Origin of the sequence: Paraglaciecola marina (assembly GCF_004360155.1) — a bacterium.
In the GTDB taxonomy this organism is placed as follows: domain Bacteria; phylum Pseudomonadota; class Gammaproteobacteria; order Enterobacterales; family Alteromonadaceae; genus Paraglaciecola; species Paraglaciecola marina.
The window spans coordinates 634,387-692,057 of the sequence record NZ_SAIS01000001.1; the positions used below are offsets into that span (position 1 = coordinate 634,387).

Genomic DNA, 57,671 nt, shown 5'->3' on the forward strand with positions numbered 1-57,671 from the left:
GTAGCATTTACAGCAACGTGGTCAACATGCAAGGTGGCCTGTAATTGGCTACCAATTGAAGCAAAGTCATCCGCATTATTATGAGCGGCTAATGCAAAGTTGTTGGCTAAGTCTGCTTCTGAAATTGATTTATCAAGGCCTCGGATCATATAGCGCAGTTCACTACGGGTGTTAGTAGATGTACGCTCTGTGGCTGCTTTATTCGGGGTTGCAAACACCATGTGCTGATTATCATCCAGATAAAAGAAATCTGGATGTTGATAGGTTTTTAGTTCTGCCACATCATATATGTCTGACACTTTGTCATTGTCGTCATCCATAGGTACGGTGAGGTACCAATGACTTAAATCAAACTTACTGGCTGGTACTTGAATACTATTTGCTTTGTGTTTTTTGACATCAACTGACTCACTCGAGCTGCCACAACTGCTTAAGATAATACTTAAAATTGACGCTGTTAAAGTTGCTTTTTGTATGGTCATAAATCATCCCTTTAGAATAATACTTAAAAAAGTGAACAAGCCGTTTTGTTCAAAAAGACCCTTTGGGATTTAATGTGTAACGCTAAAAATCGCCCTAATAACAGGCGATTGATTTTCATATTTGTTGTGTGTTTAAAAAAAAGCGAAGCCAGTTATCCGTTAGGATAAAAGACTTCGCAGACACACACCTTAAAACCTACCGCGTACTCCAACAGTAAAGCGTCTATCTGCTTCGCTGTATTTCCAGATACTATCTAGTTCTGTGATTTGACGAATTGGCTCACCAGTTAAGTTAACCGCATTAGCAACTAGGGTGATGTTTTCATTCACATCTAGACTTGCTGAGAAATCAAATTGACCTCGGGCATCACGGTAGTTATTACCTAATGTTGGGTCATAATAATCAGCTGTAGGATCTGTACGGTTATAAACACCTGTTGCTAGTGCGCCTACTGGCCGAACACGCTTTTCATCTTGAGTGTCTAGGTATTTGTCGCGCCAGTTATAGGCTAAACGTACCTGTAAACCTTCGTATTCCCAGTAAATTTGTCCGTTGAAGGTATTATTAGAAATGTCTAGTAATGGGTTGCCATCAGGCTGTTCGCTGTCTGCATAGGTGTAGTTAGTGCTAATACCTAATCCAGACCAAGCTCCTGGCAATGAACTAAACTGTTGCTGGTATGCTAGTTCTAAACCAACAATTTCACCGCTTCCGCCATTAACATCTGTGTCAATTACAATACCGGTTAAGCCTGCGTCTCTTTGAGCTTCAACATAGGCAAGGTCTTGATCACTTGTGGCATAATTTACATTTGCTTGGCTAACACCTGCAGTATCAAGTAAACACACATTTACGTACTCGGTGACGTTTTGACCTTCGATGGTATCGCCATCAGCTACACAAGAACTGCTACTAACAGTGAATGATTTAACATCTTTATAGAAGATTGCTGCCGAGATTAAACCGCCATCTCCAAAGTAATGCTCTGCAGACAAGTCATATTGAGTTACACGGTAAGGGTCTAGTTGATACGAGCCTTGTGTACCGGTGACTAAAGAGTTATCTACGCTTAATGCTGGGCTTAACTCACCAAATTCAGCGCGGCGCATAACTTTTGCTGCGGCGAAACGAATAATGGTTTCATCATTAAGGGTATAAGTAGCATTTAAGCTCGGTAAGAAATCGGAATAATCGTGTTTAGCTGTTTCGTCGATCAGGCTAGAGGTTAAATCTGTAGAAACATAACGAGCCCCTACAATTGCAGTTAAACTATCAAAATCTAAGTGAAATTGCGTGTAAAGGGCTTGAGTGGTTTCTTCAATTTTGGCATATGAACCTGTATTGCGAACCATATTGTCATCAAGGGTACCCGTTAACTCATGACTACTCCCTGCTAACATTTGTTTCACTCTGTCATAGGTGCCATTGATGTCGTAGGCTAATAATGCACCGTCATATACAAAGTAGTTAGTTAAGGCGTTGTTACCTGTAATACCACTTTGTGAGAAAGAGTTAGAGTGATTCACTTCTTTAAAACCGCCGTAAGCGTCATTAAAATCGCCAATCCAAGTAGGAGTTACCACACCATCATAAGATACACTGGTTTGCAGGTTTTTAAGTTCGCTTCCGTTGTTTCTAAGGTCGTATCTATCTAATTCATATTCGCGATCTGTGGTACGAATACCAGCTTTAACTGCAGCAAGAAACTCTAAATCAAAAGGTTCTGCGTATTCAAGGTCAAGACGAAATGCCGTTTCTTCATTGTCTTCGGTGTATCTTTGGTGAGTGAACTGACGAATGGCTAGGTTATCTGGATCTAGCAGTGCATCTTCGTCTGAAAAGGCTAGCCCTGGTACGGTATCACCATTTTGAGTCATGGTAATAGTGAATAAGTGTTCGGTAATGGTGCCATCTGCATCATATTGTTCACGAGAGATAGGACGTAAGTTGAACTCTGAGTTTCTGCGCTTAGCTTCAGATTTTGCGTAGGATAATTCACCAGAGATTTTTAATTGGTCGGTTACTTGATACTCACCACCTAAGGCGTTAGAAATTGACTCATTGGTAGTAAAATCTGACCAAGTTTTAGGTTGGACGAATACACTGCCTGAACCAAAACTATGTAATTGTCCTTGGGCATCGCCATAGGCGTCATCAAGAATTAAATCGCTGTAATCTTTACTGTCATTAAGAACTGAGTAGGCTTCTTGGCCACCATCAAGTTCAGTGGCATTAATATCTAAATAGATAAAGCCTTCAGCATCTTTTGGTGCCCACTGTAAAGACACACCGTAAGCTGTGCGCTCACGTTGCTCGGTTTTCTGTTCAACTGTATTTTGACTTCTTACAAGATAGTTACCGCTAGGAGTATTGGCTTGGTCGATTGTGCCATCTCCGTCTAAATCTAATTCAGTTGGGGTTACTAGGTTAATGAATTCGTCGCGGCGTAATTCTCTGTCTTGGTAAGCCAATACAAATGACGCACCAAATGTGCCAGCGTCATCTAAGTCCCAATTTTTACCAGCTGATACGTTAAACTTAGGGGCCCAGTTTTCTGTTTTATCTGCATATTCACCATCTAGGGTAAAAGCAATTAAAGGCTCGTCTAATTCTAATGGGCGAACTGTGGTCATGTTGATGGTTCCACCTAGAGCTCCTTCAATCATTTCTGGAGTCGGTGATTTTATTACTTCAACGGTTTTCAAAAAGCTAGAAGGGAAGTCATCTAAACTAATACCACCACGCCCACTGCCGGATGTAGAGCGACCGTTTAGTTCTACACGGTTCTGAGAAATACCACGTATAGTGACGCTTTCGCCAACACCAAAGTCTGTGCTTATTGAAACGCCAGTAATTCGTTGTAGCGCTTCAGCTATGTTGTTATCTGGCAATTTACCTATATCTTCAGCAACAATGGCATCGACAATGCGAGAGTCAAAGCGTTTTTGACGTGCTGATTCGGCCAAGCTTCCAGCTATACCTTGAACCTGAATAACTTCTACATCAGAAGTTGGTTCTTCGGTTTCTTGCGCAACGGCTGGCACGGCTATCAAAGCCGCTAGGGTAGCACCAAATAATTTGACGTTACGGTTGGTATTTCTATGTTGGTTAAACATAGAGGTAATTTTGTTTAGTCTCACTGTTCTCTCCTCTGTTTATATATTTCCTGTACTGCTTATTTGGATATACAGGAGATATATCAATTTTCTGCATTAGTATGGTTAGTGCAGATCTAATATATTAGTTGTCGTTTTTATATATCAGATGCATTTTAAGTTTATTTGTTCTAAAATCGCAACAACTTTTTAACAATAAATTGTAAAAACCAACAAAAAGATGCCAAAGTATTGTTTTTACTAATAAAGATGTAACAATTATTTCAAGTTCCATTTGCTATAAAGTTTGTTGCTAGGTGTAAGGGGTCGCAATACTGGGCCAAAGATGCGGTATTCATTGCTTTTACTTGCAAGCATCTTATATATGGATATAAGGTGTAGTGATTTTAGAATAAGAGGCTATTAACGTATTTAATGAACACAATTAACTTCGAAATTAAAAGTATCGATAAAATTATAGCCTCAGGTATTACCAAAGAAGGCAGCTTAGTCGATCAAATTTATTGGGTTTTAAGGGACAATATTATTAATTTGTCTTTACCTCCTGATATGCCTTTAGTAGAAAAAGAAATCGCCTCTATATTTGAGATCAGTAAAACTCCCGTCAGAGAAGCACTCATTCGCTTAGCCAATGATGGTTTAGTACAAATTATTCCTAAAAGCGGAAGCTATGTTACTGCTATTAGTTTAGAGAGATATTTGGAAGCCTGTTTTATCCGCACCAACCTTGAAGGTGGTTGTGTAAAACGGCTCGCTGATAAAGGCATTAGTTTATCTGAACAAGTACAGCTAAAGGCAATTATTACTGAGCATAAACAAATCGATGAAAGTAACACCAACCCTAACAGCACCTACCATAATTCACCTTCATACGAGATAAACGAGTTGTTTCATCGTACGCTTTTTGAATACGCAGGAATTGTTGGTGCTTGGTTATTGTTAGATAGCTCAAGAGCCGAAATTGACAGGGTTAGAAATTTAAAAGCTATGATTGGTATTGATCGCAATACTTCAGTTATTAGTGAGCATTCCGATATTGTTGATGCCATCATTAGTCGCGATCCTTCACGGGCGAAAAAAGCCATGATGTATCATATTGGTGATGTGGATGATGAAATGGAGTTTATTTCAAATAATCCAGAATTTATTCGGGCAATGGATGTATTCAATGCTGTCATCAGTGAACAAAGCAACCGTCGTAACGCTAGTCGATACAACGGTAAATTATTTGTTGGTAATCGAGTGGTGTTTTAACTAGCTACTAAAGTTTGCCGCAATTCGCATCTTTAAGTAGTCTTCTGCACTTATAGGGGGATAGGTTTTTTTAGGCCCCTGAATAGTTACATTTTTATTAGCTTGACAGAAAAAAGCCATACTATGCCGTGGATTTTTCTTTTCTCCTTTATGGGGCATTCTTACTCTATGTAGTGTTGATTTTAGCTGGTCATCACTCCAACGCATTAACATATCCCCTATATTACAGGTGATCACATCATCTAAGGCTTCTACTTCACACCATGACTGATGGATTGAAGCATCTTTTCCCGCACATACTTGCAACCCTGCTTGTCCCTCTTTTTGAAATACCATAGTTAAGCAGTCATAGTCTGTGTGCGCTCCTGCGCGCCATGTATTTTCAGGTAATTCTGCGTCCTCTGAAAAGGGTAGGTAATGCAACAGTCTTAGGGTACTTTGATAATCGGCTTGAGTTCGGTCGTGAGCAACTGTAAAAAAATTTCTTTCAAATCCAAGTTTATAGGCAAAGCATTGTAAAACCTTCATACCCAGCTCCCAAGCTTGATGCTCTAAGGAAAGAATGTGAGTTTTAAAATTGGCTAACTCATTAGTGTTAGGCCATAACCCTTGCATACGTGGTAGGGTGACTTGATAAGATTCTTTCTGATCAGCAACGCCAGTTGAAGGACGCACTTGTTCCATATATTCCCAACCCGCATTTGAGCCATTTTTTAATGGATATTGGCCCTTAATAGACTCAGGTAAGTCAAAAAAGGCTTTGGACTCAGCAAACCCTTGGGTGATACTCGATAATGGCAGCCCGTGATTCACTAGTTGAAAAAATCCTACTTCAGTAGCTGCTTCCCATAATTGATTAGCTATATCTTCAAAACGGTTTTCAAACTCAGTTAAATCAATCTTAGGAATGCTGATTTCTTGCATATCAGACTTTACTTGGCTAAATGCAGCTTCTAGCTTTAATTCTTGAAGCTCGTAATTCGATTGTTTTGTTTCTGTTTTTTTCATTTTTACTCTCTTAAGTTTATGTAATAAGAGCAATGCTGACCTTACCAGCGCTTCTACTCTGGTTGCCATTTATCATGGCGTGAAAGCGGCTGATAAAATTAATTGATCAGAAGCCAATATATGTAGTGTCAGAACTTGTCTTTCGGCAGACTCCAACGAAAAAATAAATATTGAATCAACTGTACTGTTTTAAATAATAGCAAGCTTAATGTAGATAAAAGTAGCAGGGCTGCAAAAGCCTGAGGGATTTTAAAATATGAAGTGGAGAATTGCACAAAGTAACCTAGTCCTTGTTCAGCAGCGACAAATTCAGCCACCACTGCCCCAATGATCGCTAAGGTTATAGCTACTTTCATGCCACTAAAAATATGTGGCACAGCATAAGGTAAGCGAATATGCCACACCTCTTTTACGGCAGATGCTTTTAAAGATTTTGATAACTCTATCAATTCTTCTGGTGTTGACATCATGCCAGTTGTTGCGGATACCACTAAAGGGAAGAAGGTAATTAGGCAAGTGATGGCAAGCCTTGGGGCTTCGCCAGCGCCCATTATAACCACTAACAATGGGGCGATAGCGATAACAGGAGTTGATTGGATAATAACCAAAATTGGGTACAGGGTCTTTGCTAAAAATTTAGACTTAACCATAAAAATAGCCAAAGGTAAGCTGATTACCAAGGATAAACAAAATCCTAATATAGCCACCCTTAGCGTCGCCCATAAATGTATAGCCCAACGAGAGGGGTCAACCGCTATAAATGCCTGATAAATTGACGATGGAGCAGGTAATAGAAAATTTGGAATTTCGAACATCCTGACCATAACTTCCCAGATAGGTAATATGGCTAACAAAGTAAACACTGGAAAAAGTTTGCTGGTAGAGAAATTAAGCGTTCCTTTAGTCATTTTTGTCTCCAGAAACAGAAGAGCGCGCATTCGTATTCGGATGATAAATTAATTGCCGGATTCGATCCGTGTAGGCGCTAAATTCTGGCGTATTTATGGTATTTAGCGATCTAGGCCTAGGTAGACTAATGGTTATATCTGCAATTATATGAGCGGGCCTTGGGCTCAATACTAATACTTTATCGGCTAGTAAAACCGCTTCGGATATTGAATGGGTAATAAACAATACAGTTTTGGGTTTTTGCCGCCAGATATCTAATAATTCAAAGCCCATTTGTTCACGGGTTAGGGCATCTAAAGCTGAGAAAGGCTCATCCATAATTAAAATTTCTGGATCCATCAACAAGGCGCGAGCAATGCCGACTCTTTGTTGCATACCACCCGATAACTGATGAGGCATGTGCTCAGAAAACTCACTTAACCTCACCATATTTAACATATTCGCTGCTGACTCTTTGTTTTTTCTAGAGACACGGCCCTGCTTATATTGGATAGGAAATAACACGTTTTCTAATACATTTTTCCAAGGTAGTAGAGTTGGCTTTTGAAACACTATACCCGTATTTAACTGTGGTGCTGCAACAGGGTAGTCATAAATAGAAACTTGGCCTTTTGTTGCTGGAAATAAACCCGCTAATAATCTAAGTAAAGTTGATTTACCGCATCCTGAAGGCCCTAAAACTGCAACAAATTCCCCTTTTTTAATTGAAAAATTTATATTATCTAAGGCACAGACGTTTTTACCATCCTGTGTTTCATAGGTATGGCCAACACCTTCAAAGGTGACGTGGGGAAGCATTTTTATTTACTCTCTACTTTAAGATAGCCTGTTTTTTCTTCACTATTGGTTGTGACTGGTGAAATTGCTTTCATAAAGCTACGGTTTATGGCTTCTTCAGGGTCTATAGCGTCTAACTCAAACCCTTGAGATTGAGCTACATAAGACCAAGATGTTGCTAACCTTTCTGAGTTAATTATGCCTAAACCGTGGGCGTCACTTGCGTTGTTATAGACCAAACTGCGGATATTAATAATAGTGTCTAGGGCGATTTGGGTATCTACTTCAGGAACCAAATCATGCACTATTGCAGCCGATTCTTTAGGGTAAGCCCATGTAAACTCAATGGCCTTTTGAAAAGCGACTAAAAAACGCTTAGCCACATCTGGCCGGGCTTTTAAAAATTTGTCAGTGCCTACAATTACCGTTGAGTAAAACTCTAAGCCTGCATCATACCAGGGCATAACGTGAAGTTCTTTACCAACAATAGCAACTTGTGATTGGTACTTTACTGTGTCTGTCATCCAAGAAATAATCACGTCGGTATTGCCTGTGGCTAACATGGGCCCTAAGGCTCCTGCATCTACTTTTATAATGCGGATACTGTCTTTAGGAATGCTATTTAGATTTAAAAGCAAAGGTAAAAATACTACGGATGAACTAAAAGCTGAGGTAGCGACTCGCTTTCCTTTTACATCTGTGACCGATTCAATACCAGAGCCTTTTAGAGAGAAGAATGCGTGGGGCGCTTTACTAAAAACACTCATGATTGCAGAAACGGCTAATGGTTCTTGAGCTTTAGCTGCAAGTAAAGAAGACAAGTCGGCGTAACCTACATCAGCAATTCCCACTCCTAGTTTGGTTAATGAGTCTGATGATCCCTTACCGTGAGAAATTTTCACCTTGATGTTTTGCTCTGCAAAAAAACCTTTACCTATGGCAACGTATAGTGGTGCTTTATCGCCACCCGGCAACCAATCTAGTTGAAAGGTTACTTCATCCATTCTTGCAGCTTGGGAACTAGCACAGAAAAAACAAACAGCTAAAATAACACGGGGGAACAGTGGTTTCTGCATTGTTGACCTCATTACAAGATAAAAAAGATTAAGTCAAGACTGTAAAATGTCTGATACTAAAAGTGATTACTAGCGAGGGTAAATGGTGAGATTTATAAACTATTTTATTTAGCAAGCTCACACCCCAGTCAGTTAAACCACACTAACTAAACGTTGTGAGCAATGTCCTAGCGTAAACGTGTATCAAGACACTTACAGTTCTCACCTGACAGCTTCTACTCAAAGTTTGTGTACTGATTTCTTACTATCAATTCTCTAGCTATTCGAAATCAATATTGAGTTTAAATTAGCAGTTAGTGTGCCAAATTCAATGTGTACCTAAAACCTTATATTTAAAGGTGGTTGACTGGGTTTTAGTTTTGATTCATGCATTAACATTGTGCAATTAGTTCACTTCGCCCCAAAAGTACCCAATTATTTTTGTGCTTATAAATGAGCTTTGCCTCTTGAGGGATATTCGATATAGTCATATTGTTAGCCTGATCAAATTAAGTCGTTAGCATGTAAATATGGCTTCGTTGTGACCTCCAAGGAATATTTCTTGAATTACCTTATTAAAAATGCGACTGGGATCTTAGCGTCATCGACAGTTAGAACTATAAATCAGTTTCAATCTGAATCAGAAAATCCTCCGTCTGACATACGTGTAAGCCAAGGTCTGATTAGCGAAATAGGTCGGGGGTTAGAGTTAATTAATAATGAGACCTTAATTGATGCTACTAATTGCGTTATCTATCCTGGGCTAATAAACACTCATCATCACCTAGCTCAAAGTGTATTAAAAGGTATTCCAGCAGGGTTAAATTCGGGTTTAGGTGATTGGTTAGCAGCGGTCCCTTACCGGTTTTGGCCTAACATAGATGCGCAACTTATGTATGACACTGCAACATTGGGGCTGGCTGAGTTATTACGCTCTGGTGCTACAACCTGCTGTGACCATCATTATTTATATCATGAATCTGTGAGCCCTGAAATTGAAGAGGCTGTTTGGCAGGCTGCGAGCGATATTGGTATGCGTTTAGTTTTGTGCCGAGGAGGAGCAACATCTATTGGGAGTCACAAAGGCTTAAAAGGAGGGGGTATTCAGCCCGAAACAGTAGAGCAAATGATAAACCGTTTAGATGATAGCCGGTCACGCTATCATCAAGCAGATGCCAACGCTATGCGGCGTTTAGTCGTGGCTCCCACTAGTTTAATTCATAGTACTAAAGCTGAAGATTTAAAAGCATTGGTAGCATATGCTAGAAGCCATAGTTTAAAAATGCACTCTCATTTGTTAGAAGTAGACTTTGATGAACACCAATCACACATGTTACACAGTAAGTCAGCGGTGCAATATGCTGAGGAATGTGGTTGGTTGGGAGAAGATGTATGGTTTGCACACTTAGTTAAGGCTTCAACGCAAGATATTGACTTATTAGCTAAAACTAGTACGAGTATTAGTCATTGCCCTACTTCTAACTGTCGTCTTGGTAGTGGTGTAGCGCCTGTGATTGCCATGGAAAACTCAGGAATGAATATCACCTTAGGCGTGGATGGCTCTGCTTCTGCTGAAAATGCCTCTATGATCCAAGAACTAAACTTAGCTTGGTTGTTACATAGAAGTATTCATGGCCCCGAGGCTACAAGTGCAGAGCAAATAGTAAAGTGGGGCAGCCAAAACGCAGCAAAGCTTTTAGGTTTAGACGCTATTGGAGAGTTAAAGGTTGGTAAAGTCGCTGACTTAGTTTTGTTTGATATGAGTCACTATCGATACTGGGGCAATCATAGCCAGATCTTAGCCCCCGTTATCGCTGGTGAGCCTGTAGTAGTAAAAACATTATTAGTTAATGGTAGAGTGATTCTAGACAGCGAGGAAATTAAAGGTATTGATCTAGATAAAACTCAGAGCAGTTTGATTCAAGGTTTAACTAGGTTAAAGCAAAAGGTTGGTAATTTTTAAAGGTTAAAATAACTTTCAAGATGATGAGTGATGTCTCCCTCTTTAACTAGAGTTAATTTTGTTAAAGAGGGACGGGAAGATGAACTATTTAGCTATCTAAATAGCTTTCTAAATCATCGCCTTGTTGGTTATCAACATCTTCAGGATCAATTTCTATCACAGGAATAGTTTGATCTACACTAAAATGCACACAACTTGATTGAGAAAAGTTTGGTACGTTATCATAACTAAATACTGAATAGTATTTAGGTTTGTTAGGGTTACCAAAACTGTCATAGGTGTATTCATCTGGACCACCGTATAATTTCACCCCATCAAAGGGAGAGCGTGGCGGATGAAAGCAGTTTCTCACTACAAATGAGCCTACAAAATCAGGATCTTTAGGGTTATCCCAAAGGATTTTAACTTTGTTGTTTTCAATTTTGGTACGAATGTTCGTAGGTGACTCTAGAGGCGTTTTCTTGCGCTCAATATACTCTACTACCAATTTTGGTTGTAAGTTTTCAGTAGGACTATTTACCCATTCAACTAGTTCATCTTGACCATCTCTAAAGCCTGAAGTTGCTCTTATTAGGAAAAATGCTTGGGCATTATGCTCATAAAGGCTCTCTAACTCACCTCGGCTATAACTATCAAAATCAAAATAGTGGGTCTTTTTATTGCGTAGCTCTGCATTACTCACTTCATAACCAATATATTGAATACTCTCCCTTTGTTTCATGCTCTCGAAACTGAGTTCTTCAAAATCAGCCAATTCAACTGTAAAACGAATATCTTTTTTAGGGCCAAGAGAATTGTGATTAGATAACTGTAAGTAGGCATTGGTAATCACAGTGCGTTTAGGGTCTGGCATTGAGTGCATAGCAAACGCAAGTTGGCCGTATATTTTGTTGCCATCTTTATCATATCCAGTTTGTAATTTTCCGGTTACGTTACCTTCAGCCATTATAGTATTGATACTGGTAGGCGATATCTCAACTTTATTAGCTTGTCGGGTATAGATAATTTCGAGGTTAGGCCGGTAATGGATACCCGAACCAAAGCGGCCATAGCCAATATCAAACTGCATCATTTGAGAGTCTGCGCCGTTAGGGAGCGTGGTTGGCCCATCGATACGCATCAATACTTTTCCAGTTTTTAGCTGTTCTTGCAAAATAGCGCGCTCTTTACCGTTTAAAGGCCAATCACTCCAAACACCCTGAGTCACTCTATCTGATTCTATTGTTTGCCCAGAATGAATGACAGTAGCGTTAGCAATGTCATTGTAATCTCTAATATTAGGTACACTGGACGCGTCTAAGAATGAGATGCCCCATTCACCATAGCCTTCTAATTTTGCACTGACTCGGTTCATTGGATATAAAGAGAAACACGCCTCTTTAATTTCTGCGTCATCTGGCAATCTATCTAGGGAAAATTCGATTACCCCATAACACGCCCCTCGAGATTTATTTACACCAATAAAAAGCGAGTTTAATCCAAAGTGTTCATGGTTTTTTTCTTGGGTATACTGACCCACGTAACCAATTTGGTTGGCTGGCGGAAACAGAGTTTTGCTAAACTGCTCGTGGGCCAATAAAGTTCTAATTTTTACTTCAGGGGCGTAGGGGCCTTTTATTTTGGTCTCTAAGGAGACACTACGAATTTTATAAAAATATAATTGCCCACTTTTAAGCTGTATATCACTGAAGCTTAAGGACTTAGTGATACCTACTAAATTATCATCGGTACAGGGGCTTTTATGATGGGTATTTCGATAGATCTCAAAATACACATTTGCATCTTCTGGGGATTCCCACTCTAGCGTAATACTATTCTCGGTTACTTCAGACATATTGAAGTTATCGGGTCTACTAGGTGCAAGGTCAGAGTAATTAACTGCAGAGCGCAGAGCATGAACCAGGGCTGGAATGTTTTCGTTAACACTTTCAGACATGTTTTCCATATAGTCTGGAATATTTTTGGTGCCAACTTCCACTACAGTGGCTAATATGCCCTTGCTGTAATAATACTCGCGGCCACTGCCATTGATTAGGTTTGTGGGGGGCTTCCCTCTATGAATCCCATATTTTCTGCCGGTCACTTTTTCAATTTCAAATGCCATGTTGGCACAAAGGGTATTTAGATCTGTGGTGTCGATTTCAGCTTCGTGATCAAATTTATGGGCGGGGAAAAACACATTCCCTTGGGAGTGGTAATCTAGAGAAACAGTAATGTTGCCATGATCCGCCACAAAATCTCTTATAGCTTGGGTTTCTGGCTCTGAAAACGCACTAGGGCCACCATAAATATTCGATGATGGGTCGCTTCTTTCTTTAAATCTCACCCCGAAGTTTCGATTAAGATCGACACCATAGGTGCCATCGCCGTTATTACGGCGGTTTTTTCGCCAAAAGGAAAAATGGGTGCGGGAATACTCAAAACCATCAGGATTTAAACAGGGCACTATATAAAGGGTATTTCGGGTTAATGCATCTTGTAACTTAGGGTTAAACTGATAGTTATCGATTATATATTTGATAAAGCTATTGGCTAATTCTATGCCTATCCATTCACGGGCGTGAATAGTTCCTGTGTATAACAGTGCAGGTTTTTTGTCGGCATTGTGTACGTCAAGACTGATGGTCGCCAACATAATAGGGCGTCCTTCCCATGTTTCACCGATGCTTTTAACTTTTATTAAGTCAGGGTAATCCCGGGCTGCATCGTCTAAAAACTCCATGGTTTCTTTGTACGAAAAATACTGTTTTTTCATCTTTTCTCTTAACTATTATCGAGTAATGTTTAGCCTATAGGCGCCATTAGCCTCATAGGCGCAAATTAATGCGCCAATACTAGTTCCATAATTATTGAGGCGATGAGTGAATGTATTCTTGCCATGTTTCCAATATGCTGATTACTTTCTTCTCACCAATATTTTTTACTTTGTAAAACTCACTACCATCACTTTGTAATGCTTGGTGAATCGTTGGTAAATCTAATGTTTCAAATATTAGTGAAACCTGTTGTTTACCAAAGCCCTTAATACTACCAAAAAATTCGGCGAATGCCTCAGCACTAAGCTCAACAGTTTCTACATTTTGATCATTTTTTACTATTTCTGGCGATTCTTCTGCTTCGTCGGTTACTTTTATAGTCGCAGCTTCAGATGCGTCCAAGGTTTCTGCAACTTGAGGTGCTGAAACTGTGGCCGCTGTATCGCCTTTGTTTTTTAAATAATTGTCTTGGCGGTTCCAAATATCACTCGGCCATTCTTCGGCAGTCATGGCTGTGGTTGCTAATATTGGGTAATTGTCATCACTGATTTCAGTGAATAGCTCTCCACCATCACAGCTTGGCATGACTTGTTTACCAAAGGTTATATTCCGCATTGTGCGCAAAACATTGGAACTCATTTTGCTCAACTCTTCCCAATTAAATAATGGAATATAGGGCAGCTTGAATTGACCATTAGAAAACTTCCACATCAGGTATTGGCCAATCCAATCCCTAATGTAAGGAAATGCCGCAAATGCTGTGGCACACTCAAGAATTCTGTACTTACCGTCCACACCAACCGCAACGTCGCAAGCCCAATATTCAGCTTTTGCCGCTTTAGATACTTTAACCGATAAGTCTAAAACTTCTTGGGGTACAGCTTGGTAATCCATTGAGCCACCTTGGCTGGTATTGGTTAACCATTCACCTTCAGGTGGTCGACGCCAAAAGGCGCACACTGGCTTGTGGCCAATAAGCATAACGCGAATGTCTGCTGCCATAGGCACGAAATCTTGTAAATAAACGGGGTAATATTTTTTTTCATCAAGTAAACTTCGTGCTTCTTTGTAACTATCTACTTTATGTACAAAGTAGCCCCCATAGTTTGACGGACCATAGGACTTCTTGATTATTTTCGGAAACTTAGTTTGTTTTAAAAACTCGTCTGCTTCTTGTTTTTCATAAAAGATGCGGGTTTTTGGAATAGGGATGTCGTATTTTTCACAAAATAGTGTCACATTTTCTTTAGATTTGTTTGAAAACTGAGTGTCGAGTGAGGGCACAAATTGTACATCAGGCAATGCATTACTAATTTCTCTAAATGTCTCATAGGCTGTGGCTGGTACATTTCCTATCAAAACATTAATTTTTTTACGTTTAACTTCATTGATAAACCGCTGCTTGTCATTTCGCCAATGGTAGGTGACGGTTTCAATTTTGTCAGGCCAGCCTTTAAAGTTAGATTTGTCGAAAAATCTTAATACGTGATCTAAGTATAATAGGCCTATTTTTGGTAATGGAGATTTCGCATTTTTTTTCATTACTGTTTCTCTTCTACAATTCGTTCAATTAAATTAACAATTTTATTGATTTTAAGGGCGTTAAAATCTAATCCTAATTTTTCTTGTTCTGGTGTAGCAAATGCTGGAATACCATTGACCTCCAACACAACATATTCTTCTGTATCTAAGTCATATAAGAGGTCTACGCCAGCAATTTCTAGTCCTGATACTTTTGCAGCTTTGATAGCTAATTCAATGATAGCGTCATCAGGTTGACGTAATATGACAGAGCCCCCACTAGTGATATTAGTTTTCCAATCATCCTCAGGGGCACTGCGGCCGTAACACCCTACAAATTCTCCATCTACAATATCTATGCGGTAGTCGGTTTTGTCGTAATTGATGAATTTTTCCAAATAAAAATGTTTCATATCCATTCTATTTAGAAAAGGAATAAGAATGTCTAAAGAGCGCTCATCTTCTATCTTAACTATACCATTTCCACCCCAGCCATCTGTGGGTTTGTAGACTACTTGTCCCTGCCATTCACGTACTGTATTTTTTAATAACTGAATGTCTATGTGGTTTATTAAACGGTAATCTGCTGTTCGAATTCCTGCTCTGTTTAACATGTGAGCGGTTAGAAATTTATCTTCTGTTAGCGCAAAAGCGTCATAATTATTTATGGTTGGTACAGAGCGGCTAAGGGCATTATACAAGTATACTTGATAGGCTGTTTGACCACCTGCATTATATGAGAAAAATGCTGAAAGCTCTTCCATGCAAATTCCATTGCAGACGATCTCACCGCCGTGAGCTGAGGCATTAGCCATATCTAGGCTAGGTATGGTTTTTATGTTTTTTTGGCTTAAAAGGTCGATTATTTGCCTTTGAATTTCATTCCCACCACTATTTTGGTACATCCACATACCTATGGTCGGCTCTAACCCAGAACTTGTATTCGAATGCATAAAAAATTTCTCCATTAAACTGAATAGGGCCCAGTTACACTATAAAATTGGTGTAGTTATACACCGCTCATTTCTGATATTTACAAATGTGGACAGCAATTTTAACGCCAATAGCTAATAAGAGTTGCAACTTTAGTATTATATTGACAAATTGAGACAGAGAAGGTCCAACGACTAATATACTATTTTAAATCGATTATAACTCAATAACTTAAGTCAAATTATATTCATTTTAAATAGCAGACGCACCAAAGCTGAACTGATATTAGTTGGTATTGTATCTTGTTGGTGCGTAAAACAGTGGCACTAGGAACATATAGATAACTAAGCCTTAGATATTCAATACTATGGCACCATAAAGATCTTGGTATTTCAATTGCTATATAGGATTACATTCATGTTTATTAACTATGGTTGGAGTTACTTTGAACTTTACTGAACTAGCACAAATTATAAATCTTAATTCTTATACTAAAAATAAACCGGGTGTCGATGAAAATGGAAAAATTTTTAGTGCATGGATGGAGACTTTAGGCTTTGAGACTGAAGTATTTGCTCGAGAGCATATTGGTGATCACTTGTTATTTACGTCTCCAGTCGTAGCAGGTAAAAAACGTGTTTTACTATTAGGGCATTTAGATACTGTGTTTCCTCCGGGAACTTTCACTGACTTTTCTGAAGATGCCGAATGGGTATATGGGCCTGGTGTATGTGATATGAAAGGGGGCAATGTAGTTGCTCTTGAGGCCTTGCGTAATGTTAAAGCACAACAAGGTGAAATTGCTAATATAGACATGTTGTTAGTAAGTGATGAAGAAAGTGGTAGTGACGATAGTAAATATTTGAGCGCTGAGCTGGGCAAAAATTATGATATTTGCTTAGTTTTTGAGGCTGCTGGTGTCGATCATGAAGTGGTCATTGCAAGAAAAGGCGTAGGAACCTTTTTTATTAACCTTGAAGGAAAAGCGGCCCATGCTGGTAACCATTATGTGGATGGGTGTAATGCAAATTTGGCTGCGGCCCATATGATTATTGCATTGACTGAGCTGACTAACTTGGCAGAAGGGACAACGGTTAACGCTGGTAAAATGAGTGGTGGTATTGGCGCTAATACAATTTCTCCTAAAGCGGAAATCATAGTAGAGACTCGTTATACCCAAAAGGTAGAAAAAGAACGCTTGTTAGCCAGCCTAGAAGAAATATGTGCAAATCCAGCCGTAAAAGGTGTAACTGCGACATTATCGGGTGGTATTCAGAGGGATGTGATGCAAAGTTCACCCAATCAAATGACGCTATTGGCACAAATTGCAAGTATTTTAGGGTATCCCCTGAAGACTGAAAAACGAGGTGGGGTAAGTGACGCTAATATAGTATCGTCGGTTGGCGTAGCTACTTTGGATGGCTTTGGTCCCTTTGGAGATGGTGACCATACCATTACTGAGCGTGCAAGTAAGGCTAGTTTTTCAAGGCGTATAGATGAGGTGACTAAAATATTATTAGATTTTAATGCTGGCTAATATATTAACGGTTTAGCTCCAATCGCAGGATATCTGTCGCTGTACTGGATAGTGTGAACAAGGTGTTTATGATATCTATAAAATAACCATTCCAAGAAATAAGTATCACCTATATCGTTTGATATATTATTTTTTATGGGTAGGCCCAATTCCATTTTTATGTTGGCAAACAGCTAAGCCATTCCTATTTGGCAGCTGTACTGGTTCATATTAAACAGGTTGTTTTTTTAGCCTAGATTATTCCTATTGAATTGTTTTGCTTTGAATTAAACATAGTAATAATTCAGGTTTTTGTGTGATATTTGACCAGTTAGACCGCATTTTCCATAAATTAGTGAGCGTTTACCGGTTTGTTCTACTATTAATTAAATACCTTTAATTAATAGTTTAAAACTTAACAGGAAAAAGTAATGGCGATACCTGTAACTATTGCAGACGATTCTGCGCTTTCTCGCAAAAATGTTCGACGTGCAATCCCAGAAGATTGGGATGTCACTATATCTGAGGCGACCAATGGGCAAGAGGCCATTGACGCTGTAGAGGCAGGCTTAGCTGATATCTTATTTTTAGACCTCACAATGCCTGTGTTAGATGGGTTTGATGTACTTCGTTATGTCAAAGGTAATCATCAAAAAACCGTAGTTATTGTGATTAGTGCTGATATACAACCAAAATCAGTAGAGCTCGTAAATTCTTTAGGAGCATTTCGTTTTTTACAAAAGCCATTAAAAGCTGAGGAGTTAAAACAGACGTTGCATGAAGTAGGTTTACTATGAAAGATTTATTATTAACAGAAGACCAGCGAGATGCCTTGCAAGAAATGATGAATATTTCAATGGGGCAAGCAGCAAAATCATTAGCACAGTTAATTGATGTTCAAATAACCTTATCGATTCCGACAATTAATGAAGCTAGTCCAGATGATCTAGTTGAGATATTAAATCATAGTGATGACACTTGGTATGCTAGGCAGTCTTTTCTAGGGCAAATTAAAGGTGAAGTTCTCTCTTTAATAAGTAAAGAGGGTTGTGATGCCATGGCTGAATTAATGGATTATGATAAACCTTTGTGTGACGCGCAAACCCAAGAGTTAATTTTAGAGTTAACAAATATATTATCTGGTGCATGCTTGAGTGGTTTATCAAGCCAGCTAGAATTAAAATCCAACCTAAATATGCCGACTTTATTTAACTCCTTAACAAATGGAAAACCCAATTATAATTGGGCTACTGTATTATTAGTTGAAGTATGTTTTAGCATTGAAAGTTTTAGTTTTAACGCAAGGGTGGTTATTTGCCTAGAAGAAAACTCAATTGTTGCTTTGAAGGCTAGTCTAGATGCCTTATTAAGTTGATTCAGAATGCACAAACCTGAATTATTAGAAAGTCTGTTACGTAAGTTACCTATGGGCGCTTGCATGGTAGATAAAGAGTACCGCATTGTTTTTTTAAATGACTTTTTTGCTGACCGAATGGATTGTGATGAAAAGGACGTGCTTGGAAAGTCTTTGTTGGAACTTTTTCCTGATCAAGCTAGGTTTTTAAAAAAGAAAATTAATAGTGTTTTTATTTTAAAAAATGAAACCTTTTCTTACTGGGAGCAACGCCCACATATATTCAATTTTTTGAGTTCACGCCCTGTGACTGGTGAAGAGTCCTTGATGTTTCAAAATATGGAAGTATTACCTCTAATGGATGATAGCCATGAGGTACTTTATGCATGTATTACTATTCAAGATGTAACAGCGCAAGCCAGTTATTACAATGATTTATCTAAAGTAGCTGATGAGTTGGAGTTAGAGCATAAAGCTCAAGCGAGTCTTATTAGTAAGTTGAAAGATACGCAAAGCCAGTTAGTTCACTCCGAAAAGATGGCTTCTATTGGTCAATTGGCTGCTGGTGTAGCTCATGAAATTAATAGTCCAATAGGATTTGTATACTCAAATATTGAAATCCTCCAAGATTACATTGGAAAGCTCGTAAAAATCACCCAGTTTTCAGATAAATTGATAGATAAAATTGGTCAGGAACTTCATCTTAAATTAAAAAAGGACTTCTTTGAGCGCCACGAGTTTGATTATATAAAAGAAGATGTGGTCGATTTGGTGGAGGAATCCTTAGATGGTGCCAAGCGCGTCAAAGCTATAGTAGAAAGTTTAAAGGAGTTCTCCCATGCAGATGCTAAACATTGGACAGAAAGCAGCTTAATTGATGGAATTGAGAGCACTCTAAAAATAGTCAGTAGTCAGTTTGAGTCTAATGTCACATTGCATAAAGATTATGAAAAAGGCTTAACTCCTTTATTTTGTATGGGAATGCAGTTAAATCAGGTTTTTATGAACTTGCTTGTAAACGCAGCTCATGCGGTAGGTGAAAATGGTTCAATTTTTATTAAAGTGTTTAGTGAGGGCGAGTTTCAAAAAGTTAGTGTAAGAGACACTGGTATTGGAATTGACGCAAAAAACTTATCAAAAATATTCGACCCATTTTTTACAACAAAGCCGGTTGGCAGAGGTACTGGGTTAGGTTTATCGCTTTCTTATAATATTATTAAAAACCATAACGGTAATATTGATGTTAAGAGTTCGGTAGGAGAGGGGACCGAGTTCATTGTTAGCATTCCAATTAAACATGCCAAAGAATAAATACCTTTGGCTTTGTTTAATAATTATTCTTAAAAGTTAAAGACCTTCTGAATCACGTTTCTTTTTGCGTTTTCGCTGCTGCCAAGCATTGGATACTGATAATCTCCAAAAATAATTAAATGTAAAATATCCCACTGTACTAAAAAATACCGAGCATATAAGACAACCCACTAAAAAGGCTGGCCCAATGGTTTCCATACTTTGCATTACCCAGTGCCAACTTAGCTCAAAAGTAAACTCTTGAGTTGTGGTACCTAGTGCCGTTGCTCCTATCAGATACGCGCCATAAAAAATAGGAGGCATGGTGAAGGGGTTAGTTATCCATACTGTGGCCACAGATAGCGGTAAATTAACGCGCAAAGGGATGGCCATCCCTGCAGATAACCACATTTGAAATGGCAATGGAATAAAAGCAAAAAACAACCCCACAGCCACGGCTCCCGCTGCTGAACGTCTGTTTAAATGCCATAAATTTGGATCATGTAATAATGTCCCAAAGATAGACAGTACCTTATGTTCTTTTATTTTTTGCGGGCTAGGCAAAAATCGCTTAATAAACTTTTTCAGAATTATTCTCTATACTTATTTTAGTCAAGCAATGGAAGGCGTGATGCACCTACTATGGACAGTAAACTTTTCAGTTTTATTGCAGCTGCAATATCTAGCCTCATTTGGACTAATTTACCTTCCATTTTTAGCATTATTTTACTTCTTGGTGCCAGTTTTCTATTCGCTAAACAATTTATTCATTTAGCTTATTTCTTAATTGGCATTGTCTGGATGGCGAGTGTAGGCCATTGGCAATACTCTTTGCAACTGTCATCAGAGCAGACCTCTGAATCAATTGTTGTTGTAGGTGAAATTACCACCTTAATTCATAAGCGACAAGAAGTACGTTTTACTCTTAAAGTAACACAAATTAACACTAACAAGCTTTCCTTCTCTCGGAATATTCGAGTGAGTTGGCGTCAGCCGTCTTGGTTAGTGCAGCAAGGTCAAATAGTTAAACTAGAAGTGAAACTCAAACCCCCTCATGGGTTAGCTAACGAAGCTGGGTTTAATTATCGGCAGTGGTTATTCAGCAAAGGAATAATCGCCACAGGGTACGTTAAAGAAACGAGTGACAATGAGTTATTGCAAAATGTAATTACTAGCCGTCAAGCCTTGTTAAATAAGCTACTTAATTTAGAGCTAGATAATATTTCTTGGATAAGCGCTTTAACTGTGGGGTATAGAGGGTTATTACAACAAAAAGATTGGTTGCTGGTTCAACAATCAGGGATAGCGCATTTAATTGCTATATCTGGACTACATCTAGCTATGGTGGCGAGTGCAAGTTATTTTATATTTTCCTGGGCCGCAGCTGTTATTGTCAGTCGAATATATAGGCTACACCAGCTTAATTTACATATTGTGGCTATGACTTTGACAATATTGACTACTTTTGGTTACTCATCTTTAGCCGGGTTTGGTTTACCGACACTTAGAGCTTGGCTGATGCTAAGTATTGCGGCTTTATTAATTGCAAATAATAAAAACATAAAGATTTATAGGCAATTACTGATTGGAATTAGTGTATTTTTAATTCTGTTTCCACTGAGTATATATGGCTTAAGTTTTTGGCTAAGTTATACAGCCGTCGTTATCATTTGTTTAGTATTTTGGCGTTGGCCAATTACAAAAGCAGGCTTTTCAATTACAACCGCATTTTCAAGTATGTTGCGGGTGCAACTTTGTTTAACTTTTTTAATGTTACCTATTGTTGCGTGGCAATTTTCTTATGTCTCGATTGTTTCACCTCTTGTTAATTTAATCGCGGTTCCTTTGGTTACTTTATGTTTGTTACCGCTTTGTTTATTGGCGACATTGTTGCTCTGGATATACCCAGACTTGGCAATTTTGTTATTCAGGTGGGTTGATTATTTAATTGGGTTAAGCTTAGATGCTTTAAACAATCTTGTAATATTTCCATGGGCGTCAATAGATTTAGCTGCCATGCCTTTTGTGGTTTGGGGGCTGGTGTTTATTGCCTTGGTTTTGTTGCTCTTACCCAATTTTGGTGTGCCTAAAAAATGTCTAGTATTGCTGTTTTTACCCTTTCTTAGTTTTTTATTGCAAAGTCGTGATACAAACTGGAAATTAGATATTTTAGATGTAGGGCAGGGAACATCTGTATTGATTACTAAAAATCATAAAGCGATAATTTATGATGTTGGTGCGAGTTACCCTAGTGGTTTTAATATGGCAGACAGCGTGTTACTTCCCATTCTAAAGTCTAAGGGTATTAAAGAGGTTGATATTGTCATTGTTAGTCATGGTGATAATGACCACGCTGGGAGTTTACCGTTTTTGCTTAAAGGTGTCGTTGTAACTAAGCTTATGACCACAGCAGACTTATGCCGAGAAGGTTCTCAATTTAACTGGCAAGGTTTGAATATTGAAGTGTTTTGGCCAGATGATCCCATCAAGTACGATGACAATAATAGTTCTTGCGTGGTCAAAATTTCTGATCAAACCCATTCTGTATTATTACCTGGAGATATTGATAAAACTATAGAGTATGTCCTAGTTGAAAAATATGCAGAAAACCTTAAAGCGGATATTTTGTTAGCTCCTCACCATGGTAGCAATACATCTTCCTCGACTGCATTTATTGAAGCGGTTAACCCTCGATTTGTGATTTTTAGTCAAGGGTTTATGAATCGCTGGCAATTTCCTCGCAAAGAGGTAATTGAAAGATACCAGACAGTATTTCTGCAAGAACAAATTCCACTTCAGGGGATTTATGCTACATCAGAAACAGGGCAAGTATCTTTCAGCTTGCCCTTTGATTCATTGGGCCCAATTCAAGTGAAAACCTACAGGCAAGACATTTATCCCTATTGGTATGCCAATTAGTAAAGCCTTTACATATAAAATGTAATGGCTTCTTAAATTGCTGTTCCCCTAAATGGAAGTTTCAATTATATCGAAAGTTGTACCTACGTCCCCCTGAATTAACAAGATACATTCATTCGCTTGTGATGGTATCTCCATTTCATTTTGCCAGTTACTCGCATATTTTTGTTGGAATTGGTTGCATCTCAACTCTACCGAATCAATATTGCCGTTGGTCAGCTTGATCTGAAATTTTGGTATTTTGTGATCATAAGACCAAGCACCTAAATGAGTTAGTTTTCCTTTTATAACTTTTACTGATTCAGAGGCCATTTTATCTTTAAGTAAATCTAAAAACTCGGCTTGTGTTTGCTCTGACAGGTTAAGGCCTTCAGCATTTCCGATGCGAGCAAGGGTTTGTTTTGCTTCAGAAAAGTAACCGAAATAAAGCTGGGATTCAAACAGGTTTACCGAAGATTTAGCGAGTATTGCTATGGGTAAGTATTGATATAGGTCAACCGTGATTTGAGATTGGCGCATATATTCGAGGAAATCTTGGTTTTTATAATAATAAATTGATTTTAACCATGCTGCGAGAGCGTGCTCATTTAGGTTTTTAGTATGATCATCTACTAATTTATCTATCAATAGGTTTATGTCAGACATATTTACTGAAGAGTTGGCAAGCGAGTCCATGATTAGTTGGTATTCTCTAGCAAATGCAGGCGTTACACTTGCTTCGCTGTGTCCTGCTTCTGAATAGGTGTGGGTAATGAACATATTTTTAGCACTGCTAACTGGATTGTCGTTTGCTCGTGCAGGCGCATATTTTAGATTCTTTATGTATCTAATTGTTTTAGTGGTGTATCTGTCTTTTCCTGAATTATCAAAAACGACTATATCTCGAGTATTACCTTCTTTATCTATAATGAAAGAAACTTTTGCCCACCCTTCCATTCCGCCTCGTGAGGTGAATGCTTCCTCCGTTTGGTTATCGTTATCAATTACTTTAGCGGCTATGAATGGCTTGGTATTTCCAAATGAATAGGTACTTAATATCAATAATGTAATGCCTAGCGAAATTTTAACTTTCTTCAAGTTTTCTCCCTAAATTGAATTTACTAAACTGGTTAAATAGTACCACTGTTAAATTAACTAGGACTAATCTATAACATATATTAGTTAATTATTAGTGACTGATTATTTGGGGATTATCGTTCTACCAGTTACACTAGTCTCGTTTTCCTAATTGAGTTCAAATAATTACATTTTCATGAGTAAAAACAAACCCGCAAACCCTGACTTAACTTCTAGCGTATTTAAGCGCTTTCGTGGCTACCTTAAAAATTTCAAACTTGCCTTTCTTTTTGCAGTCCTTGGGATGATTGGCTATTCCGTTATTGACGTTTTGGTCGTAGCGCAATTAAAGCCTATAGTAGATGATAGTTTAGGCAATGGTGATTACGGGTATTTACGTTTAGCTGCATTTTTTATTGTGCCAATTTTTGTATTGCGTGGCATATGCAATTTTTTGGGGACCTATACAGTGGCATGGATAGGTAATCATGTGGTGATGAAAATGCGCCAAGAGTTGTTTAGTCGATATACTCATTTGCCCGTAGAGTTTCATGATACTAATGCAACGGGGCAACTTATATCTAAAGTAACCTACGACACTGAACAAGTTAAAGTTGCCGCCGCTAAAGCATTGTTAACTCTTGTACGTGATGGGGCCTTTGTTGTGGGCTTATTGATTGCGATGTTTTATTACTCATGGCAATTATCGTTAATTTTTGTACTTATCGGCCCTTTGGTGGCTGTGATTGTTTCTGTGGTGAGTAAACGTTTTAGAAAGGTAAGTAAAAAGATTCAAGAAGTGATGGGAGATTTAACTTCTTCTGTAGAACAGGTGATTAAAGGCCATAAAGTGGTATTGATGTTTGGCGGCCAAGATTTAGAGGCTAGGCGGTTCGCCAGTAAGAATAATTACAATCGTCAACAGAACATGAAGCTGATTGTCGCTAGGATTTTAAGTGTTTCGTCAATTCAAGTTATTGCCTCTATCGCCCTCGCTGTTGTTTTGTATGTAGCTAGCTTCCCTAATTTGGTTGAGTCTTTAACTCCTGGGGTATTTGTTAGTGTAGTAGTCTTCATGACTATGTTGCTTAAGCCTTTAAAGCAGCTCACTACAGTAAACAGTGAATTTCAAAAAGGTATGACAGCTTGTGTCAGTATTTTTGAAGTATTAGACCAGCAGCCTGAGTTAGATAATGGAACTACTTTGGTTGAGAGAGTGGCTGGAAATATTACTTTTAAAGACGTCACATTTAGCTATCCCGGTAAGGATACAGCAGCGCTTCAAGATATTACTTTTTCGGTGAAGTCTGGTGAAACCTGCGCTTTAGTTGGCCGTTCAGGTAGTGGTAAATCGACTATTTCGAGCTTATTGACACGCTTTTACAATCATCAGTATGGGGATATATTAATTGATGATTTGCCGATACAGGAATTGCCACTTAAAAGTCTACGCAAACAATTTGCTTTAGTTTCGCAACATGTGGTGTTATTTAACGATACCATAGCGAACAATATTGCTTATGGGTCTGAGGGAGTCGTTAGTCGTGAGCAAATCCTTGCTGCCGCTAAAACCGCACATATATTGGAGTTTGTAGATGAATTACCTGATGGTTTAGATACCATGGTAGGTGAAAACGGCTTTATGTTGTCCGGAGGTCAACGTCAACGTTTAGCCATAGCTAGGGCTTTGTTATTGGATGCGCCTATTTTAATTTTAGATGAAGCAACCTCAGCTTTAGATACTGAGTCTGAACGATTAATTCAAGATGCCTTAGAGATGCTACAAAAAGATCGTACCAGCATAGTGGTAGCTCATCGTTTATCAACCATAGAGAACGCCGATACCATTTTAGTTATTGAAGGAGGCAAAATATTCGAGCAGGGTACGCATAAAAGCTTAATGGCTCTTAATGGTCATTACTCTCAATTATATCAAATGCAATTTAGTGAGGAGCCAAAGGAAGCGTGAGTTTCATTGATAAACTTTGGTACTCACCTAGTTGGTATCATTGGCCTTTCATAATATTACTTCTGCCACTAACTCTGTTGTTTTGGGGAGTGTCTGCCAGTAGAAGATTTGCTTTTAATACAGGAGTGAAAAAGTCAACATCTGTAGCCGCTCCGGTAATTGTCGTAGGTAACATTAGTGTGGGTGGTAATGGAAAAACGCCTTTAGTTGTCTATTTAGCAAAACGCTTGAGACAAGAAGGTTATCATCCTGGGGTGCTCAGTCGCGGGTATGGTGCAAAACAAACTTCTTTTCCTCATTTTGTCACTGCTTCATGTACAGCCCATCAAGTGGGTGATGAGCCGGTATTAATGCGCCAACATATAAATTGCCCTTTGGTGATAGATCCCATTCGCGCTAGGGGGGCCAATAAATTAGTTGATGATCACAAATGTAACGTGATTATTTGTGATGACGGCCTACAACACTACGCCCTAGTTCGAGACATTGAAATTGTGGTTATGGACGGGCAACGTCTTACGGGTAACGGCTGCTTGCTGCCATCTGGTCCTCTACGTGAAGGGCTGTGGCGCTTGAAATCAGTAGATTTTGTGGTCTTAAATGGCGGCTTAGCAAACAATGGTGAGTATTTAATGGCGCTAGAATCGGGCCGTTTGGTGAATGTCAGTAATCCAAATAAGAGTTTATCGATACATGATATCAGCCAAGATGTCACTGCCATTGCAGCAATTGGTAATCCACAGCGATTTTTTACAATGTTAGAGCAAAAGCAGGTTAAACTTAAAACCTGTACCAGTTTTGTGGACCACCATCAATTTACCGTAAAAGACATACCAAGTGGCACTGTGATAATGACAGAGAAAGATGCTGTAAAGTGCCGAGAGTTCGCACATAAGGATTGTTGGTATTTACCGGTTAATGCTCATTTACCACAACAGTTTGATACAAAACTTATTCAAAATTTAAAACAAGTTTCAGAGAACAAAAAGAGACTCTCTAAATAAAGGACCCTTTATGGCTTTTGATAAAAAACTATTAGAAATATTGGCGTGCCCTGCATGCAAAGGCAAGTTAATATACCAGCCTAATAATAATCAGTTGATCTGTAAGTTTGATAGGTTGGTTTTTCCCATTCGTGAAAATATTCCGGTGTTGCTAGAATCTGAAGCGAAAGAAGTCTCAAGTGATGAACTAGAACAACTCTTAAAATAGTCTTTACCTTTTATTGTAAATACAACAAACAAGTAACGAGACAACTCTATGCAATTCAGTGTCATTATTCCTGCTAGATATGCTTCAAGCAGATTCCCTGGTAAACCTCTGGTAAAAATAAAGGGCAAGCCAATGGTTCAGCATGTTTATGAAAGAGCAATTGAATCAGGTGCGAGTAATGTTGTGGTTGCTACAGATGATGTGCGCATAGCTAATACTGTAGAGGCGTTTGGTGGTAAATACTGCATGACAGGTGAACACCATGAATCAGGTACTGAAAGGTTAGCTGAAGTTGTTGAGCTGCAGAATATGTTATCCCATGAAATAGTTGTCAATGTACAAGGGGATGAGCCTTTTATACCGGCAGAAAATATTCAACAAGTGGCTGAAAACCTGCATCAACATCAGCTAGCAGAAATGGCTACATTGGCTGTGAAGATTACAGATGTAGAAGAGGCTTTTAATCCAAATACAGTTAAAGTTGTTATGGATAAGCTTGGTTATGCAATGTATTTTTCTCGCTCGACTATACCCTATGATAGAGCGCGATTTTTAGATGCTGATTCTATTGATGAAATTGGTGATTTTTATTTTAGGCACATTGGGATCTATGCTTATCGGGCCGGGTTCATTAAGCAATACATTAATATGTCTCCCTCTGGGATAGAGCAGATTGAATCATTAGAGCAGCTACGAGTGTTATGGCATGGTGAAAAAATTCATGTTGAAGAAGCAAAAGTAACTCCACCAACAGGAATCGACACCCCTGAAGACTTAAACCGTTTATTGCAAGTCATTGACAAGGATTGAATATGTTAAATGTGGTGATCACTGGCGCAAATAGGGGCATTGGCTTAGCCTTAGCAAAGCAGTATCTAGCCAAGGGACACAAGGTATATGCTCTTTGCAGAAATAGTAGTGATGAATTAAATCAAACTAAAGCCATCGTCATTGATAATGTTGATGTGGCTAATATTGATTCATTACAATATAGCCTAGAGAAAGTTTCTACTATCAGTATTGATATTTTAATTAATAATGCTGGAGTGTTAGCTGATGAAAGTTTGAATAATATGTCGGCAATTACCATTGACTATCAATTCCGGGTTAACGCTTTGGGACCAATATTGGTGACACAAATACTAAAAGATCAATTAGGTAGTGGGGCTAAGGTTGCCTTGATTACTAGCCGGATGGGGTCTGTTGCTGATAATACATCAGGTGGTCGTTATGGTTACCGTATGTCAAAGGCTGCCTTAAATAGCGCAGGAGTTTCATTAGCCCATGACTTAAAACCCTTTGGTGTTGCAGTGGCACTTTTACACCCCGGATATGTGCAGACTGAGATGGTTAACCATAATGGTGATATTTCGGCTAACCAATCAGCAAGCCGTTTAATGCAAAGAATAGATGAGCTAAACCTAGACAATTCTGGAACATTTTGGCATGCAAATGGAGAAGTATTACCTTGGTAGTGACTCATTTTGAGAGAGTTAGCGCAAGTATCAGTATACAATTTATCACTTGTTACCTTAATTGTAGTTTCAGCTTTAACATCTAGTTACCCGTTCCTCCTAATAAGTGACAGATAGTTTTAAATTACCCACCTCAATTGTTAATATTTTATTAATTCCTGTGCCGATTTGGTGCGATTGCACTTTTTTGGTTTTAGAACTAAGTGCTTAAAGCTATTTAGCCCTATAAATACAAGAGCTAAATTAATTTTTAAATTGGCTCATGAATTGCTATTCCATTGGTATAAGATTTTACCGTCAAGGTTGGAGTATCAACTTGCGACATAATGTTTTAACTAATGACAAACAGGTAGGGACACCATTGCTACGTATCTTGTTGATTGATGATGATCAACAGCGTGCAGACTCTATTACATCTGTTTTAAACAACTCAAGATATAAAGTTATTCATTTGGCGAGCCCAGATATGGCTTTATTAAAACAAGTAGACGACATTAAGCCAGATATAATCGTAATTGATATTGAATCCCCTAGTCGAGATATATTGGATAGCTTAAGTACCATTTCTCACTACAACCCCAAACCCGTTGTAATGTTTTCAGCACAAGAAGATACCAATACTATTAATCAATCTATTGCATCTGGTGTTAGTGCATACGTGGTGGGGGATCTAGAGCCAGAAAGGGTTAAGCCTATTTTAGATGCGGCAGTTGCGCGTTTTCGTGAATACCAGAAGATAAAGACTGAGTTAAGTGATACCAAGCAACAACTAGCATCACGAAATACAATTGATCAAGCAAAGCGGTTGTTAATGAAGAAAAAGAAACTGTCTGAAGACGAGGCATTTAAAGCCATGCGAAAAACTGCCATGGATACAGGTCAAAAGTTGGATGATGTAGCCAAAACATTAATTTCTTTGCTCGATAATTTTTAAGGTTTTTATTTATAATGATTACACCCGAACAAACTAACTTAACATTGGGCTTTATCCCGCTAACCGACTCAGCTCCCCTCATTGTTGCTAAAAATATGGGGTTCTTTGAGCAATGGGGTCTAGATGTTAAATTACAAAAACAAAATTCTTGGTCAACCTTAAGAGATAAGCTACATGCAGGTCTGTTAGATGCGGCTCAAATGTTAGCCCCCATGCCTTTGGCTAGCTCTTTAGGGTTGCGCTGTACGCCCACAAAAGTTATTACCCCTCTAGTCCTTAGCTTAAATGGTAACGCAATAACGTTATCCGAAAAGCTACATCAAGAAGTATTAAAAGATAATGGGCTATCCGAAGTAACCTTACCTTTAGCTGCCTATTTGTTGCAACAAGTTATCAGTGTTAGAAAGCAGCAAAAAAGGCCTAAACTTAAGTTTGGTACGGTATTCCCCTATAGCTGTCACTATTATCAGTTAAAAGACTGGCTTGCTTCTGCGAATATTACGGAGCTTGATGTAGAGATCATGGTTGTACCTCCTGTCAATATGGTGGGTTTTTTGGAAAGTGGTGAAATAGATGGCTGTTGTGTAGGAGGTCCGTGGAACGCTAAAGCGGTAAGGGCGGGCATTGGACTAACGGCTTTAACATCATTTGATATCTGGCAGGACTCTCCAGAAAAAGTGTTAGGTCTATTGGATAGTTGGCAAAAAAAGAATCCAAACACTGTTTTGGCATTAAGCGCTGCATTAAAGCAAGCGTGTAATTGGCTAGAAACAATTCCTAATAGGTTTGAGGCTGCACGACTTTTGAGTGCGGAACAGTATCTGGATGCTTCGACTGATGTTATTGCCCCCTCTTTAATAGGTAGTTGTTTGACTCATGTAAACCTACCTCCCAGGGCAATTCCATCCTACAACCAGTTCTCAAAAGCAAATAATGGCTCTATTAATGTTCCAGAATATATTCGCGGAGAATGGTTACTAAGCCAAATGGAAAAGGCGGGACAATTATCGGGAGTAGAGGTGCCAAATGACTTGGTTAAAAATGTTTTTAGACCAGATATATATCAACAAATGCGTTTACATTTAGAGGATATCTCTTAATAAGACCTATTTAGTTTAGCGGGCTTTTTAAGGGAGGAGTAGGTAGGGCAACATATAAAGCATTCAAATGTGATGGGAGTTTATAAACGCAAGAACATGCTAGATAACCCAAAGCCAAGTTTAGAGCAGGTGCGTACAATCATAAGTCAACTCATAACTGCTCTAAGGGGTTTTACAGCGTAAAGATATGGTACACAGAGACGTTAAACCAGAAAATGTTATGGTCACCCACCAAGGTGAAGTTAAATTAATCGACTTTGGATCCGTATTAGTAAAAGTACTGGCAGAGACTAATTCGTTACCTGTAGAAAAAGTTGAGGTTGGGGCAGTACATTATATTGCCCCAGAGTATTTGCTTAAACATAGTAGTTCCCATCAAAGTGACATGTATTCTGTGGCCATGGTGATCTACGAAATGTTAACCGGGAAATTACCCTTTAAAGCGTTTAAATATCAAGACTAGATCTCAGTATCGTATAATGAATGGGTGTATCAGTCCCTTAATAAATATCGAACTGATTTACCGCCATGGCTCGATTTAACCTTACGTAAAGCATTACAGCCTAACCCAGAGTTACGCTATTAAGTTTACTCTAAGCTTTTACAGGACTTGTCGCTGCCAAATAAAGGCATGTTGCTAGCAGTGGCAAAGCACCCTTTATTGGAACGTGACCCTTTGTTGTTTTATAAAGCGTTATGTATCGTTCAGTTAGTGGTGATTTGCATCTTGTTGGCTTTTTAGTAACAAAATGTAGCACTTGATGGGTGCACCAATGCACCTGTTTGGTATATCTATCAAATATTTAAACTTGTGGCTTAATTTTAAGTTATTGAAATTACTGAGTTTTTAAAGTTGGCATCATTGATGCTAGTCTGTGTGTATACGGTACTTAAATACTTAAAATATTAACCGTTATATAATTAGAAGCGTTCAGCGCTCTAAAAAATTTATTTGTAATCTTTGTTGCGACGACGCAAAAAAGATTACATGGCAATGTAGCCCGCAAAGACTTTCCATGTCCTGGAGTCTCTGCGGGTTTTTTTTTTGGAAAAAATTCGGAGTCGGTAATGGCAAGTCTTAAAGTTTTAAGTTCATTAAAATCAGCGGTTAAAGTACTTCGGGTTGGTGCAGTGTCTGCTGTGCTTACTGGGTCTTTAGTCAGTAATATAGCGTCAGCAGAAAAATTAGGCTGGCCTGAAAAAGAAGAATTGAAGTTTGGTTTTATTAAATTAACAGATATGGCACCACTGGCCGTAGCTTATGAGAAAGGTTACTTTGAAGATGAAGGTTTGTACGTCACCATCGAAGCACAAGCTAATTGGAAAGTACTATTAGACCGTGTAATTGACGGCCAATTAGATGGTGCTCATATGTTGGCTGGTCAACCACTTGGTGCGACCATCGGTTATGGTACTAAAGCAGACATCATTACTGCGTTTAGTATGGACTTAAACGGTAATGCCATCACTGTTTCTAACGATATTTGGAAAGAGATGAAGAAGCATGTGCCACACGAAGATGGTAAGCCGGTTCATCCTATTAAAGCCGACGCTTTGAAACCTGTAGTTGATGACTTTAAAAGCAAAGGTAAACCTTTCAACATGGGAATGGTGTTCCCAGTATCTACTCATAATTATGAACTACGTTATTGGTTAGCGGCGGGTGGAATACACCCTGGTTACTATGCGTCACTGGAGGGGGCTGTTAAAGGGATCAGTACTGATACGAAAGGGCTCTTAGATGCTGACGCTTTGTTATCGGTTACACCGCCACCACAAATGCCGGCTACTATGGAAGCGGGAACAATATACGGATATTGCGTAGGTGAACCATGGAACCAGCAGGCAGTATTTAAAGGTATTGGTGTGCCAGTGGTAACCGATTACGAAATTTGGAAGGACAATCCTGAAAAAGTCTTTGGTGTGAGTAAAACTTGGGCCGAAAAATATCCTAACACTCACATTCGTGTAGTTAAGGCTATGATCAGAGCAGCTATGTGGTTAGATGAAAACAACAATGCTAACCGCCCAGAAGCCGTAAAAATATTGTCTAAAAGCCAGTATGTTGGTGCAGATTACGAAGTCATTGCAAACAGCATGACAGGTACTTTTGAATATGAAAAAGGCGACAAACGTTCTGTTCCTGATTTCAACGTATTCTTCCGTTATAACGCTACCTATCCTTTCTATAGTGATGCTATTTGGTACTTAACTCAAATGCGTAGATGGGGACAAATCTCTGAGCCTAAGTCTGATGAGTGGTACAAAGATATTGCTAAGCAAGTTTATCGCCCTGATATTTATGCTCAAGCGGCTAAGTCTTTGATTGCTGAGGGTAAGGCAAAGGCTTCAGAATTCCCAGAGTTTGCTACAGAGTCTGGTTTCAAACCTGCTCAGAAACACTTTATTGACAACATAGTATACGACGGTACTCAACCTAATGCCTATTTAGAAAAATTTACTATCGGGCTGAAAAGCGATAGCAAAATCTAAGTGGTTTTTTATGTAGGCGAGAAGAGTCTCGCCTACGAGGAGTGTTAAAAATGTTTAAACAACAAGCGGTTCCCATGATTTTTAGTCAAGTAAAACAAATTCGTATTCCTTCTATCAATAACATTTTGAGGGCTGCAGCTTTACCTCTCATTGGTTTAGTTATATTTCTTGGTTTGTGGAGTGTGATGGCTAAAAATATCGATACTTCTTTGGGGCAGTTTCCTGGGCCTATAGCTGTATGGGAACAGGCGACGACCTTAATTGACGAGCATAACGCACAAATGGATAAAGCTGATGTGTTTTACACCCGTCAAGAAGAGCGAAATGCAGCTAGGGTAGCGCAAGACCCAACGTACGAGCCAAAAATTAGGGCCTTTACAGGGGCGCCTACATTCTTTGAGCAAATATGGACCAGTTTATATACGGTCTTAGTTGGGTTTGTAGTTGCGTCTTTGATTGCAATACCAATCGGAATTATTTGTGGCTTGAGTAAAAATGCTTATACCGCCATTAATCCGCTTATTCAGTTGTTTAAACCTGTATCTCCTTTGGCTTGGTTACCACTTGTTACTATGGTGGTCAGTGCTGTCTATGTCACTTCAGATCCTATGTTTTCAAAGTCATTTATCACCTCAGCTGTAACTGTATCTTTATGCTGTTTATGGCCGACCTTGATAAATACGGCTGTGGGTGTATCTAGCATAGAGTCAGATTTGATAAATGTGAGTAAAGTCTTACGTTTAAATGCTTTATCTCATGTTACCAAGATTGTACTTCCATCTTCTATACCGGCTATTTTTACCGGTCTTAGACTATCCTTAGGGATAGGTTGGATGGTACTTATTGCCGCAGAAATGTTGGCTCAAAACCCAGGGTTGGGAAAATTTGTTTGGGATGAATTCCAAAACGGAAGCTCAGAATCACTAGCTCGTATTATGGTTGCGGTTCTTACCATAGGTGTGATTGGTTTTATTTTAGACAGACTAATGTTGATGCTACAGAAACAAGTTAGTTGGGACAAAAGCGCTGTACTGCGTTAATTCCAGTCACTACAAACGATTTTAAGGAAAGGTTATGAGTAATAAACATCATTTAGAACTAACTCAAGTAGGCATTGATTTTCCTACTCCTAAAGGGCCATTTACTGCTCTTCAAAATGTAAATTTACGTATTGATAAGGGCGAGTTTATTTCATTAATTGGACACTCAGGCTGCGGTAAATCTACGGTATTGAATATTGTGGCTGGCTTGTACCAAGCTACCAATGGCGGTGTGATTTTAGACAATCAAGAAGTGAATGAACCTGGTCCAGAGCGGGCTGTAGTATTTCAAAATCATTCATTATTACCTTGGTTAAGTGCCTATAAAAATGTGGAGTTAGCGGTAAAGCAAACCCCAAATGGACGCTCTAAGAAAGAAATGAAAGAGTGGGTTGAGCATAACCTAGAGTTGGTTCATATGAGTCATGCAGCAGATAAGCTACCCGCAGAAATTTCTGGGGGGATGAAGCAAAGGGTAGGGATCGCTAGAGCATTAGCTATGGAGCCCAAAGTCTTATTAATGGATGAACCATTTGGCGCTTTGGATGCTTTGACTCGTGCTCACTTACAAGACTCGGTTATGGAAATTCATGCTGAACTAGGTAACACAGTTATTATGATCACCCATGATGTAGATGAGGCTGTGTTGTTATCAGACCGGATAGTGATGATGACCAACGGTCCTGCAGCTACTATTGGTGAAATATTGCCTATTGAATTAGCTCGCCCAAGGAACCGGATTGAATTGGCTGATAATCCTGAATACAACCATTACCGCCATGAAGTGCTGAAATTTTTGTATGAAAAACAACGTAAAGTTGAATCAGTTGATGAACACCGTAAAAAATTAGCTAAGCATAATAAAGCTAGTTCCAAGGGAGCCAGCGTAGCTTAAATAAAGTCTATATTAATCAGCTATATAGATTTAAATCTTGTTAAATAATTTATAAAAAATAGCGGTATTAGATCGCCGGTTTTTATCGGCGAACTCTTTAGCTGCGCCTAAAATTAGAGAGAAACCATGAAAACATTAAATAGTAAACCCCAAAAAACGGCCCTTAATATTGCTTTAGGGTTAGCACTAATTGGTGCATCTAGCTTTGCTGTTCAAGCAGAGAGCATTACTGAAGCGTTAACGTCTGGTAAAGCTAGTGCAAATTTAAATTTACGTTATGAAAGCGTTGAGCAAGATAACGAGTCTAAAGATGCTAGTGCGTTAACATTGCGTACTCTCTTGTCTTATGAAACTGGTTCATTTAAAGGCTTTTCAGCAAAAGTTGAAATGGAAGATACTCGCATAGTTCTGGGTCAAGGAGATTACACAGTCGGCCCAAGCGGCTACAACCCTGGTATTTATTCGGTCATTGCTGATCCAGAGCACACTGAATTAGATCAAGGTTACATTCAATACAAAAATGATGTGGTAACTGCGAAAGTAGGCCGTCAGGTGATCACTATGGACGGTCATCGTTTTATCGGTCATGTTGGCTGGAGACAAGATAGACAAACCTTTGATGCTGCAACATTTAAGGTTACACCCAATAAAGACTTAACCTTGCAGTACGCTTATATTACACAACGCAATCGAATTTTTGCACAAGATGCGGATTTTGATGCTAAAGATCATCTTATTAATGCATCTTATAAGACATCTGTGGGTACATTGACGGGGTATGGGTATTTACTTGAAGTAGATAACGATACTGACAATGCTCTAGATACTTTCGGTATTAGTTTTGCTGGTGCAACCAAGGCAGGAGATGCAAAAATTATTTATCGCGCTGAGTATGCTAGCCAAACAAGTGAATCTGCTACTACTGAATATGACGCTTCATATTTAAATCTAGAGGCAGGTGCGGTTTTCTCTGGTATCACTGCAAAATTGGGTTATGAGGTATTAGGTTCTGATGATGGCGCTTATGGATTTTCTACACCTCTTGCGACGCTACATAAATTCAATGGATGGTCAGATCAGTTTTTAGCTACTCCAACTCAAGGCCTAGTGGATACTAATGTTTCACTAGCTGGTAAGGCATTCGGTGGAGGCTGGAAAGTTGCTTACCACATGTTTGATGCTGACGATTCAGCTGATACTGGTGTTGATGATCTTGGAACAGAGTTGAATCTGTCTTATGTGAAGAAGTTTGGAAAGCATTATAATGCAGGCATTAAATACGCTGCTTATTCCGCAGGCGATACTAAAGTCGATGCAGACAAATTATGGGCATGGGTAGGAGTTAAATTTTAATTTTTACAGGTTAATACAATTGGTTAGATAAATTTTCGATTATGAGGGCTGATATATTTTTATCAGCTCTTTTTTTGTTCAATGTTAAATGTATGGTAAAAAAATACCCTTAATATTTACCATGTTGTATGTAAATTAAGTATAGTTGTAATCAGAATGTGATTTAAATTAACGTATTTTTAATAAGGATGTTTTTATGCTAGCAATCTCTCGTTATGTTTCCGTCTTAATTGTAATCCCTTCATTTTTATTGATTCTTATTATATTAACTGAGTTTTTAGTCAAAGCGAAAGACGTACGCAATGCATCAAAAGGCTCTCATTTATTATCATTAGCTGATAATGCCGCTTCTTTAGTCCATGAATTACAAAAAGAAAGGGGGATGTCTTCAGGTTTTTTGGGGTCGCAAGGGGGGAAGTTTAAAGCTGAATTGATTATTCAGCGAAAGCTTGTCGATCAGAGCCTCCAACAATACCGTGACTTTACAACACAATACAATGATGAACTTGGTAAAACGTTACGCCTAAATATTGATGCTGTATTGAGCCACCTACAAAACCTCCCAAACGTTCGACAACAAATAGATAGTCAGACTATTAATTTAGCCGATGCTCTAGGCTTCTACACTAAGATAAATAAAGAGCTTATTAAACAGCCACTGGCTTTAATAGAGTTTGTTGATTTAAATGGATTAGTCCAAGGTCTCATTTCTTCTTATAATTTAATGCAAGTTAAAGAGAATGCTGGTATCGAAAGGGCTGTCCTCACAAATGTCTTAGCAGGACAATCGTTATCTGAAGACAATAAAAAAAGAGTATATTCTCTGATTGCTAATCAAAACTCGTATCAGGACTCTTATAATAAATCTATGCCTGATAATCAGGAATGGTTTGAGCGATATAATAGATTTAATACGAGTAAAGAAAATAATTCGATTATTAAGTTACGGCAACAAGTTTTATCTGAAGCGTTAATAGATAAGTATACCGTTCTGCCAGAGACGTGGTTTGATGCTGCTACAGCGCGTATAGGTGAGTTAAAAAAATTGGAGTTTGATAGTATCAAAGCGCTTCATGTGGAAATTGATACCATGTACTTCGATTCATTTGTATTCATTCTTGTAATGATAGTGTTTTTAATTGTGGTGTTATTGCTAACTTATTTAGTATTTATCACGATACGAACTATGGGCAAACAAGCATCAGAAATAAAAGACACGTTAAATATTATAGATAGTGAACACGACTTAACTAAGCGTATTTCTATTTTATCGCAGGATCATTTAGGGCAATCAGCTGTTCGCTTCAATCAATTGTTGGAAAAAATACGTATAGATTTTGTCGCAATCGCAAAAACCGCATATGAAGCGGTATCGTCTACTCACGATACAGTCGTTTCTGTAGTTGACACCGATACAAGTATTGAAAAGCAACAAGTAGCGACGGCTAATGCTTCAGCAGCAGTCGAAGAAATATTTGTCAGTATGGGGGATATTGGTAGGCAAATTGAAGAGTCGACTTCATCAGTTATGAAAATTGTTGAGGACTGTGACCAAGGGAGATCTTCTGTATCAAATGCTCTAACAAGCATTGAAGGGGTGGCATCTGAAGTTGAAAATGTGAATGTTATTATTGGTGCGGTTAATGAAGGGGTTGTAAACATCTCAGTAGTTTTAGAGGTTATTCAGTCTGTAGCACAACAAACTAATTTACTGGCACTAAATGCTGCTATTGAGGCTGCTAGAGCAGGTGAGCAGGGGCGCGGGTTTGCTGTAGTAGCAGATGAAGTTAGAGCGTTGGCTCAAAGAGTACAAAGCTCTACAGAAGAGATATCTAACATTATTGCCTCGTTGCAAAGTGATTCTAAGCGTGCAATGGAAGGTATTACTGATGGAAGAGAAAAAGCAGGTGAAGCAGTTGAATTATCTAGTGTCATTGACCAAGCATTCAGTCAAATTTTAACAAGTATGAAAACTGTCGAGTCTATGAGTACTTCTATTAGTATTGGCGCAGTTGAGCAAATTTCCGTCGTTAGAGAAGTAAGTAAAAATGTTAGCGATATTGAGGTCATGTCAACAGAAAACATGAAAGGAGCTCAAGATATTGGCCAATCGGCCAGTAAATTATCAGAAGTTACAATGTCTTTACTCGATGTTATTAAAATATATAAAATAGAAGAGTCAGATCGGTTTATTATGCCAAGTGAGTGGAAATATGGCTCCAGTAAGTAATTGGGGTTGTTCACTCTATATTTTACTCAGTATATCGCGCTCTAATATTTATTATAAAAGTCTATATTAGTAATGGTTAGAAGCTTTATGTAACGAAGGAGAACAGTATGAGTCAACATCATAAAATTAATTATATTGAAATCCCTGTGAAAGGTTTAGCTTCTAGTAAAGCTTTTTTTAAAAAAGCTTTTGGTTGGGATTTTGTGGATTATGGTGACGATTATGCCGCTATAAGTGGTGCAGGTATTGATGGTGGATTGTATGTATCTGAACAGTCTGTATCTGCAGATAATGGCAGTGTCCTAGTGGTTTTGTATAGCGAGGATCTAGTAGAAAGCGAGCAGGCCATTCTTTCTGCAGGTGGCAGTATCAAAACGCCAACATTCGATTTTCCTGGGGGGCGGCGCTTTCATTTTCTAGATAGAAATGACAATGAATATGCGATGTGGAGTGATAAATAGCGATAAGGTCTCTTCCTTATCGCCATCTACTAGTTATTCTGAGAAACCAGTATCTTCAATTAGATTTTTACCCTCAGCTGCGTGTCTAGCGAGCTGGTCACAAGCTTCGTTTTCAGGGTGGCCAGAGTGGCCCTTAACCCAAAACCAAGTTACTTTATGGCGATTAACTTGTTCATCAAGACGCTTCCACATATCTACATTTTTAACTGGCTTTTTAGCTGCTGTTCGCCAGCCATTTTTACGCCAGTTTTTTATCCACTGATTAATTCCATTTTTTACATATTGGCTATCAGTGGTTAGATTTACTGTGCAAGGCTCACTTAATGTTGCCAGTGACTCTATAGTGGCTAATAATTCCATTCTGTTATTAGTGGTGTGTTTAAAGCCTTGGCTAAGCTCTTTGCGGTGTTTATCAAATTTTAACACTGCACCATAGCCGCCTGGCCCTGGGTTGCCTAAACATGAGCCGTCTGTATAAATGTCAACTTGTTTCATAAGTGCCTATTAGGTTAAGTAAATAGAAATTAGATAAATTTCGAGAATTAAAAATTTAGCCCAGTATAATAACAGAAAGTAAAACCAGCTACTCAAGCAAAAGAGAGTGAAATGCGTCAGATAGTATTAGATACAGAGACCACAGGGATAGATCCAAAGCAAGGGCATCGCATCATTGAAATTGGATGCGTAGAAATGATAAACCGGAAATTAACGGGTAGAACCTATCATGTATATGTCAACCCAGAACGCTTAGTGGAACAAGAGGCGATTGAAGTACATGGGATTACCAATGAATATTTAGCTGATAAACCTTTATTTAGTCATATTGCTAAAGACTTTATCGAGTTTATTAATGGGGCTGAATTGGTTATTCATAACGCCCCCTTTGATATCGGCTTTATGGATCATGAGTTTCGAAGGTTACTGGGTAATCATATTAAAGAAACGTCGCAAATTTGCACTGTCTTAGACACATTAGACTTAGCTAGAAAGATACATCCTGGTCAAAAGAATAATCTTGATGCGCTTTGTAAACGTTATGGTATTGATAACTCTCACCGAGAGAAGCACGGAGCCTTACTCGATTCAGAAATTTTAGCCGATGTTTATCTAATGATGACTGGCGGACAAACTGATTTAAACTTAAGTGGTAAGTCCAGTGGAGACTCAGGTGTGCAAGTTGAAATGATTCGCCGCTTGCCCATAGATAGAAAACCGCTAAAGGTTGTAAAGGCAACGGCCGATGAATTAGAACAACATGAAAGCCGTTTAGACTTAGTTGTGAAAGAAGGTGGTGTCAGTTTGTGGCGCCAATAATCGCCGTTTTATTATGAGTTGAAAGTAAATGTCAAAAAGGCTTATATCTGCATATCTGTTATCTGTGGTTACATTACTAAGTTTGTATACTTATGCCGCGGATGAAACGATAGCGCCTGTTTCCCAATCTGACAGCTCAGTGTTACCCCAGCCTAAAGAGCCGCCATTGACTCAATTAGGAAACGAATTCCACAATAATATTGAGTTACTACAAAACCGCTTTAGAATTGATTATGAAGTGGAAGAAGTAACTATGATTTTCTTCCGAGAGTATGGCTCAACCCCCGTCGTCCTTGTAAAACCGGATGGTTCAAAGATATTTCAATCAAGTGCAAATGGCGAAGATATTTTCTGGTTTGATACTGCTACCTATGACATGGTAAGTCTAAAAAAGCCGACTCCTGGTCCATGGCAAGCCGTTGGTCAAATTCAAGATGGTAGTCGTGTTATGGTTATAAGTGATTTAGCTTTACACGCAGATCCTTTACCTAACATAGTTTTTTCTGGTGAAATTCTAAAACAGACCGCTTATCTAACAAATAATGGTGTACCAATCGACTATGCTGCTTTTCGCGATGTAGTTGAGTTAACTATTACGTTAGCGAGTACCAATAACCCAGACTTTAATAACTTTGGGGCCAAAATCGAAACGGTAGCCACTTTTGAAGATGATGGTAGGGGCATGGATGAAGTTCCTTTAGATGGTGTATTTACGGGGCAATTTAATTTGGCCATTGCTGATGGAGAGTGGATCCCTATGTTTAAGGTGTCCACTCCCATGTATTCTAGAGAACAGGTGGACCCCCCAATAAAATTATTTGCAAACCCCATTAAAGTAGATGTGGAATTAGATGGAGGGGGAGACGGTTACCATAAGTTAAAGGTAGATGCTCTACGAGAACATGTAGATATTTCAACTTTGCTTATCGATGGCAAAGTGCGTTTTCCAAATGGAGATATCCAAAATTTTTCTATTACCGATATGTCTGCGGATGTACGGGAATATTTAATCGTTAACTATGACTATGGGGTATATCGCGTCAAGCTTACAGCATACGGAAATACTGTAGACGGTAGGGAGTTTATTTTAGATGTTCCTGAGTATACATTTTTATCAGAAGAGCCTGAACCAGAAGTCATAGAAACCGCCATGACTACAGATAATCCCTATGATACTACAGGCAATAATCTTCAGGTGGAACAGCAGGTGCTTGAAGATGAAAAAATGTCTAAGGCCATTTTGTATAGTTTAGTTATTGCTATTAACGGATTGCTGATTTTAGTTGGTGGCGCTTTAATTTATTGGTTTATATTGGGAAGAAGGCCTAAATTTTCTATTAAAGAGTTACTACAAAAATTGAAGCCAGAACCGAAACTTAATATTAATGATGAGACAGAGACAGAAAAGCCCTCTGGATTTTTTGCGAAGTTGTTTAAGCGGCAACCAAAAGTAGTAAAGAAGGCTGCTGATGAAACTAAAGAAAAACCTAAACAAGTAAACGAAGGTTTTAAAGATTTAAGCATTTAATTGCTTTTTATAAGTGCGACTTCGCTGTAGATTTGGACAAATTGCTCAATCCTGCAGCAATCAACGATTTAAAGCGAATTTCATGCTAAAAACCTATTGACTAGTATGATGCGAACCCGTATTATCTGCGCCGCGGTTGAGGAGGGATATCCAATATTTCTTATCTAACCGTTTGATAATGTTGAAGATTGTGGAGTGGTAGTTCAGTTGGTTAGAATACCGGCCTGTCACGCCGGGGGTCGCGAGTTCGAGTCTCGTCCACTCCGCCAATTTCAACTTTGTTAATATTGCTTGTTTATGCTTATTTTACCTTAGGGTTTTAGATTCGTTTAAACAGTAATGTTTTGATTACGGCTGGAGTGGTAGTTCAGTTGGTTAGAATACCGGCCTGTCACGCCGGGGGTCGCGAGTTCGAGTCTCGTCCACTCCGCCAACATCAAAACAAATATGCAATTTATATGCGGAGTGGTAGTTCAGTTGGTTAGAATACCGGCCTGTCACGCCGGGGGTCGCGAGTTCGAGTCTCGTCCACTCCGCCAATAAATTTGCTAGTTTTAAATCATCTTAGTTACTTCTTTATTAAATTTAATTCATGGGTTATCTAACTAGGCTTTATTGTTACCTAGCTTGCAAATCAATGTTTTGATAAGCTCTATCTCCTAAATTTACTAGCTTTTACATATCCTCCAGAGAAGTCATCAAAATGCTTTTGTTGTTACTATATATTTTTATTGCATTAGGATTTTCATTTATCTGTTCAGTTGCCGAGGCAGTTATTCTTAGTGTTTCTTCCGCCTATATTTCAGTTCTTGAAAAAGGTAATGGTGCTGCAGGGAGTTTGTTACGTTCGCAAGTAACAGACATCAATCAGCCATTGGCAGCAATTTTAAGTTTGAATACTATTGCTCATACAATGGGGGCAGCAGGTGCAGGTGCTCAAGCTGCTGTTGTATTTGGAGATGCTTATTTAGGCGTTGCTTCTGCTGTTTTAACTTTGTTGATACTAGTATTTTCTGAAATTATTCCTAAAACCTTAGGGGCCACTTATTGGCGTCAGTTGGCACCGGCAACTGCTTACTTTCTAAAATATTTGATCCTTATTTTGTGGCCTTTAGTGAGGCTTGCAAATATGTTGACCTCTAGAATGCACGATGAATCACCATTAAAAGGGTTGAGTAGGGATGAGTTATCGGCTATGGCAGCTTTGTCTCAGGAAGAAGGACAAATTGCGGCTACTGAAGCGACAGTAATGCAAAACCTACTCAACCTCAAAAATATAAAAGTTCGAGAAGCTATGACCCATCGAACAGTGGTGTTTTCAATTCCTGAGCTTATGACGGTTGCAGAATTTATTGATAAGCATGGGGAAGTTACGTTTTCACGTATTCCTATTTATGAATTCAACGAGCCTGAAAATATTAATGGTTATGTTCTTAAATCAGACTTGTTGTTGGCTTTTTCTAAAGGGCAAGGTGATAAATTAGTTAAAACTTACGCCCATGAAATGGTGACAATATTAAGTAGTATGCCATTAGCAAAAGGCTTTGAATTATTACACTCTAAGCGCAGTAACATGCTGTTGTTAGTTGATGAATACGGAGGACTTGAAGGAATACTAACAGTTGAGGACTTAGTCGAAAGCTTATTCGGAATTGATATTATTGATGAGAAAGATCAGGTCGTGAGTATGCGCAAGTTAGCTAAAATATTGTCCAAAAGACGAGAACGAAAACGTTTGAGTAAGTTTAAGGGTCAAAAAGTTGATTAGGATTAGATATTGATTATGGGTGAGTTATTGTCTTGTGTAGGCTTAAGCAAAGAGTATAACGAAGCTGAAAATAGCGTAACAGTGTTAAGTAATCTCAATTTTTCAATTAACAAAGCGGAACAAGTGGCTATTGTAGGCAGTTCTGGCTCTGGTAAAAGTACCTTGCTACACCTATTAGGTGCATTAGATAAGCCTACTCAAGGTCGTGTATTATTTGAAGGTAAAAATATATTCGAGTTTTCTCAGCGTCAGCAAGCGCAGTTTAGAAACCAGTCTTTAGGCTTTGTTTATCAATTCCATCATTTACTACCAGAGTTTAACGCCTTAGAAAACGTAGCCATGCCATTGATGATTGGTAAAGTCCCTATCAAAGAATCAAACCAAAGGGCCTTGGCTATGTTGGAGAAAGTTGGGTTAGCAAACAGAAGTCTTCACAAACCATCTGAATTGTCTGGTGGTGAGCGCCAGCGGGTTGCAATAGCTCGAGCCTTAGTGACAGAACCTCAATTAATTTTGGCTGATGAACCTACGGGTAATTTAGATCAAAAAACCGGTGAAAGTATCTATCAATTATTAAGTGATTTACGTACACAAATGCAAACCAGCTTTGTGGTTGTAACTCATGACATTAAATTAGCACGCCGTTTAGACCGCTCATTACATTTGATTGAAGGTACGTTAACTGCTAATGATTTGAGTGGTATTTAATGCACTTAATTTGGTTGTTAGCTTGGCGTTTTCGTTCTAATAAACGCCAAAATGGCTTTATTTCATTTATTTCAGCCTCATCGACTTTTGGTATTGGTTTGGGCTGTTTTGTGTTGATTTTGCTGCTATCTGTAATGAATGGATTCGAAAAAGAGTTAAAAGAACAGCTTCTGTCCATAATTCCTCACGCTGAGTTTAAATCTGTATATCGTCAAGGTATTAACGATTGGGAAGGTGAAATAACTCAATTGAAAGCTCATCCAAAAGTGACATTTGTTGAGCCCTATGTAAAAGCAACTGGCATGTTACAAAAGGGCAATAAAATGAAAGCCGTGGACATGACTGGGCTCGAACCTTCTTATGCAGCCAGTGGTTTTTTACCAGCTTTGGTCTCTACAAGTGAATGGCAAGAATTTAAAAGTGACACTTCTAATATTTTTTTAGGGAAAGGCTTACTTACAACACTCAGTTTAAAAGTAGGGGATAAGGTTCAAATACTCTTACCTCAGTTAACAGATGATTTAAGTTTGAGTGCTCCTAAGTCATTAACACTTAAGGTTGTGGGGAGTTTAGAACTAGGGGGGGAACTAAATAACCATACAGGTTTTATGCATATGTCTTTAGCAGCTGAGATTCAAAATATTACACAAGGAGCCCAAGGTATTCGCTTGAGGTTTGACAATCCTTTCGAAGCTCAGACCCTAACTCAAGAAATTGGGTATGGATTAAAACCTGAGGTGTATATGTCTAACTGGACAATTAGCGATGGTAATTTATACCAAGATATTCAATTAGTAAGAGCGGTGGTTTATATCGCTTTGTCTTTGGTTATCGCTGTAGCTTGTTTTAATATTGTTTCCAGTTTGGTCATGGCTGTGAATGAAAAACAAAGTGAAATTGCCATGCTCAAAAGTATAGGAGCAGACAACAGTTTGATTATATTGGTGTTTATGATGCAAGGTACCTTTAATGGCATAATAGGGACGTTATGTGGGGTTGTTTTAGGCGTTATGTTCTCTGTATATTTAGCAGATATTTCACTATTTATTGAAGGCCTATTTGGTATTCAGTTTTTATCAGGAGATGTTTATTTTATTGATTTTTTGCCATCTAAATTAGAGTGGCATGATGTATATTTGACTGCTTCAATAGCGATTGGGTTGAGTATTTTGGCTACTATTTATCCTGCTATTAAGGCTTCTAGAATAAATCCTGCAAAAGTTTTAGGTCATTGATAACGCGAGTAATTAAATTGTGTTTATTAAAAAAGGGCTGCAAAGTTAAATTTACAGCCCTTTTTTATCACACCACTTTTAATTAGATTTTTTATTTATATCTTCCAAGTGGACTTCTTCTTCTTTCAATCCTGCTTCTAAATCATTATAGGTATGGGTATCAAGTTCGTTTTCACTTTTCCCTACAATACAGGCCACCATACAATCACCAGTTACATTCACTGCGGTTCTAGTCATATCAAGTAATCTGTCCACACCGATAATTAACGCAATCCCCTCTACCGGTAAATTAACCTGTTGTAACACCATAGCAAGCATAATAAGACCTACACCTGGCACACCAGCGGTACCTACAGACGCTAATGTTGCGGTTAGGATCACCATCATATAATCACTCAAGCTTAAATCTACAGCGTAAACTTGAGCTATAAATACAGTCGCGACACCTTGCATAATTGCGGTGCCATCCATGTTAATGGTTGAACCTAATGGCACGGTAAAAGATGCAACAGATGATTTGACGCCTAATTTTTTGGTCGCTGTTTCCATAGTAATAGGTAAGGTAGCACTACTACTGGATGTGCTAAATGCAAACAATGCTGCATCTCGCATTTTTCTAAGTAAAATTAGAGGGTTTAGTCCACTTAATAATTTTAAAATTATCGGGTAAGAAACAAACGCATGGACACCTAACACAAACATAACTAACGCAAAGTACTTAATTAGACTTTTTATCGTATCAAAATCAACAGTTGAAAATAACTTTGCCATTAATACGAACACGCCATATGGGGCTAAATTCATCAGTATTGTGACTAATTTCATAATAACCACGCTTAAGTCATCAAATACTGCAGTTAGACGTTTCCCTGTTGCACCCGTCATAGTCATCGCAATACCAAATAAAACAGCAAATACAATGATCTGCAACATGTTGCCTTGAGCCATTGCATTGATTGGATTGGTGGGCATCATGTTAATAATAACTTGGCCTAATGAAGGCGCTTCTTTGGCAACGTAGGTTGCATTTGTTTCCAGGTTTAGTCCTTCTCCAGGTGCAACCAATAGAGCGAAGCCTACTGCTAAACTGATGGCAATCGCTGTGGTGCCTATGTAAAGTAAAATAGATTTACCACCTAAACGACCTAGTTTGGAGGGATCAGATAAACTTGATGTACCGCAAACTAATGATACAAATACCAGAGGTACAACAAGCATTTTTAAGCTGGCAATAAAAATTGAACCAATTACGTTAAATATACCGTCGACTAAAAGTGCATACGTAGAAACCTGTATCCCCAATACACTAAACGAAAAATCTCCGCTATCATCAAATAACCGATTTAGTAATGCTCCGATAACTATTCCGGCGATCATGCCGATAAAGATACGAGCGGTAAGACCCATTTTGGGCTTTGCTGATTTTGGTGGTGATACATGATTAGATTTGGTCATGAAAATCCTAAGCTTTTGTTTTTGTTAGTTGACGCTGTGATTAAATGTTTGCGATAAACCTTAATACACGAGCCATTTAATTAGCTTTAGTAAAGTAATCAACAATAGATTACCAAGTTTGTTCGCTAAGCTGAATAGTTAAAGTACATCTGTAACAAACTCAAACCTTATAATTGGATAGGAAAGGTATATGATTTTACGTTTTAAAACTCTTTTTGGTGTTTTGGCTTTGGTAAGTCTTTTTTCATGTGGGGGAGGGGGAAGCATTTCCAGAGATGATGATGACACCACTACAGATACTGATACAGATGTCTCAGTGACAACCACAATAGAGTTAACATTAACAGATGCTAATGGAGATGTTTCATCGGAATTAGCAGAAGGTACTCCATTAACTTTAACCGCACTTGTGTATGACTCTAACGGTGACCCAGTAACCGATAGTTTAATTACTTACTCCTTTCAACCTGAAGGGCTAGCAGAATTTGGTAATGATGCGGGTACGGCTTCTACCAACAGCAATGGTGTAGCTACAATAGAAATTTTAGTAGGCGCGAGTTCTGGGGCAGGACTGATAACCGCGCTACTTGATTCTGGTGAAACAGAAACAACTACTTACAATTCAACCGGTACTACACAAGTTAGTGAACAACCTGCATCATTAGACTTATATGCCAGTGCTATCCAACTCGCATCAAGTGGTACAGATGAAATAGAATTAATTGCTTTAGTTAAAGATGCAAATAATGTGTTGCTTGAAGGTATAGATGTAACTTTTTCGGCAGATTCAGGTGCCAGTTTACAAATAACACAAGGTACAACTGAAGCAGACGGAACAGCAAGAGCAACTTTAACCACCCAAAATAACCAAGAAAATCGCACTATTGTCGTTTCAGCACAGTCCTCAGTGTTCTCTGAATCAATTGATATAGATGTTGTCGGTACAGAGGTGAATGTTGATGCCGCGTCATCTGCTATTATCGATGCACCAGTCACAGTTACCATTAGTTTGGTAGACTCAGATGGGAATGGTATTGAAAATGAACCCGTTACAGTTAGTACAATAAATGGAGTGGTAAGTGCTACGTCCGTAACCACAAACACGAGTGGACAAGCCTCTGTCCAATATTCTGGTAGTGTTTCAGGTACAGATACAGTCACCGCCACAGCACTTAATGCTGAAGGTAGCTTTGATATTGTTATCCAAGAGGATGACTTCTCTTTTACCGCGTTACCAGCGCGTGAGGTAACGCTAAATGAACAGGTTACTCTTACCCTTACGTGGCTTAAAGATAGTGAAGCTTTTGCAGGGGGCACTGTATCTTTTACGACCTCCCGAGGTAACATAATAGCGTCGGATTCAATTACGGATGCAAACGGCCAAGTCACCGTAACCCTTGGTTCAGATAATGCAGGTTTTGCCTCTTTGTCAGCCACTGGTGTTGACGATGATGGTAATCAAGTAAGTGCATCAACTGAAGTTGAATTTATTGCAGCCGAAGCCAATAGTATTATTGTTGATGCGTCTCCTGACTCAGTGGGTCCAGATGGTGAAACCAGTACCATCACTGCAGTGGTTCGAGACGAAGAAGGTAACCTAGTAAAAGGTAAAATAGTTAACTTTTTGGTAGACGATGTTAGTGGTGGCAATATTTCTGTGAATCAAGCAACTACTGATAGCAGCGGCATCGCAACCACAGTTTATACATCAAATGCCGTGAGCACCTTTGAAGCTGTGAAAGTTTACGCTACCGTTGATGGATCATCTCCAGAGGTGTCTGAATTTGTAAGTTTAACTGTTGGTAACCGTGCATTTGATATCTCTATTGGTACTGGCAGATTGATTGAGATCCCTACTGATTCTTCATATTCAAAAGAGTTTTCAATTTTTGTAACGGACCCCAATTCAAATCCAGTTGAAAACGTAGACTTATCTTTTTCTGCCACTCCACAGTCTTTTTCTTCTGGGGGTGTTTACCGAAAAGGCTATTGGGAATTTGATGAAGATCAAGATGTTTGGTATTCAATTGTCACTGCTACCTGCGATAACGAGGACATAAATGGTAACGGCTTGTTAGATGAAGGAGAAGATGAGAATGGTGATGAACAGTTAACACCGGGTAATGTTGCTTCAATTCCAGCAACGGGTTTAACCGACGAAAATGGTCAAATGTTAATTGATGTGAGTTATGCTAAACAGTTTGGTGCATGGGTAGATATAACCATTGCCGTCAATGGCGAATCTGCGGGTAGTGAAGCATCAGAAACCCAAAACTTTAGTTTAACTGTTGCGTCTTCTGACCTAACAGATGAAACATCACCTCCCCCTAATAGCCCTTATGGAACAGGTGTTAATTGTAATGATGTTAATTAAACTAAATTAATCATTATTTAAAAAGTAAACAATAAAGCTCGGTTAATCCGAGCTTTATTGTTTTAAATTTATAAGTCTAATCCTGCTGAAACGGGTATACGGAACCTAGTTTTAATAATTGAGTAAGTTCATCCAAAGCCGTTCTGGACTCGATTAATAATTGCGGGTCGGCTAAATCTGCCACATTTAAGGTATCTCTATAGTGATTATCTACCCAAGTATTTAAACGTTCGAATTGGGCATCATTCATCAAAGTATGTTGATTTAGGGCCTGGTGTTCTTCAGCAGTCATTGCTACTCGCAAGCGTAAGCAAGCTGGTCCACCACCGTTACGCATACTTTCTTTAACATCAAAGTAATGAACATGTTTTATAGGGGTGTGTTGTGCCGCTATATTTGATAAATACTTGTAAACATTAGGGTTTTCTTGGCAATTTGTGGGAGCAATAATGGCCATTTCACCATTAGCCAAAGTAATAATTTGGGTATTGAATAAGTAACTTCTAATGGCATCTTCAACATTTACTTCATCTGTTTTAACACATAGTAAGTGTAATTCGTTGTGACCAAATTTTCGTTTGATTTCATCCATAGCTGAGGCAGAGTCAAGAAATGCTTGTTCATGATAAAAAAGCACATTTTGATTGCCTACTGCAATGACATCATTATGAAATACACCTTGATCAATTACGTCAGGGTTCTGTTGAATATAAACCACGTTTTTATCTGATAAACCATGTAACCTCGCCACAGCTTGACTTGCTTCTAGCGTTTGTCTTGCTGGGAATTTGGTGGGGGCTGGCTTGCTATGATCAAATGCGTGACGGCCATATACAAACAGTTCAACTCCAGCCTCACCATACTCAGAACATAAACGGGTATGGTTTGCAGCGCCTTCATCACCAAAATGCTCATTGTCTGGTAAGTGAGTATGATGACTAAAATAATGGCTATCGTTAAATGTCGCCTTTAATATATTTCCTGTGACTTGGGGCTCTAAAGACCTGTGATATTTATTGGTTAAGTTTGCTGGTGTGAAGTGTACTTTTCCATCTTCGGTATCGGCACTAGGAGACACTGTAGCTGCATTGGCGGTCCACATACTTGAAGCTGAGCAGCAGGCTTGAAAAATAGCCGGAGCTTGTTTGGCAGCAGACGCTAAAACGTTTGCATCGCTGCCAGAGAAGCCCAAGCGGCGTAGAGACATTACATCAGGGCGCTCCTGAGGGGCGAGGACACCTTGAACCATACCTAGGTCGGCTAGGGCCTTCATTTTACGTAACCCCTGCTTAGCGGCTTGTTTAGGGCTGCTAGAAGCACTAGCATTACTTAAGGATGCGACGTTCCCAACAGATAAACCAGCATAATTGTGAGTTGGGCCGACTAGACCATCAAAATTGGCTTCAAATTGCTTCATAAATATCTCTCATCAGGCAGGGTGCCTTAGTAATTAGGTACAGTTTTTAGTTAACTTATTGGCTTTTGCGGGGCATTATACTGCTTTTGTTTGCCCTGCCAATCCATGCGATTAAAAAGTAAACAGTATTCTTGTGTTTGTAAAAGGCATAAATAAATAAGTATGAAGAAGAACTTGTTTTCTATTCATTTTGTCGATATATGTTAAAAAGCATTTTAAAGAGGCAGGGACTAGCTTTAGACCCTCTTATTATTAAAAACCTATAAAAATCAAAGGTTAAAATCAATTTATGGCAAAATCATTGGTCATTGTCGAATCACCGGCAAAGGCAAAAACAATTAATAAATATCTCGGCAAAAATTTTATTGTTAAATCTAGTGTCGGACACGTTAGGGATCTTCCTCATAAGGCTGTTGGGAAAGTTGCGCCTAAAAAACCAGCAAAAGAATTAAAACTATTATCAGAAAAGAAACGTGAAAATTACCTTAGAGATTACGAATACAAGAAGCTTGTAGATCGCATGGGTATCGATCCAAAACATGACTGGAAAGCTCATTACGATGTACTAGAGGGCAAAGAGAAAGTTGTAAACGAATTAAAAAAATTAGCCAAGAACGCCGATACTGTTTATCTTGCAACGGATTTGGATAGAGAAGGGGAAGCCATAGCGTGGCACCTTCGTGAACTAATTGATGAGCCAGGTAAAGAGTTCCAACGGGTTGTGTTTAATGAGATCACTCAAAATGCTATCCAAGAAGCTTTTGCTGCGCCTGGTGAATTAAACATTGAACGTGTAAATGCTCAGCAAGCTAGACGTTTCTTGGACCGTGTCGTGGGTTTTATGGTGTCGCCCTTGTTATGGAAGAAGGTCGCTAGGGGACTATCTGCAGGGCGAGTGCAATCAGTTGCTGTGAGGCTTGTGGTTGAACGAGAAAGAGAAATTAAAGCATTTGTTCCTGAGGAGTTCTGGGATGTGCATGCTGATCTCAATACAGCCCAAAAAGCCAAGCTGAAAATGCAAGTGGTAAAAGAAAACGGCGCGGCATTTAAACCAACCAACAAAGAGCAAACGGATAAAGCGGTTAAGTTTTTAGAGCAAGCTGATTATCAAGTTGCAAGCCGCGAATCTAGGCCAACTCAAAGTAAGCCCTCTGCACCGTTTATTACCTCAACTTTACAACAAGCGGCTAGTACTAGATTAGGTTTTGGCGTAAAGAAAACCATGATGATGGCGCAGCGTTTGTATGAAGCTGGTCACATTACTTATATGCGAACAGATTCTACCAATTTAAGTAAAGACGCAGTTGATAGCTGTCGTGATTATATTACAGATAACTTTGGCAATAAGTATTTGCCTGAGAATCCACTTAAATATGGCAGTAAAGAAGGGGCGCAAGAAGCCCATGAAGCGATTCGTCCTTCAAATGTTCTGGTTAAGTCAGAATCTTTAGGCGATGTTGAGCGAGATGCGCAGCGTTTATATGAACTTATTTGGCGTCAATTTGTAGCCTGTCAAATGACACCTGCAAAATACGATGCAAGTACCATACGTGTTAAGGCTGGAGAATTTGAATTAACAGCCAAAGGCCGTGTTTTAAAATTTGATGGTTGGACCAAAGTTCAGAATCCTCAGCGTAAAAAAGGCGATGAAGATTTATTACTGCCAGATGTTAAAGAAGGTGAAAACTTAACGCTTAATGGCTTAGATCCAAAACAACATTTTACTAAACCCGTAGCACGATTTAATGAAGCTTCCTTAGTAAAAGAACTAGAGAAACGAGGTATTGGTCGCCCATCTACTTATGCCAGTATTATTTCAACGATTCAGGACAGAGGTTACGCCAGAATTGAAAATAAACGTTTCTATGCAGAGAAAATGGGTGAAATTGTTAATGACAGATTATTGGAGAATTTCGATGATCTTATTAGTTACGACTTTACCGCGAATATGGAGCAACAGCTTGATGAAATTGCTGACGGAAATGCTTCTTGGAAAGGCGTGTTAAATGAATTTTACGAAGACTTTGAGCAGAAACTTCATATAGCAGAAAAAGCACCTGAAGAAGGTGGGATGCGCTTAAATCAAGCTGTTCCCACCGATATAGAATGCCCTAAGTGTGGGCGTCCTATGAATGTACGTACCGCCAGTACAGGGGTGTTTTTAGGATGTTCAGGTTACAACCTGCCGCCTAAAGAGAGATGTACCGGTACCAGAAACCTTACTTCTGGTGATGAAGTCGTTAAGGTCGATGATGAAGAAGAGTTAGAAACTGAAGCATTACGTTCTAAACGTCGTTGTAATTTATGTGGTACTGCTATGGATAGTTATCTAGTTGATGAAACTAGAAAACTGCACGTATGTGGTAACACACCAAGCTGTGAAGGCGTTGAGGTTGAATCGGGCACCTTTAAAATTAAAGGATATGAAGGTCCAATTATAGAGTGTGATAAATGCCAATCTGACATGGAGCTAAAAAGCGGGCGTTTTGGTAAGTATTTTGGGTGTACTAACGAAGAGTGTAAAAATACTCGTAAATTACTCAGAAATGGTGAAGCTGCGCCACCTAAAGAAGACCCAACAGATTTACCTGAATTACCTTGTGTTAAATCAGATGCTCATTTTGTACTGCGTGATGGTGCCTCAGGTATCTTTTTGGCGGCCCATAACTTCCCTAAATCTAGAGAAACTCGAGCACCTCAAGTGGCTGAGTTAGCGCGATTTAGAGACAGAATATCACCTAAGTTTTATTATTTGGCAGATGCGCCAGATAAAGACCCTGATGGTAACCCTACTATTGTTCGATACAGTCGTAAAACGAAGCAACAATATGTGATGTCTGAAAATGAAGAAGGCAAAGCTACTGGCTGGTCTGCTTGGTGTACCGACGGAAAATGGCAAGTAGAAGATAAACGTAAGAAACCTAAAAAGTAAGCTTGGTTTTCTGCGATAAACAACATGGCAGTACCCTAGGGGGCTGTCATATTTTTATAACTTTGTTAATAATGGCAATTAGATATGGCCCTATCTCTTCAAGAACAATTACTCAAGGCTGGTTTAGCTGACAAGAAAAAAGCAAAACAGGTTCGACAACAAAAACACAAACAAGCTATTGCTAAAAAGAATAACAAACAAATAGTAGAAACTAACGAAGCCAAACTATTGGCTGAAAAGTTAATTGAAGCCAAAAAAGCAAAAGACCGCGAGCTTAATCAAAAGGCCAAACAAGAGGCCGATAAAAAAGCCGTGGTTGCGCAAATAAAACAATTAATAGAGGTGAACAAACAACCTAAGTTTGCCGGTAAAAGTGGTGAAGATTTAGTTTGTAATTTTACTGATGGCACTTTGATAAAGCGTATGTATGTTAGTCATGCCACGCACAAACAAATCACTCAAGGTAAGCTTGCCATAGTTAAGCTAAACGATGGTTACGAACTTGTGCCTATGCCCGTCGCTAATAAAATAGCAGAGCGAGATGAAAAAGTAGTGGTATACCGAGCTGATATTATCAGTGAGCAAGATCAGCAAGAAAGTGAAAATGATGATTGGTATGCGGATTATGAAATTCCAGATGATTTAAATTGGTAATTAAGCCTTCTATTATCTTGTTTATGAAGATGTTTGTATTACAGTGAAGTATCAAGAATGACTTAGTTTAAGTGATTCTTTCAATGCTAGGGTAGCAATGGATGTTGATTAAACGGCTTTTTATTATTTCATTAGTTTATTGTACTTTGTCGAGTACTTTTGTTTACGCTAACAGTAAAGGCAGAATAGTGTTTTCTGCTCCCATTGAAAATAATAGTGCTAGGGTTGTTTGTGAGGATAAATTAATCCGTGCTTTTAACCAAATAGGTTATAAATTTGAAGTGAGATTAATGCCGGCTGAACGTGCCTTATTGATGTCGAACAATGGTACAACAAACGGAGAAGTTGCCCGAATAGGAGGGCTTGATAAAATCTATCCCAACTTGATTCAAGTCAACGAGTCTTGTTATAGCCACCAGATTTATTTTTATGTTAAGTCAGGCAAAGAGTTCACTGTAGATGGGTGGGGGAGCATACCTGTTGATTACCTATTGGGTTATCGTAAAGGTATGAAATATATCGAACTTGCTGCTGAAAAATACCCGTTTAAATTGTATTCAATGGATAATTTAGATCAATCTTTGCAAATGTTAGTGTTTGATAGAATTGACTTACTAGTGGGGTCTACTAGTCTTTTTAAAGCCTTAAGTAAAAAAGCCGATATAAGCGAGGTTGTAAGGTTAGAGCCTGCCGTTGAGAAGCATATGTTTTATCCTTACATACATAAAAAACATACACACTTGCTCCCTGAATTAACTGCTAAGTTGGCCGAAATTAATAGCCATAAGTAAGTATTTAATATGATGAAGGTTTTCGCTTTAGATAACCCGATTTCTTATCAGGTTATCTAACCTAAAATTTTATTATTTTTCTGCCTTTATTAGGCTGACAATTTTCCAATCTGGTTTAACTTTTACTTTCTGAAGTGATGTATATATGTGTACGCGGCCCTTAGGCTCTATGGCACATAAAAGCACTAAACGACTCCCATATTCTTGTTCATAGTCTTCATAGGTAAACTCTTCTGAAATTTTAGTGGTTTTAATAACGCCACCCTTGGCAACATAGCCAGCTAACTTGCTGTAATTTACATCCTCTGAAAACAACACTAACTTTTTAGCATAGGACTCTGAAAGTTGATGGCTAGCGAGTTTTTTTGATTCATTATTACTTAAGCTGATTGCTGATCCCTTACCAATTAAATGTTCAAAATGATAGGTTATTAATGGGTTGAGCTGCTTGTAAGGGGATATGACTAATACCTTACCAAAGATAGATAAGTCTAAGGTTCTAGAGGCGTGATCAGACATAGGGTTGCCAAAATAGGTGGGAATGCCTTCCATGCGCGCATTGCTTATAGATTCCCAGTTTGTATCGGCTATGCTAACCCTAACATCGAGTTTGATTAATTCTTTAGCAAACATTCTAGCGAATAAACCACCCCCAAAGATTAGAAAGCCATGTGGTGCAGGGGCCCTTTGTCCAAGCAATTTCGCTACTCTCACTGAAGTCAGGCTTTGTAATACAACGGTTGCAATAATGACTAAAAATACCATTGGCACTAACAAGTCCACTTGGGCGTAATTTAAAGCTTCCAGTTTCAATGCAAATAGAGCTGATACCGCAGCTGCTACTATTCCTCTTGGGGCGATCCAACTTAGTAGTGCTAACTCTCGCCATGTAAACTTGCTACCAATAGAAGAGATAAAAACAGAAATCGGCCTAGCGACAAACATTATGGCTAAAAGAACAATCACAGACTCCCAACCCAAGTTAAGTATGCTGCCAAGCTCAATCCTTGATGCAAGAAGAATAAACAAACCTGAAATTAATAATACGCTCAGGGTTTCTTTAAACTCTAAAATACTTTCAACTTCAACCCGTTTCATATTGGCTAACCACATTCCCATAATGGTGACAGTTAACAGACCTGACTCATGTGCAATGAGATTAGAACCTTCAAATACTCCTAACATTAAGGTGAGTACGGCAGTATTCACTAAGTAGTGTGGGACTAGGTTATTTCGTAATACTAACCCCATTAGGTAACCTGACAAAACCCCAAAGACTGTACCTACACCTATGGTTTTTGCAAAAGCAAAGAGGGTATGGGTCAAAGCATCTTGGGTGGATACTATGTATTCAAATACTAATACCGCTAACAAAGCACCAATAGGGTCGATAATAATGCCTTCCCATCTCAATATATTGGATATTTTAGAGCTGGGTCTAACTGTACGTAACATAGGAACTATCACAGTAGGCCCGGTTACTGTAACAATTGCGCCAAATAAGAACGCCATTTCCCAAGACATACTAAGGGCATAATGGGCAACTGGGGCGGCGACTACCCAGGTAATTAACGCGCCTACTGTACATAAATTTCGTACCATGGAGCCATGACCACTTAAATCGTTAACTCTAAGGGTTAATGAGCCTTCAAATAAAATAATTGCCACGGATAAAGAGACAATAGGAAATAACAAGTCACCCAGTAAAAGGTCGGCATCTAGAAGGCCCAATACCGGGCCCACAGTAATACCTACAATCAATAAAGGTAAAATAGCGGGTAATTTTATTTTATAGGCAAAAAATTGGCAGGCTATGGATATAAGTCCCACTGCGACTAATGAAATGATAGGATCGCTCAAACTAAGTCCTCAATTAAAATAGTTAGACGCTCAACTTTGGCGTCAGTTATAGTGATGTATGTTTTAGAGTTCGTGGCAAACTAGTTTTATGATGTTTTTTAAAGAACTCCCAAATCAAATTAGTGGCATCTAATTGTTTTTCAGTGGTTCCCAAACCGTATTCTAAAAATTTATCAGCTTGTGATGAACCCGGCCAAGTATGGCCAGCTATTGATGATTTGTAGAATAATATATCTGCACCATCATCACAGCCAGAATATCGCTGCTCCACTATAGTATCTGAATATTTTTGGATATTGGTCTCGGTGCATTGGTTGTTTTTAACCCATTTACCTAAAGCTTCATCAATACCCATGTTCCAATATACGGGGGAGTCATGTTGTAGTTTGTAATGATTTATGGTGTCTTTTTCACCGTGAAAACTTATTATTGGCACTCCATGATTAGGTTTGCAGAGATCTGGAAACCTTAACCCAGCAACGGGTGCTATAGCAGCTATTTTGTGAGGAATTGCACATGCTAGTCTGCTAGACATTCTTGCTCCACCTGAGAAGCCTGTCGCA

46 protein-coding genes and 3 tRNA genes (2 of these 49 only partly in view) are annotated in these 57,671 nt (G+C 38.8%); 33 read left to right on the forward strand and 16 right to left on the reverse strand.

What is annotated here, in order from left to right; translation table 11 throughout:
• Both EOK74_RS08905 and EOK74_RS08910 read right to left on the reverse strand, forming a co-directional pair.
• Nucleotides 1-482, reverse strand: the start of a protein-coding gene (locus tag EOK74_RS08905; RefSeq protein WP_133469617.1) for a polysaccharide lyase family 7 protein. The gene continues 613 nt to the left of window position 1, outside the view; the window shows 482 of its 1,095 coding nt (coding positions 1-482); it begins with the start codon at nt 480-482; its stop codon lies off the left edge, out of view.
• A gap of 189 nt (nt 483-671) precedes the next feature.
• Nucleotides 672-3,599: a TonB-dependent receptor gene (locus EOK74_RS08910; protein WP_133469737.1), complete on the reverse strand. Its 2,928-nt coding sequence runs from the start codon at nt 3,597-3,599 to the stop codon at nt 672-674.
• 414 nt (nt 3,600-4,013) lie between these two features.
• On the opposite strand from EOK74_RS08910, the gene EOK74_RS08915 reads away from it, so the two are divergent.
• On the forward strand, nt 4,014-4,853 hold the full coding sequence (locus EOK74_RS08915; RefSeq protein WP_133469618.1) for a GntR family transcriptional regulator: 840 nt from the start codon (nt 4,014-4,016) through the stop codon (nt 4,851-4,853).
• Here EOK74_RS08915 and EOK74_RS08920 read toward each other — a convergent pair whose 3' ends face one another.
• The 4 genes from EOK74_RS08920 to EOK74_RS08935 form a co-directional block, all read right to left on the reverse strand.
• Nucleotides 4,854-5,861, reverse strand: coding sequence for an isopenicillin N synthase family dioxygenase (locus EOK74_RS08920; protein ID WP_133469619.1), 1,008 nt, complete (start codon nt 5,859-5,861; stop codon nt 4,854-4,856).
• Between the two features lie 128 nt (nt 5,862-5,989).
• Nucleotides 5,990-6,769, reverse strand: a complete 780-nt coding sequence (locus EOK74_RS08925; protein ID WP_133469620.1) for an ABC transporter permease — start codon at nt 6,767-6,769, stop codon at nt 5,990-5,992.
• Complete coding sequence (locus EOK74_RS08930; RefSeq protein WP_133469621.1) at nt 6,762-7,568, reverse strand: ABC transporter ATP-binding protein; 807 nt, start codon at nt 7,566-7,568, stop codon at nt 6,762-6,764. The genes EOK74_RS08925 and EOK74_RS08930 overlap by 8 nt, the downstream gene beginning before the upstream one ends.
• 2 nt (nt 7,569-7,570) lie before the next feature.
• The gene (locus EOK74_RS08935) at nt 7,571-8,623 is read right to left on the reverse strand and encodes an ABC transporter substrate-binding protein (protein WP_239024057.1); all 1,053 of its coding nucleotides are present in this window, start codon (nt 8,621-8,623) and stop codon (nt 7,571-7,573) included.
• Nucleotides 8,624-9,164: 541 nt separating this feature from the next.
• On the opposite strand from EOK74_RS08935, the gene EOK74_RS08940 reads away from it, so the two are divergent.
• On the forward strand, nt 9,165-10,565 hold the full coding sequence (locus tag EOK74_RS08940) for an amidohydrolase family protein (protein WP_133469623.1): 1,401 nt from the start codon (nt 9,165-9,167) through the stop codon (nt 10,563-10,565).
• An 88-nt stretch (nt 10,566-10,653) separates the two neighbouring features.
• Here EOK74_RS08940 and EOK74_RS08945 read toward each other — a convergent pair whose 3' ends face one another.
• From EOK74_RS08945 to EOK74_RS08955, 3 genes are all read right to left on the reverse strand, one after another.
• Nucleotides 10,654-13,320, reverse strand: a complete 2,667-nt coding sequence (locus EOK74_RS08945; protein ID WP_133469624.1) for a M14 family zinc carboxypeptidase — start codon at nt 13,318-13,320, stop codon at nt 10,654-10,656.
• Nucleotides 13,321-13,411: 91 nt separating this feature from the next.
• The gene (locus EOK74_RS08950; protein ID WP_133469625.1) at nt 13,412-14,863 is read right to left on the reverse strand and encodes an ATP-grasp domain-containing protein; all 1,452 of its coding nucleotides are present in this window, start codon (nt 14,861-14,863) and stop codon (nt 13,412-13,414) included.
• Nucleotides 14,863-15,795 (reverse strand): ATP-grasp domain-containing protein, encoded by a 933-nt coding sequence (locus tag EOK74_RS08955; protein ID WP_133469626.1) that lies wholly within the window; start codon nt 15,793-15,795, stop codon nt 14,863-14,865. Before EOK74_RS08955 ends, EOK74_RS08950 begins: the two co-directional genes overlap by 1 nt.
• Before the next feature lie 425 nt (nt 15,796-16,220).
• Here EOK74_RS08955 and EOK74_RS08960 point away from each other — a divergent pair, with 425 nt between their 5' ends.
• The 4 genes from EOK74_RS08960 to EOK74_RS08975 all read left to right on the forward strand — a co-directional run bounded on the left by EOK74_RS08960 (nt 16,221) and on the right by EOK74_RS08975 (nt 19,956).
• On the forward strand, nt 16,221-17,312 hold the full coding sequence (locus EOK74_RS08960) for a M20 family metallopeptidase (protein ID WP_239024058.1): 1,092 nt from the start codon (nt 16,221-16,223) through the stop codon (nt 17,310-17,312).
• A gap of 410 nt (nt 17,313-17,722) precedes the next feature.
• Entirely contained in the window at nt 17,723-18,088 is a 366-nt protein-coding gene (locus EOK74_RS08965; protein ID WP_133469628.1) for a response regulator, read from the forward strand.
• Entirely contained in the window at nt 18,085-18,666 is a 582-nt protein-coding gene (locus tag EOK74_RS08970) for a chemotaxis protein CheC (protein WP_133469629.1), read from the forward strand. The genes EOK74_RS08965 and EOK74_RS08970 overlap by 4 nt, the downstream gene beginning before the upstream one ends.
• A gap of 6 nt (nt 18,667-18,672) precedes the next feature.
• The gene (locus EOK74_RS08975) at nt 18,673-19,956 is read left to right on the forward strand and encodes an ATP-binding protein (protein WP_133469630.1); all 1,284 of its coding nucleotides are present in this window, start codon (nt 18,673-18,675) and stop codon (nt 19,954-19,956) included.
• A gap of 36 nt (nt 19,957-19,992) precedes the next feature.
• Here EOK74_RS08975 and EOK74_RS08980 read toward each other — a convergent pair whose 3' ends face one another.
• On the reverse strand, nt 19,993-20,526 hold the full coding sequence (locus tag EOK74_RS08980) for a DUF2062 domain-containing protein (RefSeq protein ID WP_166638743.1): 534 nt from the start codon (nt 20,524-20,526) through the stop codon (nt 19,993-19,995).
• 51 nt (nt 20,527-20,577) lie between these two features.
• On the opposite strand from EOK74_RS08980, the gene EOK74_RS08985 reads away from it, so the two are divergent.
• Nucleotides 20,578-22,854, forward strand: a complete 2,277-nt coding sequence (locus EOK74_RS08985) for a DNA internalization-related competence protein ComEC/Rec2 (protein ID WP_133469631.1) — start codon at nt 20,578-20,580, stop codon at nt 22,852-22,854.
• Between the two features lie 48 nt (nt 22,855-22,902).
• Here EOK74_RS08985 and EOK74_RS08990 read toward each other — a convergent pair whose 3' ends face one another.
• Nucleotides 22,903-23,931, reverse strand: a complete 1,029-nt coding sequence (locus tag EOK74_RS08990; RefSeq protein ID WP_133469632.1) for an energy transducer TonB — start codon at nt 23,929-23,931, stop codon at nt 22,903-22,905.
• A 175-nt stretch (nt 23,932-24,106) separates the two neighbouring features.
• Between EOK74_RS08990 and msbA the strand changes: the two genes are divergently transcribed.
• The 14 genes from msbA to EOK74_RS09060 all read left to right on the forward strand — a co-directional run bounded on the left by msbA (nt 24,107) and on the right by EOK74_RS09060 (nt 39,072).
• The gene (msbA, locus tag EOK74_RS08995) at nt 24,107-25,879 is read left to right on the forward strand and encodes a lipid A export permease/ATP-binding protein MsbA (protein WP_133469633.1); all 1,773 of its coding nucleotides are present in this window, start codon (nt 24,107-24,109) and stop codon (nt 25,877-25,879) included.
• Entirely contained in the window at nt 25,876-26,883 is a 1,008-nt protein-coding gene (lpxK, locus tag EOK74_RS09000; protein ID WP_133469634.1) for a tetraacyldisaccharide 4'-kinase, read from the forward strand. The genes msbA and lpxK overlap by 4 nt, the downstream gene beginning before the upstream one ends.
• A 10-nt stretch (nt 26,884-26,893) precedes the next feature.
• Nucleotides 26,894-27,091, forward strand: coding sequence for a Trm112 family protein (locus EOK74_RS09005; protein ID WP_133469635.1), 198 nt, complete (start codon nt 26,894-26,896; stop codon nt 27,089-27,091).
• 48 nt (nt 27,092-27,139) lie between these two features.
• A complete protein-coding gene (kdsB, locus tag EOK74_RS09010) occupies nt 27,140-27,901 on the forward strand; it encodes a 3-deoxy-manno-octulosonate cytidylyltransferase (RefSeq protein ID WP_133469636.1) in 762 nt (253 codons plus the stop codon).
• A 2-nt stretch (nt 27,902-27,903) separates the two neighbouring features.
• The gene (locus EOK74_RS09015; protein WP_133469637.1) at nt 27,904-28,566 is read left to right on the forward strand and encodes an SDR family oxidoreductase; all 663 of its coding nucleotides are present in this window, start codon (nt 27,904-27,906) and stop codon (nt 28,564-28,566) included.
• Between the two features lie 316 nt (nt 28,567-28,882).
• Nucleotides 28,883-29,500: an ANTAR domain-containing response regulator gene (locus EOK74_RS09020; protein ID WP_239024059.1), complete on the forward strand. Its 618-nt coding sequence runs from the start codon at nt 28,883-28,885 to the stop codon at nt 29,498-29,500.
• Between the two features lie 14 nt (nt 29,501-29,514).
• On the forward strand, nt 29,515-30,600 hold the full coding sequence (locus EOK74_RS09025) for a CmpA/NrtA family ABC transporter substrate-binding protein (protein WP_133469639.1): 1,086 nt from the start codon (nt 29,515-29,517) through the stop codon (nt 30,598-30,600).
• Between the two features lie 187 nt (nt 30,601-30,787).
• A complete protein-coding gene (locus EOK74_RS21030) occupies nt 30,788-31,063 on the forward strand; it encodes a serine/threonine protein kinase (RefSeq protein ID WP_239024060.1) in 276 nt (91 codons plus the stop codon).
• A gap of 605 nt (nt 31,064-31,668) precedes the next feature.
• Complete coding sequence (locus EOK74_RS09035; protein WP_133469640.1) at nt 31,669-33,093, forward strand: CmpA/NrtA family ABC transporter substrate-binding protein; 1,425 nt, start codon at nt 31,669-31,671, stop codon at nt 33,091-33,093.
• 74 nt (nt 33,094-33,167) lie between these two features.
• On the forward strand, nt 33,168-34,133 hold the full coding sequence (locus EOK74_RS09040; protein WP_239024071.1) for an ABC transporter permease: 966 nt from the start codon (nt 33,168-33,170) through the stop codon (nt 34,131-34,133).
• 34 nt (nt 34,134-34,167) lie between these two features.
• A complete protein-coding gene (locus EOK74_RS09045) occupies nt 34,168-35,028 on the forward strand; it encodes an ABC transporter ATP-binding protein (protein ID WP_133469642.1) in 861 nt (286 codons plus the stop codon).
• Nucleotides 35,029-35,154: 126 nt separating this feature from the next.
• On the forward strand, nt 35,155-36,381 hold the full coding sequence (locus EOK74_RS09050) for an alginate export family protein (protein ID WP_133469643.1): 1,227 nt from the start codon (nt 35,155-35,157) through the stop codon (nt 36,379-36,381).
• Nucleotides 36,382-36,577: 196 nt separating this feature from the next.
• A complete protein-coding gene (locus tag EOK74_RS09055; protein ID WP_133469644.1) occupies nt 36,578-38,611 on the forward strand; it encodes a methyl-accepting chemotaxis protein in 2,034 nt (677 codons plus the stop codon).
• Nucleotides 38,612-38,718: 107 nt separating this feature from the next.
• Nucleotides 38,719-39,072, forward strand: coding sequence for a VOC family protein (locus tag EOK74_RS09060; RefSeq protein WP_133469645.1), 354 nt, complete (start codon nt 38,719-38,721; stop codon nt 39,070-39,072).
• Nucleotides 39,073-39,105: 33 nt separating this feature from the next.
• Here EOK74_RS09060 and rnhA read toward each other — a convergent pair whose 3' ends face one another.
• Complete coding sequence (rnhA, locus tag EOK74_RS09065; RefSeq protein ID WP_133469646.1) at nt 39,106-39,567, reverse strand: ribonuclease HI; 462 nt, start codon at nt 39,565-39,567, stop codon at nt 39,106-39,108.
• A 111-nt stretch (nt 39,568-39,678) separates the two neighbouring features.
• Here rnhA and dnaQ point away from each other — a divergent pair, with 111 nt between their 5' ends.
• The 8 genes from dnaQ to EOK74_RS09105 all read left to right on the forward strand — a co-directional run bounded on the left by dnaQ (nt 39,679) and on the right by EOK74_RS09105 (nt 45,625).
• Nucleotides 39,679-40,386 (forward strand): DNA polymerase III subunit epsilon, encoded by a 708-nt coding sequence (gene dnaQ / locus EOK74_RS09070; protein ID WP_133469647.1) that lies wholly within the window; start codon nt 39,679-39,681, stop codon nt 40,384-40,386.
• A gap of 28 nt (nt 40,387-40,414) precedes the next feature.
• Nucleotides 40,415-41,914 carry a TIGR03503 family protein gene (locus EOK74_RS09075; RefSeq protein ID WP_133469648.1) on the forward strand — a complete coding sequence of 500 codons (1,500 nt, stop codon included), beginning with the start codon at nt 40,415-40,417 and terminating at the stop codon, nt 41,912-41,914.
• A gap of 192 nt (nt 41,915-42,106) precedes the next feature.
• Nucleotides 42,107-42,183: transfer RNA gene (locus EOK74_RS09080), tRNA-Asp, on the forward strand.
• A gap of 87 nt (nt 42,184-42,270) precedes the next feature.
• Nucleotides 42,271-42,347: transfer RNA gene (locus EOK74_RS09085), tRNA-Asp, on the forward strand.
• A 29-nt stretch (nt 42,348-42,376) separates the two neighbouring features.
• A tRNA-Asp gene (locus EOK74_RS09090) sits at nt 42,377-42,453 on the forward strand.
• A gap of 164 nt (nt 42,454-42,617) precedes the next feature.
• Nucleotides 42,618-43,682 (forward strand): CNNM domain-containing protein, encoded by a 1,065-nt coding sequence (locus EOK74_RS09095; protein WP_133469649.1) that lies wholly within the window; start codon nt 42,618-42,620, stop codon nt 43,680-43,682.
• A 15-nt stretch (nt 43,683-43,697) separates the two neighbouring features.
• Nucleotides 43,698-44,390, forward strand: a complete 693-nt coding sequence (gene lolD / locus EOK74_RS09100) for a lipoprotein-releasing ABC transporter ATP-binding protein LolD (RefSeq protein ID WP_133469650.1) — start codon at nt 43,698-43,700, stop codon at nt 44,388-44,390.
• The gene (locus EOK74_RS09105) at nt 44,390-45,625 is read left to right on the forward strand and encodes a lipoprotein-releasing ABC transporter permease subunit (RefSeq protein ID WP_133469651.1); all 1,236 of its coding nucleotides are present in this window, start codon (nt 44,390-44,392) and stop codon (nt 45,623-45,625) included. Before lolD ends, EOK74_RS09105 begins: the two co-directional genes overlap by 1 nt.
• A gap of 78 nt (nt 45,626-45,703) precedes the next feature.
• On the opposite strand, the gene EOK74_RS09110 is transcribed toward EOK74_RS09105, so the two are convergent.
• Complete coding sequence (locus EOK74_RS09110) at nt 45,704-47,080, reverse strand: dicarboxylate/amino acid:cation symporter (protein ID WP_133469652.1); 1,377 nt, start codon at nt 47,078-47,080, stop codon at nt 45,704-45,706.
• 190 nt (nt 47,081-47,270) lie between these two features.
• Between EOK74_RS09110 and EOK74_RS09115 the strand changes: the two genes are divergently transcribed.
• Complete coding sequence (locus tag EOK74_RS09115; protein WP_133469653.1) at nt 47,271-49,454, forward strand: Ig-like domain-containing protein; 2,184 nt, start codon at nt 47,271-47,273, stop codon at nt 49,452-49,454.
• A gap of 76 nt (nt 49,455-49,530) precedes the next feature.
• Here the strand turns inward: EOK74_RS09115 and astB are convergent, their stop codons facing one another.
• Nucleotides 49,531-50,871, reverse strand: coding sequence for an N-succinylarginine dihydrolase (astB, locus tag EOK74_RS09120; protein ID WP_133469654.1), 1,341 nt, complete (start codon nt 50,869-50,871; stop codon nt 49,531-49,533).
• Between the two features lie 289 nt (nt 50,872-51,160).
• On the opposite strand from astB, the gene topA reads away from it, so the two are divergent.
• From topA to EOK74_RS09135, 3 genes are all read left to right on the forward strand, one after another.
• Nucleotides 51,161-53,803 carry a type I DNA topoisomerase gene (topA, locus tag EOK74_RS09125; RefSeq protein WP_133469655.1) on the forward strand — a complete coding sequence of 881 codons (2,643 nt, stop codon included), beginning with the start codon at nt 51,161-51,163 and terminating at the stop codon, nt 53,801-53,803.
• A gap of 84 nt (nt 53,804-53,887) precedes the next feature.
• Entirely contained in the window at nt 53,888-54,457 is a 570-nt protein-coding gene (locus EOK74_RS09130) for a DUF2058 domain-containing protein (RefSeq protein WP_133469656.1), read from the forward strand.
• 101 nt (nt 54,458-54,558) lie between these two features.
• Entirely contained in the window at nt 54,559-55,248 is a 690-nt protein-coding gene (locus EOK74_RS09135; protein WP_133469657.1) for a hypothetical protein, read from the forward strand.
• A 72-nt stretch (nt 55,249-55,320) separates the two neighbouring features.
• On the opposite strand, the gene EOK74_RS09140 is transcribed toward EOK74_RS09135, so the two are convergent.
• Nucleotides 55,321-57,108, reverse strand: coding sequence for a cation:proton antiporter (locus EOK74_RS09140; RefSeq protein ID WP_133469658.1), 1,788 nt, complete (start codon nt 57,106-57,108; stop codon nt 55,321-55,323).
• Nucleotides 57,109-57,154: 46 nt separating this feature from the next.
• Nucleotides 57,155-57,671 carry the 3' portion of a CE1 family esterase gene (locus EOK74_RS09145; RefSeq protein WP_133469659.1) on the reverse strand. The gene runs 410 nt beyond the window's last position, so 517 of the gene's 927 nt are visible here — the last part of the coding sequence; the start codon falls outside the window, past its right edge; it ends in the stop codon at nt 57,155-57,157.

Bases quoted from the DNA above. Each gene is read 5' to 3' on its own strand.
- EOK74_RS08910 (WP_133469737.1), bottom strand. From the start codon at position 3,599: ATGTTTAACCAACATAGAAATACCAACCGTAACGTCAAATTATTTGGT.
- EOK74_RS08915 (WP_133469618.1), top strand. From the start codon at position 4,014: ATGAACACAATTAACTTCGAAATTAAAAGTATCGATAAAATTATAGCC.
- EOK74_RS08920 (WP_133469619.1), bottom strand. From the start codon at position 5,861: ATGAAAAAAACAGAAACAAAACAATCGAATTACGAGCTTCAAGAATTA.
- EOK74_RS08925 (WP_133469620.1), bottom strand. From the start codon at position 6,769: ATGACTAAAGGAACGCTTAATTTCTCTACCAGCAAACTTTTTCCAGTG.
- EOK74_RS08930 (WP_133469621.1), bottom strand. From the start codon at position 7,568: ATGCTTCCCCACGTCACCTTTGAAGGTGTTGGCCATACCTATGAAACA.
- EOK74_RS08935 (WP_239024057.1), bottom strand. From the start codon at position 8,623: ATGCAGAAACCACTGTTCCCCCGTGTTATTTTAGCTGTTTGTTTTTTC.
- EOK74_RS08945 (WP_133469624.1), bottom strand. From the start codon at position 13,320: ATGAAAAAACAGTATTTTTCGTACAAAGAAACCATGGAGTTTTTAGAC.
- EOK74_RS08950 (WP_133469625.1), bottom strand. From the start codon at position 14,863: ATGAAAAAAAATGCGAAATCTCCATTACCAAAAATAGGCCTATTATAC.
- EOK74_RS08955 (WP_133469626.1), bottom strand. From the start codon at position 15,795: ATGCATTCGAATACAAGTTCTGGGTTAGAGCCGACCATAGGTATGTGG.
- EOK74_RS08965 (WP_133469628.1), top strand. From the start codon at position 17,723: ATGGCGATACCTGTAACTATTGCAGACGATTCTGCGCTTTCTCGCAAA.
- EOK74_RS08970 (WP_133469629.1), top strand. From the start codon at position 18,085: ATGAAAGATTTATTATTAACAGAAGACCAGCGAGATGCCTTGCAAGAA.
- EOK74_RS08975 (WP_133469630.1), top strand. From the start codon at position 18,673: ATGCACAAACCTGAATTATTAGAAAGTCTGTTACGTAAGTTACCTATG.
- EOK74_RS08985 (WP_133469631.1), top strand. From the start codon at position 20,578: ATGGACAGTAAACTTTTCAGTTTTATTGCAGCTGCAATATCTAGCCTC.
- msbA (WP_133469633.1), top strand. From the start codon at position 24,107: ATGAGTAAAAACAAACCCGCAAACCCTGACTTAACTTCTAGCGTATTT.
- EOK74_RS09005 (WP_133469635.1), top strand. From the start codon at position 26,894: ATGGCTTTTGATAAAAAACTATTAGAAATATTGGCGTGCCCTGCATGC.
- kdsB (WP_133469636.1), top strand. From the start codon at position 27,140: ATGCAATTCAGTGTCATTATTCCTGCTAGATATGCTTCAAGCAGATTC.
- EOK74_RS09015 (WP_133469637.1), top strand. From the start codon at position 27,904: ATGTTAAATGTGGTGATCACTGGCGCAAATAGGGGCATTGGCTTAGCC.
- EOK74_RS09025 (WP_133469639.1), top strand. From the start codon at position 29,515: ATGATTACACCCGAACAAACTAACTTAACATTGGGCTTTATCCCGCTA.
- EOK74_RS21030 (WP_239024060.1), top strand. From the start codon at position 30,788: ATGGTACACAGAGACGTTAAACCAGAAAATGTTATGGTCACCCACCAA.
- EOK74_RS09035 (WP_133469640.1), top strand. From the start codon at position 31,669: ATGGCAAGTCTTAAAGTTTTAAGTTCATTAAAATCAGCGGTTAAAGTA.
- EOK74_RS09040 (WP_239024071.1), top strand. From the start codon at position 33,168: ATGATTTTTAGTCAAGTAAAACAAATTCGTATTCCTTCTATCAATAAC.
- EOK74_RS09045 (WP_133469642.1), top strand. From the start codon at position 34,168: ATGAGTAATAAACATCATTTAGAACTAACTCAAGTAGGCATTGATTTT.
- EOK74_RS09050 (WP_133469643.1), top strand. From the start codon at position 35,155: ATGAAAACATTAAATAGTAAACCCCAAAAAACGGCCCTTAATATTGCT.
- EOK74_RS09055 (WP_133469644.1), top strand. From the start codon at position 36,578: ATGCTAGCAATCTCTCGTTATGTTTCCGTCTTAATTGTAATCCCTTCA.
- EOK74_RS09060 (WP_133469645.1), top strand. From the start codon at position 38,719: ATGAGTCAACATCATAAAATTAATTATATTGAAATCCCTGTGAAAGGT.
- rnhA (WP_133469646.1), bottom strand. From the start codon at position 39,567: ATGAAACAAGTTGACATTTATACAGACGGCTCATGTTTAGGCAACCCA.
- dnaQ (WP_133469647.1), top strand. From the start codon at position 39,679: ATGCGTCAGATAGTATTAGATACAGAGACCACAGGGATAGATCCAAAG.
- EOK74_RS09075 (WP_133469648.1), top strand. From the start codon at position 40,415: ATGTCAAAAAGGCTTATATCTGCATATCTGTTATCTGTGGTTACATTA.
- EOK74_RS09095 (WP_133469649.1), top strand. From the start codon at position 42,618: ATGCTTTTGTTGTTACTATATATTTTTATTGCATTAGGATTTTCATTT.
- lolD (WP_133469650.1), top strand. From the start codon at position 43,698: ATGGGTGAGTTATTGTCTTGTGTAGGCTTAAGCAAAGAGTATAACGAA.
- EOK74_RS09105 (WP_133469651.1), top strand. From the start codon at position 44,390: ATGCACTTAATTTGGTTGTTAGCTTGGCGTTTTCGTTCTAATAAACGC.
- EOK74_RS09110 (WP_133469652.1), bottom strand. From the start codon at position 47,080: ATGACCAAATCTAATCATGTATCACCACCAAAATCAGCAAAGCCCAAA.
- EOK74_RS09115 (WP_133469653.1), top strand. From the start codon at position 47,271: ATGATTTTACGTTTTAAAACTCTTTTTGGTGTTTTGGCTTTGGTAAGT.
- astB (WP_133469654.1), bottom strand. From the start codon at position 50,871: ATGAAGCAATTTGAAGCCAATTTTGATGGTCTAGTCGGCCCAACTCAC.
- topA (WP_133469655.1), top strand. From the start codon at position 51,161: ATGGCAAAATCATTGGTCATTGTCGAATCACCGGCAAAGGCAAAAACA.
- EOK74_RS09130 (WP_133469656.1), top strand. From the start codon at position 53,888: ATGGCCCTATCTCTTCAAGAACAATTACTCAAGGCTGGTTTAGCTGAC.
- EOK74_RS09135 (WP_133469657.1), top strand. From the start codon at position 54,559: ATGTTGATTAAACGGCTTTTTATTATTTCATTAGTTTATTGTACTTTG.